Raw genomic sequence first — 57,671 nt, 5'->3', positions numbered from 1 at the left:
ACATAGGGGTTCACTTAAAAGATCCAAGATTAATAAAATATAGGTATCGTTTAACAGGTTATAAAAACGATTGGTCTTCGTTTACATCCGATACTGAAGTTGTATTTCATAATATTACCGATGGAAATTTTGATTTTAATCTTCAGGCTATAACAGGTGATGGGGTTCTTAATTTAAGCCCACTTAAATTAAGTATATTAGTTAAAACGCCTATTTATAAGCAAGCATGGTTTTATATATGCTTGTTAATACTATTTATTGGAACAACATTTTGGTATATTAAATTAAGAGAAAGAAAATTAAAAATTGCAAATAGAATTCTTGAAGAGAAAGTGAATACAAGGACAAAGGAAATCGTTAGACAAAAAGAAGAAATCGAAAATCAACGAGATTTAATTAAAGTTAAAAACAAAGATATTACCGATAGTATCCGTTATGCAAGTCAAATTCAAACTGCAATTATTCCACCTTTAAAATTTCTACAAAATAATATATCCGATTGCTTTTTAATAAATAAGCCAAAAGATATTGTAAGTGGTGACTTTTATTGGAGTACTAAAGTTGACACAAAACTTGTTGTTGCATTGGCAGATTGTACTGGACATGGAGTTCCTGGTGCTTTTATGAGTATGTTGGGAGTAACATTGCTTAATGAAATTGTTATGCACCGGAAAATTTTACAGTCCGATCAAATTTTAAATCAGTTAAAACAAGATATAATTATTTCTTTGCGTCAAGAAAAGAAAAACTCAACTTCGCGTGATGGTATGGATATGTCTCTCTTCGTATTTGATACAATCACTAAAGAGCTTGAGTTTTCGGGAGCATTTAATTCCCTGCTTTTGCTTAGGGATAATTCGATAAAAGTTTTAAAGGCAGATAGAATGCCAATAGGGATCTATCATAATGGCAACAAACAATTTACTAAGCAAGAAATTTTAATAGAACCCAATGATATGGTTTATCTATTTACCGATGGTTATCCCGATCAGTTTGGTGGCGAAAAGGATAGAAGATTTACTTCTAAACGTTTTAAACAAAAAATAATGGAGGTACATAAAAAACCAATTGACATACAAAAACAAATGCTCGAAAACACTTTACATAGTTGGATGGATGGAAGAGAACAACTTGATGATATTACCTTATTGGGAATAAAATTTTAAGGAAATTGTTGAATTGTATTAATAAAAAAGGTTAGACTTTTAAGCCTAACCCAATAAAATATCAATATATTATTTTTTAGAATAATCCCTCTACAGACAAATATCGTTCTCCAGTATCATAATTAAAAGTTAAAATAGTTGCATCAGAATCAAATTCATTTATCTTTTTCGATACGGCAGCTAAGGATGCACCGGTAGAAATGCCTGCAAGAATACCTTCTTTTAAAGCTAATTGTTTAACTTGAGCATACGCTTCCTCTTTATTTACCTGTATGCTTCCATCTAATAGCTCTGTATTTAAATTTTTGGGAATAAAACCTGCACCAATACCCTGCAATGGATGTGGTCCTGGGTTTCCCCCAGAAATAACGGGCGAGGATTCTGGTTCAACAGCAAAAACCTGTAAATTTGGAAATTTCTTTTTTAAGATCTCGGCTACTCCACTAATATGTCCACCAGTACCTACTCCTGTAATTAAGTAATCAATTCCATTTGGAAAATCGTTAATTATTTCCTGAGCAGTAGTTGTTCTGTGAATATCTACATTTGCTTCATTATCAAACTGTGAAGGCATCCACGAGTTTTTGTTTTCGTCTATTAATTCTTCAGCTTTTTCAATGGCTCCCTTCATTCCTTTTTCACGTGGTGTTAGAACAAATTCGGCGCCATAAGCAGCCATTAAACTTCTTCGTTCTACCGACATAGATTCGGGCATTACCAGAATAATCTTATAGCCTTTTACTGCAGCTACCATAGCTAAACCAACTCCTGTATTGCCTGATGTTGGCTCAATTATTACTGATCCTTTTTTTAACAAACCTTCTTTTTCTGCTTTTTCAACCATTGCCAATGCAATACGATCTTTTATACTTCCTCCTGGATTAACTCGTTCTAATTTCATCCATACATTTGCATTGTTAAAAATTTTGTTAAGTTTAACAACAGGAGTATTTCCAATTCCTTCTAATATACTGTTTAACTTCATTTTGCAATTTTTTATATTTGAAAATTTATTATTTTACTTTCATCTAAATTAGTTCGAACCTTTATTTCATGTGTGTGGTAAACAATACTATTTGAATCGATACTGGATGTTAACCACACATTACCACCAATAATACTATTTCGACCTATTATTGTGTTGCCACCTAATATAGTAGCTCCAGAATAAATAATAACATTATCTTCAACGGTAGGATGTCTTTTTATATTGGCAAGACTTTTCTTTACTTGTAATGCTCCTAAAGTAACTCCCTGATATATTTTAACATTATTTTTTATAATTGCGGTTTGGCCTATCACTACACCTGTACCATGATCTATAAAAAAAGATTCTCCAATTGTTGCTCCCGGATGGATGTCAATACCTGTCTTAGTATGAGAGTATTCACTCATTAACCTTGGTATTACAGGTACTTTAAGTTGATTTAAGACATGGCTTAGGCGATAAACCATTATGGCATAAAAACCTGGATATGCGATAATAACTTCACCTATACTTTTAGCCGCAGGATCAAATCTTTGTATTGCTTCAGCATCTTTTAGTAAAGCACGATATACCGATGGTAATTGCTTAATAAAATCATGGGTAACTTTTTCCAGAGGTGCATTTAATTCATCTTTTACCGGAAGTAAAAGTAGTTTTAATGTTGCCTCTAATTGATACAATAAAGATTCTTGTTCACAACTACTTTTCGATCGCCGTGCACTTATCGGAAATAAAGAATTCATCGATTGTTCAACAAACTTTTGAGCCAAATCTCGCGAAGGCATATCATAATCTGAATTTGTTCGTGAAGATTGTAACTCTTCCATTACTTTGGACAGATAACTCATTTGTATATAGTTTAATACGTTTATTTACACCCAGCTTTACAGGAAAAATATTATTTCCCTATAAATTAAATTATTTGATAGATTTAGAAATATCAATTAACAGCAACAACAATAGCAACAACAGACCTGCTTATTGTATTCTGATATTTTGGGATAGTTAGAAAAGTAGATTTTAGAAGATAGCATAATAATATCAACCGAAGAGTTTCGATGATTGATAAATGTTTTATTATACTTAAAATTTCTTTTCATATAGTAGTTTATAAAAACAAACTTATGAAAAAAAAATTAAACAAGACATCGACCTCTTAAAATATTTGTTAAAAAAATGTTATTTCACAAGACAGATTAAAAGGTGCATAAAACCATATTCTTATTAATTATTTATATATTCAATAAAAAAATATAATTAATATGAGTAGTTCAGGATATATATGTCCAAAATGTGGCAATAAACAATTCGAAACAGATGAATTTCGGGCAACAGGAGGTGCATTTGCTAAAATTTTCGATGTTCAAAATAAAAAATTTACAACTGTTACTTGTACGCGTTGTTCATATACCGAAATTTATAAAGCTACTACCAGTCAGCTTGGAAATATTTTCGATTTCTTTACCAACTAAAATTTATTTAATGACAAAAAAGAAGTTACTTTTTGTGTGTTTAGGAAACATTTGTCGTTCGCCTAGTGCCGAAGCTGTAATGAATGATTATATTAAAAAAAACAACTTAAATCATAAAATAGAATGCGATTCGGCTGGGACTGCAGCTTATCATACCGGCGAAAAGGCCGATGCCAGAATGAGAGTTCATGCAGCTAAAAGGTCTTATAACTTGACAAGTATCGCACGTAAATTTGATGCAGAATTAGACTTTAATGAATTTGATTTAATAATAGGAATGGATCCTCAAAACATTGCTGATTTAGAAACGATGGCAAAAAATGAGTATGAACTGAATAAAATTAAACCCATGATTAATTACTGTAGCAAATTTAGGAATCACAATTCGGTTCCTGACCCATACTATGGTGGTTCTGATGGTTTTGAATTGGTATTGGATATTTTAGAAGATGCATGCGAAGGATTGCTTAAAGAAATAAATTAATGATAGCAGCAGAGATTGTAAGAAAAATAGAAAGTTGGGTAGGGAAGAAGATTATTAATTACAAATCTGTTTCAGGAGGATCTATTGCTAAAACAGAACAGCTTATTTTTGAAGATAATAGTTCTTATTTTCTTAAAACAGCTTGCGAATTCCCAGATTTTTTTCAGAAAGAGGCTAATGGTTTAAAAGAGCTTAAAAAGGTAAATTGTATTCGAGTTCCAGAAGTTTTATTGATTGATGAACATTTCTTATTGCTTGAATATATCGAACAAGGTCCTAAAAATTCAGATTTCTATAATCGTTTTGGAAAACAACTTTCTAACTTACATTCACGTACAGCATTTAAGTTTGGTTTCAAAGAGGATAATTATATTGGTTTAACAAATCAGCTTAATATTCCTATTGGCAGTGAATCAGAAAACTGGACAGATTTTTACTACAATAAACGACTTTTACACCAATACAAATTAGCCGAAAAAAATGGATTTGCAGGCAATGAGCTAAAAAATGGTTTTCTTTTACTCGAAAGCAGAATAGAAGAAATACTGGAAGGAAGTGAAGAAAAACCAACTCTTATTCATGGCGATTTATGGAGTGGTAATTTTCTTTGTGATATAAATTCTAATCCAGTACTTATTGATCCTGCAGTTTATTATGGTCATAGAGAAGTAGAATTGGCAATGACAAAACTATTTGGAGGTTTTCCAAATGATTTTTATTACTCTTATTCAAAGCATAAACCCTTGCCACAAGGGAACGATTACAGAGAAAATATATATTTCTTATATCATGTACTTAATCATTTAAATATGTTTGGAAATTCTTATTATGGGCAGGCAGTTCGCTTAGTTTGGTCATACCTCCATTAGTCAAATAGTGCTTTTATCAGATCGATTTCTCCTCCATAAAAATGAATATACGACGCAATGGTATTCTTCTTTTTAAATATAAGAGTATCTAGTTTTTTATCTCTGGCCGAAAATACCTCACCAATACTATTTATTATTTCAGCTTTTTCTATATTAGAGTAATGAAATTCATGGCCAAATAAAACTTTATTGTTAATAAAAATCTTACGATATCCTAAATGAAGTTTCATATTTTCCATTGTAGTGTTTTGTTTTAAAAAACCTACCATTGGATATTTGTTAGAATTCTTATCAATAATATGATCACACAAATACATCATTCCACCGCATTCTGCCAATACCTTTCCTTTATTTTTACAAAATTGTAGAATCTCTTCTTTTAATTCGGTATTTTCACTTAATTCCTTTAAATACAATTCCGGATAACCTCCAGCCAGATAAAGCAAATCTGCTTCAGGTAATTTCTTATCGTGAATAGGAGAAAAATAGCGCACTTCACCCAATTTTTCGAGAGCCTTTAAATTTTCATAATATGTAAAATTAAAAGCTTCATCTTTGGCAACGGCAATTCGTAAATTTCCTTTTTTATTTTTTTTAACTTTTTCAGGATAATTTAGTTCTTTAGAGGTAATCGCAATTAAGCGATCAATATCTACCGTTTTTAAAATATGACTTGCTATTTTTTCAATTTTTTCTTCATACTTGTCTTGCGAAGATATTTGCAGTCCTAAATGTCGTGATGGCAAACTTATTTCTTCGTTCTTAGCAACATATCCTAAAGCTTCAACGCCTACGTCAGCACAAGCGTCTTTTAAGAACTGGTAATGAGATTCTCCGGCAACAAAGTTAAAAACTACACCTACAAGATTAATTCCTTTATAAAAGTTCTTAAAGCCATACAAAAGAGGAGCAACCGAATAGGCAGTTGCTTTTGCATTAACAACTAAAATTACTGGAATATCGAGAAGTTCAGCAATTTCGGCAGAGCTGCCTTTCATTTTTTTTGCCCCATCAAAAAGTCCCATTACTCCTTCAACTATGGAAATATCTTTAGATTCAGAATAGTAATTATATAGTTTTTTTGCATGCTCTGCACTGCTCATAAATGTATCTAAATTAATAGAAACATTACCCGATGCCCATTCATGATGTTTTGTATCTAAATAATCTGGACCACACTTAAATGCTTGTGCTTTAAAGCCTTTATTACTTAAAATTCGTAGTAAACCTTGAGTTACTGTTGTTTTACCACTATTACTAGAAGGTGCAGCAATTAAAAATTGAGGTTTTGAAATCATATCAGAAAATTTATAGCTCACAAAAATAGAATTAAAATTTGTTCTATTTAACTCTATCAAAAATAATTTTAACAGAATTTGCTATGGAATAAAAAAATCCTCGGCTATACTTTCTAATACTTTATAATTAATAAGGTTATCATTCTTATGATGTTCTTCCATTTTAACCAATCCAACATTAATAGCATACCATTCAATAATTTTTGTTTTACTTTTCGAAATACCAGAAAAGGATATTTTTTCTGTAGAAATTCGATAGCAATTAAATTTTCCGGCAGGAGTTTCAATATTTTCCTTCCCATCAACTTTTCGGTTGATTAATAAAACATTCATCGACATAAGAATAGAACCTGTTCCTCTCAAAATATTTGCCTGGCAAGTGGCTTCAGGTAGTATTTGCCCGATTTTTGGTTTAAGGGGTAACATAACACTATCAGCATTTATTTTAACAACCATTCTTTGATAAGAATCTAGTTTTATAGGATCCAGATATCGTTCCGAACCCATAAAAAAATTAGAATCTATATTGGTGAAATGAAAGTATTGGTAAAAGGTATTTTGTTTTGCTGTAGTTATTTCCGATTCAATATTAAATTTTAATGAACCGTGTTTATCTTTTGATTTACCAGAAAGTTGCCAAATCTCAGTATATAACTCTCTATTTTTGTGATCGTATGTAACATATTTGGCCTTAAAATTTCTTTTAGAAGGAATATATGAATAATCTCTCTGTCCGAAAGCTAAAACGCTAGATAAAAGAATTAATAATATACTTGAATAAAGAATTTTCATTAGTAAAGCTTACATTTTAGGTAGTATTAAAACTTAAATTTACGGAAATTATAGCAATCATAAAATTATCTTATCTCTTATTTTATAAACCATTGGGCAGATCTAAATTAGAGTTAATTAGTTAAATTTCCTATATTCGTCATTCTCAACCTCTAAATCAACCTGCTTGTTTAACAGAGTAAATAATTAGTATGAAAAAAAGTATTATTGCGGGTTTAATTTTAATATGTTCTCTTTATTTTGTATCCTGTAGCAACAGTAGCGATACTATAGATGATTCGGTAAATATTGATAAAGATGAAATTTTAAGCTTGGTAAACGAAGTCCGAATTTCAGGCGTTTTTTGTGGAGAAACTTACTATCCACCTGTTGAAAAATTAAGTAGAAATAAAAAATTAGAACAGGCGGCTTTACATCACAGTCAGGATATGTCCGACAATAATTTTTGTGAACATAAATCATCTAATGGTGATTACTTTACGGATCGTTTAATTAAATTTTCTTACAATTACATTTATGCTGGAGAAAATATTGCAAATGGATATAATAACGAGTATGTGGTAGTAAATGCCTGGTTAAATAGTCAGGGACATTGTGCCAATATAATGAATTCTAATTATACTAAAATGGGAGTGGGACGAGAGGGGAATTACTGGACCCAGGATTTTGCCACACCTAGACAATAGCATATAAAAAAACCACTCCGAGCGTTAATCAGAGTGGCTTTAATCTGTTTGTTTGAAAAGCTTTAAGTTTGTCTGTTAAAACTTAAATTAATTTTTTTTGAAGCGAACTATTCTGATACTACTTCAAATGAGATCTCTACTTTCACTTCTTTGTGAAGTTTCACAGTAGCAGTATATTTACCAATCTCTTTTACAGCGTCTTTGATAGAAATCACTTTTCTGTCGATATCAAATCCTTGAGCAGTTAATGCTTCGGCAATTTGAATATTATTTACAGAACCAAAGATTTTACCAGTAGTACTAGTTTTAGCACCTAAACTTAAAGTAACACCTTCTAATTTTTTAGCAATTTCTAATGCTTCGTTTTTGATTTTCTCCTCTTTATGAGCTCTTTGTCTCATATTTTCAGCATGCATTTTTTTAGCAGATTCAGTCGCTAAAACAGCAATACCATTAGGAATCAAGTAATTTCTTGCGTAACCATTCTTAACAGTTACGATATCATTCTTATACCCTAAAGTATGGATATCTTGTTTTAAGATTATTTCCATTTCGTTTCCTCCTTCTTTAAAGATTATTTCATCATGTCAGTTACGTATGGCAGTAATGCTAAGTGACGAGCACGTTTAACAGCAGTAGCTACCTTTCTTTGATATTTTAAAGAAGTACCTGTGATACGACGAGGTAAGATTTTTCCTTGTTCGTTTAAGAATTTTTTCAAAAACTCAGGATCTTTGTAATCAATATACTTGATTTTGTTTTTCTTAAAACGACAGTATTTTTTCTTTTTGATCTCAACTGAAGGTGGGGTCAAATATCTGATTTCTGATTGATTTTGTGCCATGACTTATTTCTCCTCTTTAGTTTTAAGATTTCCTTTTCGTTTAATTGAATACTCAAAAGCGTATTTGTCAAGCTTGAAAGTTAAGAAACGAATGATCTTCTCATCACGTCTGTAATTTAATTCCAATTTCTCGATTAATTCGCCTGGAGCATCAAATTGAAGCAATTGGTAAAAACCAGTGCTTTTTTTCTGAATTGGATAAGCCAACTTGCGCAGTCCCCAGTTCTCTTCATTTACGATCTTACCGCCACCTTCTGTGATAAGAGCCTTGAATTTTTCTACCGCTTCCTTTACCTGAGCCTCAGATAAAACGGGAGTTACAATGAAAACGGTTTCATAATGATTCAACATAACTTAAATAATTTAATTAATACTTAATAATTAAGTGTTTTTTATTGAGCCGCAAAATTAACTATTCTTTTTTGATTTTTCAAGAATACTTGATTTTTATTCGGCTACAGCCTACAAAAATAATAAATTGATTCAGAGTTTTATAATATAAAGGAGGAAAGTATGCTTAATAAAACTTAAATTTATGAAAACATTTGTTCTTATCCTGTTTTAGCTCCAAATTTTGCCAAGCTATTTAATTTTTTGTAACTTATTAGTAGAACTAAAACTAAACTAAGGCTTATGAAGGACAGGATGATAACATTAGCAACATATAGTTACTCCAGAGCCCAGCTGCTTAAAACTCGTTTAGAATCGGAAGGAGTGGAGTGCTATTTAAAAAATTTGAATATGATACAATCTGCCATTGGTGGTGGTGTTAAAGTTCGAATAAAAGCTGGAGATCTTAATCGTGCTCTTAAAATTATCGAAGAACTCGATTTAAGTTATGCTCAGGAAGATTTGGATAAAAGTTTTCCTCAAAAAAATTTAGATGTGAATAGAATATTGGTTCCAGTTGATTTTTCGGATTTCTCACCAAAGCTTTGTGACTATGCGGTTGGAATTGCCAAAAAATTTAATGCTGATATTTTATTGTTTCATACTTATTTTGCTTCAGCAATAGAATCGGTTCCATTCTCGGATAGTTACACCTACAACTCAACAGTAGTGGAAGTACTATCGGAGGTGGAAAAAAATGCTAAAGCGCAAATTAAAGAGCTTTATTATGATATTCGTAATAGGCTGGAATTGGACAAGTGTAAAGGAATTGAAGTAGACTATGTAATAAGTGGTGGAACTGCATCTTCTGAAATTTTAAATATGTGTGCTAAATACAAACCCGATTTAATGATTATGGGAAGTAGGGGAGAAACTGCTGGAACAACAAATTTACTAGGTAGTGTTGTTTCAAATGTATTGGAAGAATCAGAAGTTCCTGTTTTAATACTTTCCGATCAGGGTGAACATGTTGATTTAGATAGCGTTAATAATATTATGTACGCAACAGATTTTGACAAAGCAGATTTTAAGGCCATAGCGAATTTAAAATACATAACGAAAGCTTATGATATGAAAATTCATTGTGTCCATTTTCAGGAGAAAGAAAGTGATGATCCAATAGGAGAGCATAGAATGCAAGTTCTTAGAAAATATTTAAAAAGAGCTTTAGGAGATTCGGAAGTGAGTTGCAGAATTATTCAAGAGAATGAAAAAACTGAGGGGATAGAAAAATATACTCAAGATCATGACATCGGTTTAATTGCCATTCTAGCTAGAAAGCATAATTTATTGCAGCGCTTATTTATCGGACAAATGTCTAGAAAATTATTTATAAAAACACATATTCCGATTTTAGTTTTTCATTAAATTAATAGGAATTAATATAAAAAAAGACGCAATTTTGCGTCTTCTTTTTATATTAATTCTCCACGTAAAATAGGATCATCACTATCATTTGAAATATCAGTGATTTTAAGTTTATAAAACTGATTTATCTTAATGTTTCTGCCATGGAATTCTATCGGAATATAATTTTCACCATATCCTTTAGCTTTATCATTTTCGATTTTTTCCACAAGTACAACTTGATCTTTTCCAATAAATGATCTTCGATATTCTATTTTTACATCTTTAGAAATTCCTCTTAAAATTTTGCTTCGTTTAGTTTTTATATGTTCATCAATTTGATTTGGCATTCTTTCTGCTCGTGTTCCTTTTCTTATAGAGTATTTGAACGTATGAACATGTCCGAAATTTAATTCTTTTATTAGCTGACAACTTGCCTTAAAATCTTCATTACTTTCATTTGGGAATCCTATAATTATATCAGTAGTAATATTAAAATAAGGGTTTTGTGTTTTTATTTTAGTAACTATCTCTTTAAATCGTTTTACTGTATACATTCTTCGCATTTGCATTAAAATCGATTCTGATCCACTTTGCAAACACAAATGTAAGTGAGGTGTCATTTTTGGATGATTCAAAAGGTTCAAAAATTTATCTCCAAACCCATCGGGTTCAATCGATGAAATTCGTAAGCGAAAATCTCCTTCTAATTCTAGAATTTTCTCAACTAAATCATCAAAATTAGTTTCTTTAAAATTATATCTGCCAATATTTACCCCTGTTAACACAATCTCTTTTGCTCCATTAGAAATAAGCGTTTTAATATTTTTAATAATATCTGAAACGGCTCGACTAACGGCACGGCCTCTAACGGAAGGAATAATGCAGAATGTACAAAAGTTATCGCAACCATCCTGAATTTTAACCATACTACGGGTATGAAACCCCTTGCTTGTTGATTGATAGGAAAATAGATCAGAATTTAAATTTGAAGGGTGTATAATTTCCCCCTTATAATGAGCCTCAACAAGCGAAAATACAGATGATTTTTGATCATTTTCAACTACATAATTAATCTCCGATTTGTTTTCCAGTTCCTCTTTGGCATTATTAGCCATACAGCCGGTTACGACTAAAACTGAATCAGGCTTTCTTCTATTAACCTGATTAATAAAATTACGCGATTTATGGTCGCTTTGATGAGTAACAGTACATGAGTTAATTACATATACGTCAGCCTCTTTTTCAAAAGAAACCGATTCATAACCATTCTCCTGAAACTGTGAAACCAAGGCATCAGTTTCATATTGATTTAAACGACAACCTAATGTTTTAAACGCTACTTTCTTTTTCACTTTATACCACCTCTTTTTTTAACTTAATTAGTTCTCCTTCTACCGAAAAATCGGCTGCTGAAGTTATTTTGATATCAACAAAATTTCCAATAAGCATTTCGTTATTCGATAAAAATCGCACGTTTATTTTTCCTTCTGTTAATCCCATTAAATAACCTTCATGACGAGCTTTTCCTTTCACCAATAACCTAAAAGTTTTGCCAAGCATTTGCTCATTATAATTTCTGGAATGTATTTTTAAATCTTCCGTTAACTGTCGGTGTCTTTGTTTTTTAATATCCAGATTAACATCATCAAACCACCTATGACTAAGTGCACCAGGCCTAGGTGAATACATAGCTATATATGCCATATTGTATTTAAACTCAGCCATAGCTTTTCTGGTATTTTCGAATTGCTCATTACTTTCGCCTGTAAAGCCAACGATAATATCGGTAAATAAAGTTGCTTCTGGAATTAATCTTTTTACCGTATGAACAATTTGTCGGTATTTTTCCATGCCATGTTTCCGATTCATGTGAATTAGAACTTTATCATCGCCAGATTGTAAGGGTAAATGAATTTGTTTTGCTAAACACTTATAATTAGCAATTACTTGAATTACTTCATCTGTCATATCACGTGGGTGTGGTGAAGTAAAATAAATCCAGAATTCATTATTTAACCTTGTGCCCAATTCACCAATCATCCTTAATAACTTAGGAAAATCGACTTCATTTCCATTTTTATCTAGTCCATACGAATTAACATTTTGTCCGAGTAGGCTTATAGATTTATATCCTTTATTTACTAAATTTTCTATTTCTGCTACAATTTCAGCCGAAGGGCGAGATACTTCACGACCTCTTGTGTATGGAACAGCACAGAAAGAACAAAATTTATCACAACCATTCTGTATGGGAACAAAAGCTTCAAAATTAGAAGTGTAGTTTGGTTTTACATTCCAGAATTCAGAGATATTTTCATTTTGAGAGTCGAAACCTTGTTGTAAACCAACGGGCGTAGCTACACCGTACTGCCGAATCATTTCAGGTAAGTTTGGTAGATCTTTCATTTGGAATAAAATATCAAATAATTTTAGAAATTTTTTCTGGTCTGATGGTAAGACACAACCAGAAACAAAAGTCACCAAATTACGTTTGTTTTTCCACCTATTCCATTTATGGATTTTTGAATATACCTTGTCAATAGCTTTTTGTCGAACAGAACAAGCTAAAATTCCAATTAAATTTGCTTCTTCTTCCTGATCTGTCCATTGATAGCCCATTTTTTCAATAATAGATCTAACTCTCTCACCATCAGAAGTATTCATCTGGCAGCCTAATGCAACTAAATGATATTTCATATTAAAACAATTATAATTTTTAAAAGTAAACTTCGGTATGTATTGGCCCTAATGTAATTCCTTGTTTTTCAAGAATATCATAGGCTTCGTAAATCATGTGGCAATTGCCGCACAAATAGCAAATTGTATCCGAAGAAACGGGGTTTAATTTTAGATATTCAGTAACTCGTCCATGAAAATTACCAGTATTTTCTCGGGATGTGCATAATACATAATTTCCATTTTTATATGTATCACGTTCATAGGCTTCATTTTCTTGTCTAACACCATGAATTAAGGTATAATTCAAATTTGGATGTGTTGCAACAAAACTATGAATTGGTGATATCCCAGTTCCTGTTGCAATAAATAAGAATTTTTTAGTTTCTAACTCATTTTCTCGCAAGGAGAAATGTCCAAAAGGGCCATCAACATCTAAAAAATCTCCTGGTTTACATTTTCTTAATTTTTTAGAAACTAATCCTTCATCAATTTCTTTTATTAAAACTTCAAGATATTTATCCTTTTCCGAACTATAAATTGAATACTCTCTTCGATCTATACTACCGGAAAATCCTAAAGTAATATACTGACCGGTTTTAAATGTGAAATTATTTTTTTCCATCTGAATAACATAAGTAGATGGATTTAAATTTCGTATTTCGATAATTTTATGTGATCTCATAATTGTATTAAATTTTACTTGGAAATAATATCGATATAAATAACATTATATGGAATCATTTCAAATAATTAATTGCAAAACAAAATAAAATTTACGAGAACAACAAGTAGTAAGGGATCTTATTATCTTATTTTTAAACGAGCATATAAAATTTTAATAAATTTTACAAAAACCGAAGTAAAAGATCTATAATGATCGTATTTAAATACCTACTAGTTTTTTAGTTTAACTATTGATTATAAATCTTTTAAGTGCTTTTTTGAAGGTGTTAAACTTGCTGACAATTTAATATTTATTAATAGTGTGTACATTAATAAGGAATATAGCAGGGATTTTGATTTTAGATGCAGATAAAATGTAAACTTTAACTAAGTCTGATAGAGAAATATTTATAATATCAACTAAGTGAATAGTTTTCCGAAATTAGAATTATATAAGGAGTTTTTTTAAATACAGAAATTTTTAAAATAGGAAAGAAGAAATTAAAATTATTTCAATAGAGATTCAAAATACTTTTTGACTCTTCTTAAAATAAATACATTTAATATTTTAAGAAAAGTAAGAATTAATCCACATAGCGAAATATTACGATTCATTAAAATTTTGTAATTCATAAATGCAAGAGCAATGTTTTCTCGTTCAAGAACAAGAATTGAAAATTACTAGGTGTGATTTTTTATCTAAAATTTCAGGTAGTCGATTTGAGTATCATTTTAACTCTTTCTGATAAAACATTATCATGTTTCTTTTAATATTGATATTTTCAAATTAATAGACAAGCAATAGAATTCGGTTTATTGCACTATTAAAATCTAACATTAATTATTTCAGACTAGTTAGATCTATAAAGAAAATTAAGCTTTAAGTGTCATAAAAAAATACATTCTATAAAATGCAATGATTTATGTAATTAAGAAGTGCTATTTAAAGTGTAGAATTAGATTTACTTTAAAATTTTAACAGCAATAAATTTGATATATTCTTTATATTTCATGTACGAGATCCTCTATGATTTCATCCCACGATTCCCATTAATCAAAACAAAGATAGGGAACATTTCTTTCAATTATCTTAAGCGAATTATTCAATGCATTTTTATGATTATTTGCTTGAAAATAAAATCGTAACTACCAATTAATGCAAGATTGAATATGTTCTAGTCGATATTGCCAGTTTTGATTGTTTTCTGTAATATCTTAAGGTCTTCTTTTTGTTCGAATAATTCTCTTTGTAGCATATTTTTTTTTGATTTTGTATAAAATCATTATTTCCACCACTCATTTTCTACTAAAATTTCTCAATATTTTCTTTATTTAAATTATCTAAAATCTCTTGAAAAACCAATTCTGGAATTCACTTTGAGTTAGTCGTAAGAGTTAGATTTTAAGAAGATTAAAGACTTTTCGTCGCAGGCTCAACTATTCATAAAAAGAATCCATTTAGTTCTCATTGCAATAATTTTTAATCAGTAGAGGTAAATCTTTTACATCTTCCCAATCCATTTGAGCACAAACCGATAATCTTAATCTGGCCGAACCTTTAGGTACAGCTGGAGGCCGTATAGGGAAAGTTAAATATCCCTTTTGATGAAGATATTCAGCTAAATTTACACATTTTTGACTATCACCAATTAGTATTGAAATTATATTTGAATTTCCATTCGTTTTTATGTCAAGTTCGATTAACTTTTTTCGTAATTTATTCGATAATGTAATTAAATGTTCACGTTCCATTTTCATTTTAACAATGGTTCGTAGCATAATATAATTCCAACTAATAACAATTGGGGGTAATGCGGTTGTAAAAATAAGGGATCTCATTTTATTTATCAGGTAATCCTTTATTATCGAATCGCATATTATAAATGCACCTATCGAATTCATTGCTTTTCCGAAAGTTCCGATTAGTAGATCTACTTCCTGTATGCAGTTTTTTTCTTCAGCTAAACCGAGGCCCTTTTCTCCTCTTACTCCTAAGGCGTGAGCTTCATCAATGTATAAAAAGCAGTTAAATTTCTTTTTAATTTCAATTAATTCATTAATATTAGGTTCATCACCATCCATACTAAAAATAGATTCGCTAACAATAAAAACACGATCGTACTTATCTCTTTTCTCAGTAAGTATTTGTTTTAAGCTATTACAATCTTTGTGTTTAAATCTTATGTAATCGGCACTGGAAAGGCGTATGCCATCAATAATACTTGCGTGATTTAGTTTATCACATAATACTAAATCTCCCTTTGAGGCCAAAGCAGATAAAATACCGATATTGGCATGATAACCTGAATTAAAAAATAATGAAGCTCTGCCATAAAGATTTTCCAATTCATTTTCCAGTAAATCGTACTCCTTAAAGTTACCAGTTAATAAGCGTGAAGAACCAGATCCAAACGAATTACCTTTAGGTCGTGGGATGTTTTTTTTACTCACTCCAAGATAATCATTCGACGATAAATTTACTTTTATGTCGTTTGGAGAGATCTTTTTTAGGCTTCTTAAATTACCTGCCTCATTTAATTTGTCTAGTTCTTCCTTGTATTTATTTAAATAATCATTCATCATTAAAATATCATCTTTAGGCAGCTTTTAATAGATATTTATGTATAAAAAACATACTTTTATAATTTATGTCGTTCGAATTTAAAGGATTATAATATTTGAAAAATAGCATTCACATGTCATTATCGGTAATTCTCTTTTATTTATCGATTTACATTCATGGCTTCTTTTACTACAAGAACACCAATAACATTTAATATTCTCATATTTGGTGCATTTTCAATGCTGAATATAGATATTAATTGTTCTGTTAGAATACTTTTTAATATCATGATACTTTCTTTATAATTCGAGTTAACCTCAATAAATATAGGGTATATCAAAGGTGCAAATTCTTTGAATTTTCGTAATTATTGTATGATATATAAAATATTTCGAATACATACTAGAAATATTCTACTTAAACTTAGGAGTTGCAAATCTATTTGAAAATAAAATATATTGTGGTGTTATTCTATCTACGAATATGTCAATGTTTTATTTAAAAATATCACATTCGCAACAAATAGCCACTTTACCTTAGCAATCCTAGTATACGCCTCACTTTATATTAATATTTTATCATATTTATTGCAACTTACTCTTAATTAATTTATGGATTAATGATAGTATAATTTTATTGTTTTTCTTCCTGAATTATAGATTTCGATAATTTTTCTTTCAAATAAAAATTGTTTGTAAAACTAAAATTTATTCAGTTAAACACATGTAATTACTAATATTTTTAAAACATGTCAATTTAATAAATACAAAAAATGTTATTAGTTCGTTAAAAGTAAATCCGTAATCCATTAATTGGTAATATTTCTTTTTATTTGTTTCAATTTTTAAAAAACTCAAATTTGAATCTATTAACTTCAAATTGAAATTAACCGATAATTAAATTAAAACATATGAAAATATTAAGAACAATAAGCTTTATTAGTATAGCTTTAATGCTTTGTTTAAGTTCCAATGCTCAAAAGATCTATAATCCTGGCGCCGATGCAAAAAAGGATATCGAAAATGCTGTTAAAAAGGCTAAAAAAGGAGGGAAACATGTTTTAATTCAAGTTGGTGGAAACTGGTGCCCTTGGTGTATAAAAATGCATAAATTTCTAGAAACAGATCCAGATGTGAACCAATTATTAAAGAAAAATTATGTGTTTTTAGAAGTAAATTATAGTAAAGAAAATAAAAATAAAGAAGTACTTAAATCTTTAGGATACCCACAGCGATTTGGTTTTCCGGTAATGGTCGTTCTTAATTCTAAAGGTGAAAGATTACATACTCAGAATACTGGGAATCTTGAGAAAGATAAAGCTTATGATTCAAGAAAGGTTAAATCTTTTCTTTATAATTGGCGCCCTGATGCTCTTAATCCTGAGTATTACAAGTAAAACTTTAATTCTTGTTAATTTTAGACTAAGAACTCTGTTTTTATTTGTATAAAGAAATAAATGTATTTTCTTTGTATCCAATAATGAATTGAAAGAAAAATTAATACTAAAAAATAGAATATTATGACTATTTCAAAAGATAAGGTAGTTTCAGTTATTTATGAATTGAAAACAGATCCTACGGGTGAAATTATTGAGAAAGCTGCAACTGAAACTCCACTAACATTTTTATGTGGTGCTGGTCAAATGTTGGAGAAATTTGAAGCTAATCTTATGGGATTAAAAGTAGGTGATGCTTTTGATTTTAAATTAGAAACAGCAGAAGCTTACGGTGAGGCTTCAGAACAAGCAGTAATCGAATTGCCTAAGAATATTTTTGAAGTTAATGGTGAGTTTGATACAGAGGTAATTAAAGAAGGTAACGTTGTTCCTATGCAAGATAGTGCCGGACGTAGAATGAACGGTATTGTTTTAGAAATTGCTGATGAGACTGTAAAAATGGATTTTAATCACCCATTAGCAGGAGATGACTTATTCTTTAAAGGAGAAGTTATTGAAGTTAGAGAAGCTACAGAAGAAGAAATGAAAGCTGCTTATGCACCACAAGGAGGTTGTGATAGTGGAAGTTGCGATAGCGGAAGTTGTGGAAGTTGCTCTTGCTAATTTTATTTCTATAAAATATTTTAAACCCGAAAGTCATTGGCTTTCGGGTTTTGTTTATTTATTCCTTAAAAACTATCTTTAAAAAATCTATAAAAACTGAAGATTATGTGGAAGCGATTACCTCTTTATGTGAAAATTCTGATTGGAATGGGATTAGGAATTATAGCTGGAATGTTGGCTGTTTATTTTAATTTTACAAAATTTACCAACGATTGGATTAAACCATGGGGTAGCGTTTTTCTGAATTTATTAAAATTAATTGCAATGCCATTAATTTTTGTATCTCTGGTTAAAGGAATATCTAGTCTTTCAAATATATCTAAGCTTTCTAGAATAGGTCTAAAAACCATATCATTATATGTAATATCTACAATTATTGCAGTAAGTTTTGGTTTGTTACTGGTAAATAATTTTGAGCCTGGTAATACTTTTCCCGATCACAAAAAAACTGAACTTCAAGAGCGGTTTGGATCTGCAGTTATTGTCAAAAAGGATCAGGCCGAAAGCTTAAAAGAGGAATCTCCATTGCAATTTATAGTTGATATTGTTCCAGACAATTTCTTTAAAGCTGCAACCGACAATTCCAAAATGTTGCAGGTAATATTTTTTGCAATCTTGTTTGGTATTGCAATGGTGATACTTGAAGATAAAAAAGTAAAAGTTGTAAGAGAATTTTTTAATGGTATCGATGCTATTATTCTTAAAATAATAGATCTTATTATGCTATTTGCACCCTACGGTGTGTTTGCATTAATTGCAGGACTAATTGTCGATTTTTCTGGTGATATTGATTTATTTACAGCCTTGGGATATTATGCCATTACAGTTGTTGGTGGATTGCTAATAATGATTTTCCTGATATATCCTTTGTTGTTGAAAATTTTTACTCCCATAAAATACACTGATTTTTATAAAGCTATTTCCCCAGCTCAGCTTTTGGCATTTTCAACCAGCTCTAGTGCAGCAACACTTCCTGTTACAATGGAATGTGTCGAAAATAAAATGGGGGTTTCCAACGAAGTGGCCAGCTTTGTTTTACCAGTAGGTGTAACTATTAATATGGATGGTACAAGTTGTTATCAGGCAATTGCAGCAGTTTTTATTGCTCAGGTTTTTGGTGTTAATTTAGATATATACGATCAGCTAATAATTGTTGTAACAGCAACACTAGCTTCCATAGGAACTCCTGGAGTTCCGGGTGGAAGTATCGTTATGCTTATTATTGTACTAACATCTGTAGGTATTCCAATCGAAGGGCTTGCTCTAATATTAGGTATTGACAGACCATTGGATATGCTACGAACGGTTGTTAATGTTACAGGTGATGCTACAGTATCAACAATTGTAGCCAAAACCGAAGGAAAATTAAATTATAATCCAAAAATTATTATAAAAAAAATCTAGGCATACAAGTACTATAAACATTGAGATGCAGAATTTTATATTACATTTTGTCTAACTTTTTTCCATTTTTCATGAACAAAAATCATTGAAGTTTGTTTCCTGTTTGAACCATAAAATATAAAGATATGAAATTCAGGAATTACAAATTTAGTTTGGGACTTATACTCCTTTTAGTCGCATCGACAATTAGCTTTTCATGTGAAGATGATGATGATGATTTACCACAGCCAATGCCTATGGAAGAAAATATCGTAGATATTGTTGTTGGTAATAGTGATTTTTCAATTCTTGCTGCTGCTTTAACAAAGGCCGATTTAGTAGGAGCACTTAATGGAAATGGACCATTTACAGTTTTCGGTCCTACGAATGCAGCTTTCCAGCAATTATTCACAGATCTTGGAGTTTCAGGTTTAGATGACTTGAGTGCTGAAGCTCTTACTCCAATTCTTTTATACCACGTTTTAGGTGTAGAGGCAAAATCTAATACACTTACCGATGGCTATGTGGAGACGCTTAGCACTTTTACTCCTGGAGATTTTCCAATTAACCTTTTAGTTAGTCTAGATAATGGTGTGCAGCTTAATTCGAGTACTAATGTTACCTCAGCTGATGTTATGGCAAGTAATGGCGTAATTCATATTATTGATAATGTATTACTTCCGCCAGATGTTGTTGATATAGCTATTGCCAACGCTTCATTTACTCACCTTGTTGATGCTGTTTTAAAAGCAGATTTAGCAAGTGCTCTTAAAGCAGAAGGACCATTTACAATTTTTGCACCAACAGATGCAGCTTTCGAAAGTTTATTCGACGAATTGGGAATTTCTGGAATCGATGATTTAACAGCTGAAGATCTAGTGCCAATTCTTACCTACCATGTTGTTTCGGGTAATGTGCGTGCTGCCGACGTAAGTACAGGAAGCGTTCCAACATTAAATACTGAAGCTGATATTGAAATTGATGCAGAAAGTGGTGTTGTTTTAAACGGATCAACTAATGTTATAGCTACTGATGTTCAGGGTACAAACGGTGTTGTTCATGTTATAGATAAAGTATTAATTCCTAATGCAGAGGAAGAGCAACAATCTATTGCAGATATTGCATCAGCGAATAGCGATTTCACAAGTCTTGTTGCTGCTTTAGATAAAGCCGAGCTAGTTGAAACTCTTGATGGAGAAGGAATGTTTACTGTGTTTGCACCAACGAATCAGGCCTTTCAGGATTTATTTACAGATTTGGGAATTTCGGGAATAGATGATGTTTCAGCCGAAGATCTTACTCAAATTTTACTATATCATGTGCTGGCTTCAAAAGTTATGGCTGCTGATATTAATACTGGTTACGTAGAAACTTTAGCAACCAATAGTCCTGATATGGATCCTGTAACCCTTTATTTAAATAATGAAGATGGTGTTTACTTGAACAAAGAAACAATGGTAACCACTGCTGATATTGAGGCTTTTAATGGAGTTATTCACATTGTTGATAAAGTTCTTTTACCTCCTAATGTTGTGGAAATTGCAATAGCAAATGCTAGTTTTGAGCACCTTGTTGCAGCAGTAGTTAAAGCCGATTTAGCAGGGGCTTTAAGTGATGATGGACCATTTACAATTTTTGCTCCAACTGATGCTGCTTTTGAAGCTTTATTTGTAGAACTTGGTGTTAATGGAATCGAAGACTTAAGTGCTGAAACATTAAGCCCAATCTTACTATATCATGTAGTATCAGGAAATGTTAGAGCCGAAGATGTAACAACTGGCATGGTTCCAACTCTGAACGAAACTAATGATCTTAATATAGATACAAGTTCAGGTGTAGTTATTAATACCAACACAAACGTAGTAGCTACTGATGTTCAGGGTACAAACGGTGTTATTCATGTAATCGATAAGGTATTATTACCTGAATAATCAATAATTATAGTGCAATAAAACCTGCTGCCAGAATGCAGGTTTTATTTTTTTTGTTTAGATTTAGCAATAGTTAAACCTAAGTTAACATATATTTCCCACACTAATCAATTTTGATATGAGCAAATATTCCATAAAAGACCTCGAAAAAATTACAGGTGTAAAGGCTCATACTATCAGAATATGGGAGAGAAGGTATGGTGTAATTCATCCCGAAAGAACCGAAACAAATATTAGGTTGTATTCCGATAATGATTTGCGAAAACTGTTAAATATATCGATGCTAAATTCAACAGGCATTAAAATATCTCAACTGGCTAAACTCAGTAGTTTAGATTTGGAAGCAAAAATTTTAGAAATATCCCGATCCGATAAAAATATTGGTTTTCATATCGAAAAATTAACCTTGGCAACGATTAATTTTAATGAGGAATTATTTGAGTCTGTATTAACAAAGTCCATTTTAGAGAGTGGAATGGAAGCTACAATAACATCGGTTCTTTTTCCTTTTTTCGAAAGAGTAGGAGTGCTCTGGCAGGTTGGTTCCATAAACCCGGCACAGGAACATTTTATTTCTAATCTTATCCGGCAAAAATTATTCGCATCCATTAATTCCTTATCAGGAAAAGCTCTTGTTAATGCACCAAAGGTTATACTTTATCTTAAAGAAGGAGAATTGCATGAAGCCGGAGTTCTTTTTTACAATTATATTCTTCGTAAAAATGGATTTCACAGTTTATATTTAGGACAGGATTTACCTTTTAAAGATCTAATTACTGCTGTGCAAACTTACCAACCTAATTATATCATAAGCTCTTTTATTTCACCAATGAAATTAGATGATCTAAATTCATATCTATTGAATTTAGATAAAGCTTTTTCGGATATTAAAGTATTGGTAACAGGTTTACAATTAAAGCAGAAAAGTGTAATTATACCTAAGCGCTTTAAATTAATCACTTCGCCTGAAAAACTAAAGGAACTTTTACACTTATTATAGAAAAAGACAAAGTACTCTTATTTATACAAACAAATACACTTCGCATAAAGGTCAATATAACAGGCTGATGCGGAGTTTTCTTATTTAGAATAATCCTTATTTATTGTACGCGAACAGTTTATGGAATTGACTTTTGTTTAATGTTTTTGTATATTTATTAGACAAACCAAAAAAGATATCATCATGACTACAATAGAATTTAACAATACTATCGTTAATTTAGAAGAGCAACTTAAAGTATATGCATACAAATTAACAAGTAATAGGGAAGATTCCTTGGATCTTTTTCAGGAAACGGTTTTAAAAGCATTTGTTAACAAGACAAAATTAAATCATAATAATTTGAAAGCCTGGCTTTATACTATTATGAAGAATTTGTTTATTAATGCATACAGAAAAAAAATAAAGCAAAGAGAATGGATTGCTCAGGAAACAAATAGTAACTTAGGTAAAGTTAATGTAAGTTTTGAAAACCCTCATTCTCAGCATAATTATAAAGATATATTAAAAAAATTAGAGTGTTTGGATGATTACCTTAAAGGTCCTTTTAAAATGTTTTTAGAGGGCTTTAAATACAAAGAAATTGCGGAACATTCTAAATTACCCATTGGCACTATTAAAAGCCGAATTTTTCAGGGACGTAAAATACTAACAGAACAATTAGTTGATTATGCATAAAAGAAGAGTCGGTTTAATTCCTGCTCATTTTTAAACGATAATTAATCGGGGTTTATTACCTTTGTAGCAAACTAGGGAATTATTCTCGTATTACTAAATTAAAAATAAACAGATGGCTAGTAGAAGACGCTTAAAAAAGGATATCGATTATCTTTGTTTTGTAGTTATTTCGGATTGTTACAATTACAATTATTTACACCCTGAAAAACAAGATCAGGTATTGGAAATTGTAAGAGATACAATTATTGGCAGAAACGGCCTGATTGCACGTGTTAATCACCCTGATGGAAAAAATAATCCTAAAATGGTGAAAGCTCATTACAAAGCTATTTTTGCTGACTTGATTAAGAATGTTGATGAATCATTTAGCAGATTAAGTGCTTTAATCAAAGAAAAATAATTTTCTGAAAAAGATATTTTAATAGCTTTGCATTTAGCAAAGCTTTTTTTATGCCCGAAAAAATAGTAAGACTTGAAAATATAGGAGATATTAGCTTCAGAAGCAACAAACGATTCAAGCGTTTATCTATTCGTATGGCCCCAAACAAAGGAATCTGGATTAATCTACCTCCCGGAGTTTCTTATCAGGAAGCTATCGATTTTGCCATCTCAAACAAAGAGTGGATTAAAAAAAATAAATACAAAAATGACTTAAAGGAAAGTCGAAAAACGATATTTAATCAGGAGACTTTATTTCAAACTAAATATCATCAATTAAAGATTAATTCGGGAAATGTAAAGTCCTGTATTTCTCGTTTATCAAATGGTATTTTGCAAATTACATACCCTAAGCAAATTAGTGTCGAAAATGAAAAATTTCAGGAATTTGTAAGAAATTCTATTATTGAAACATTACGAAGAGAAGCGAAATATTATCTTCCAAAAAGAATAGAATATCTTGCTAAACTGCACAACTTTAAATATACTTCGGTACAAATCAAAAACACAAAAAGCCGTTGGGGATCATGTACTCATGAGAACAAAATTAATTTAAGTTTACATTTAATGCGACTTCCCGAAGATCTTTCTGATATGGTAATATTGCATGAGCTTTGCCATACTAAGGTGAAAAATCATTCACAAGAATTTTGGGATTTATTGGCACAACATTGTACTAATTTAAAGTTTAAGCGAAATCAAATAAAGAAATTTTCAATAAATATTATTTAAGAATGAATCAGGAAACCTATATTATAATTGGTTTAAGTGTATTTGCATTTTTAATAGGAATCAGACTTAAAAAAAGTCTTAATAATAAAAAAAGCAAAATAACAAATAAGAATAAGCCCAGGAAAAATAAGAATCAGGAAAAAGAGACACAAACATCTGCAATAAAAGAGAAAATAAAGAGAATATTTACAATTATCATGTTAATATTAGTTTTTGCATTGCTTCTGTTTATGATACCTGCTTTAAGCAGAGATTTACTAAGTAATAGTAAGATTAACCAGAACTTAGTTTTAAGGATTATAATTGTAGTATTTTCAGTCTACATTCTATTTATGGGCTTTGTTAAAATAAGAAAATCTAAATAAATGAGTTATAGGCTTCTTATTGGCTAAATTCCAATAAAATATAAGTTAATAAAATAGTATTTAAAAAGTGTGAAAGACAGTATTTATGTGTCTTTCACACTTTTTTTTGTGTTTTAAAGCTCTTTAGCAAGTGATATTTGTAAAATAATTGCCCATTAGTCGTGAAAAATGGAAACAAAATACTGGTAAATTTCACAATATACAGGATAAATCTGCTTAGGTAATTTACAATTTTAATATGGTATTGTAAATTGGTTCTCAATTTACATATTACAAAAGTAACTTGTATATGGATTACAACATTAATCCATTTTTATGTAGTTTACATTTATAAATGTATCATTGTAAATAGTTAATGTATCTAATGACAGCGTAAATTTTAACTTTGTATTGCATTTATCATTTTGTTACAAGTTTAATATTTCACCTATAATCGCATAATTAACATCTAATAATCAATATTTTAACTTAAATAAATAAAGAAACACTTTAACTAGGTTGTTTAGTTATGTAATAAAACAATAATTATAGGTGTCTATTGTAAACTTTTAATACATATATCGCTTATTACTTGATATTTATGCAAATTATCTACAATATTACTTTATTAAATATTTTTAATAACTCTCTAGTTAGTGTATTATTTTTGTAAATTAATTAAGAGGTTAACAATTCACAAAATTAATCCATTGCTATACTGCTATTATACATAGGTATTAGATATAATATAATGATATTTCACGCGAAATAAAGAATCGAGATCTAAAGAATCAATATTAAAGTACAATTACTATAATTTCACTAATAGCTGGATTATTGATACTTATAAGGATTAGTTTGTGTGACATTTGTAAAGTAAGTATTTGTTACACGAAAAATTCAATTGTTACACTTGTTAATTACAAAAGTAACTTTTGCAATTCTTTGAATTTTGCTTTTTGTAAATTATTTTATATGTTTGTAACATTAATATCAGTTAACATCTGTAAAGACTTTAAATACTTCTACTATGATTAAAAATCGAATTGTTCAATTAATAAATAGCGAAGGCCTAACTTCTTCGAAATTTGCCGATAAAATTGGAGTTCAGAGATCTAGTATCTCTCATATTTTGTCTGGTAGAAACAAACCTAGCTTTGATTTTATTCAAAAAACTATAAATTCCTTCCCTCATATAAATGTAGATTGGATAATTACGGGAAATGGAGAAATGTATAAGCAGGAAAATAGCTCTTTATTCGATGTAACAGATGCTCCTGAGCAAAAAGAAGAGGAATCACCAACTTATTACCCACCTAAATTAAAAAAAGAGACCTCCAAATCGAAAAGCACTCCCGATCCGGTACTGGAAATGAATGCCTTTGTTCCTGGAAAGCAAATTGAAAAGGTTGTAGTCTTTTATACGGACAAAACTTTTAGAGAATACAATCCTTCTTAAGCAATTTTTAAATTATCTTTGCCTGAATTTATTTTTAAATAGATAAAATATTTCTAGGCACCATGAAAAAATTAGTACAAGACTTTGAAGTACTACGTAAAGAAGACTTAAATGAAGATCATTTTGTGCTGGATGTAAAGGCTTTAGAGCCATTACCTAAAATATATCCCGGACAATTTGTGAACGTTTTGCTTAAAAATTCCAATTCTGCTTTCTTAAGAAGACCTTTATCAATCCATTTTGTTGATTATGATCGTAATGTAATAAAGCTTTACATTAAAAAAGTTGGAGAAGGCACGAAAAAATTGGGCGAACTCGTAGAAGGTGATACTCTAAATATCATTTTTCCTTTGGGAAACCAATATTCTATTCCTAAGAACTCTAATACACTGCTTGTTGGCGGTGGATGTGGCGTTGCTCCTTTGCTTTATTTGGCAAAGCATTTAAAAGATGCTGGCAATAAAGTAACTACAGTTTTGGGAGTACGATCAGCTAAAGACATAATAGAAATAGATGCTTATAAGGCTTATGGTGAGGTCTTTACTACTACCGAAGATGGTACTTATGGCGAAAAAGGATATCCTACTCAGCATTCTATTCTTGAAAAAGAAAAATTCGATCATGTTTTTACTTGCGGACCAGAACCTATGATGAAAGCTGTAGCCGCTTATGCACAAAAGAAAAATATTTTTTGTGAGGTATCTCTCGAAAACACTATGGCATGCGGTTTTGGTGCTTGTTTGTGCTGCGTAACCGAAACAAAAACAGGAAATAAATGTACTTGTACCGAAGGACCGGTATTCAATATAAATGATCTGAAATGGTAAATTTAGGAGTTAAACTTAAAGATCTAAGCTTAAAAAATCCAGTTATGACTGCTTCCGGAACCTTTGGTTTTGGTGAGGAATTCGAAGATTTTATTGATCTAAGCAATTTAGGAGGCATTATCGTAAAAGGGACTACCAGACATCATCGCGAAGGAAACCCTTATCCTCGCATGGCCGAAACACCTTCTGGTATGCTTAATGCAGTTGGATTGCAAAATAAAGGTGTAGAAAACTTTTGCAAGGATATTTACCCAAGAATAAAGCATTACAATACCAATATTTTAGTAAATGTTTCGGGATCTGCCATAGAAGATTACGTAGAAACTGCTGCTATGATTAACGAATTAGAACAGATTCCAGCAATTGAACTGAATATATCATGTCCTAACGTAAAAGAAGGTGGTATGGCATTTGGAACAAGCTGTGCTTCGGCTGCTTCGGTTATTAAAGAGGTTCGAAAAGTGTATAAAAAGCACTTAATGGTAAAGTTATCTCCTAATGTTACAGATATTGCTGAAATAGCTAAGACAGCTGAAGGTGAAGGAGCCGATTCGTTGTCTTTAATTAATACTCTATTGGGTATGGCCATTGATGCCGAAACAAGAACTCCTAAGTTATCAACCATTACTGGTGGATTATCGGGTCCTTGCGTAAAACCAGTAGCTTTGCGTATGGTTTGGCAGGTATTTAACGCAGTTAAAGTTCCTGCTGTTGGCTTGGGAGGCATAATGAATGCAAAAGATGCCATTGAGTTTATACTTGCGGGTGCAAGTGCTATTCAAATTGGAACAGCTAATTTTATCGATCCTCAAATTTCTGTAAAGGTTGTTCAAGGTATTGAGGAATACATGATCAGACATAACATACAGAATATTAATGATTTAATTGGAGGATTAAAATTTCAGTAATTAGATTTGTTTAATTAAAGAATAAAATCTTTAATAGGAATATATGAGTTTACAAATGTAATTACATTTGTAAACTCTTTATTTTATACGATTTTGTAAATATAATTTATTTGCCTGTTATTACAGTATAAAGTACAGATATAAAATATGTTACACGGACACGGAGACGACGGATATAAGTTTAAACACGATATTGTAGCTAATTTTAGCACAAATGTTTGGTATGGAGGCTATTCTCAGGCTTTAAAGAATCATTTAATAGACAGTTGGAGCAAAATTAATTCGTATCCTGAGGCTTCAGCGGAAAGCCTTGTTGCAATGTTGGCAAAAGATTTAGGATTAGATAAAAGTATGGTAATGGCTACCAATGGTGCTACCGAATCCTTTTATCTTATTGCTCAATACTTTAAAAATCAATCATCTACAATTATTATTCCTACTTTTTCTGAGTATGAAGATGCGTGTATTGTAAATAATCATGAGCTATATTTTATGAATTGGAATGAGTTAAATTCTAGTTCAAGATTTAAGTCCCAATTGGTGTGGATATGCAATCCTAACAACCCTACTGGTTCGATTTTAAAGAAAAATGTTTTAAAATCTCTGTTGGAAACAAATAAAAATGTAAAATTTATTCTCGATGAAGCTTATATTGATTTTACCGATAATATTACTTCAGCAATAGATTTAATTTATAATTATGAGAATTTGATAATTGTAAAATCTTTGACAAAAAACTTTGCAATTCCCGGCCTGAGATTGGGATATTTGCTTGCCAATAAGCAATTGGTACAGAATATGGAATTCTACAAGCCTCCATGGACGGTTAATTCGCTGGCAATTGAGGCTGGAAAATACTTAATTGAACACAAAAGTGAAATATTGCCACCTGTAAACTACTATAAATCAGCATCGAAAAAATTACAGGAAAAATTAAATAATATTTCTGGTTTAAAAATTCACACCTCAAAAACTTCCTATTTTTTAATCGAACTAGAAAAAAGCACATCTTTTGAGTTAAAAAATTATCTTATTTCTAATTTTGGGATACTAGTTAGAGATGCAAGTAACTTTCGTGGATTAAATTCATCTTTTATTCGGATTGCTACTCTGGATGATAAAAAAAATCAATTGTTAATTGAAGCATTGCAAAAATGGAGCAAATTAAATTAATTATACTTCCTCTTATAATTGGCTATATTTTAGATCTAATTTTAGGAGACCCTAGAAAACTTCCTCACCCTATTATTGGTTTTGGAAATACCATAGCTTATTTCGATAAAATATTAAACAAAGGAAAATTTCGATTGCTTAAAGGCTGTATTATGGCTTCTTTTCTCGCTCTAATGGTTTATTCTCTGTTTTTCTTTTTGTCTGAATTTTTACTGGAAATTAACGAAATTGGATTCATTGCATTTACCAGTGTTTTTGTTTTTTACGGGCTTGCTAATAAAAGTCTATTACAGGAAGGAATCGAAGTATTTCATCATTTAAACAGCAAAGGATTAGAGGCTGGAAGAAAGCGATTATCATGGATTGTTGGACGTGATACATCAGAATTATCCGAAAAAGAAATTCGTTTGGCTGTTTTTGAAACTTTATCTGAGAATTTATCGGATGGTGTTGTGGCTCCCTTATTTTATTATGCCTTAGGCGGTGTTCCGGCAATGATGTGTTACAAAATGATTAATACAATGGATTCGATGATTGGCTACAAAAGCGAAAAGTATATTTTGTTTGGTAGGTTTGCTGCGCGAATGGACGATATTGCCAATTTTATTCCTTCCAGAATTACTGCTATTTTAATGGCTTGTGTAAGTTTAAGTTTTCGCTCGGTGCAATTTATTTTTAAATATGGGAAAGCTCATATTAGCCCCAATGCTGGTTATCCCGAAGCTGCTTTGGCTGGTATTTTAAATTGCAGATTTGGTGGGCCTCATAATTATGGTGGTAAAACAGTACATAAACCCTTTATTGGAAAACACGATCGTGACATTAAAGACTCTGAAATTAAACGCATTGTATATATTAATCATTCTGTTTGTTTGCTAAGTATTCTCATTATAATAGTCATCAATTTTCCTTTTCATAAACTGTTATAAAAAAGAAAAATTTTATTTACCACAGCTGTATTAATTTGTAACTTCACCTCTTTAGAATTATAATTATTTTACACTAAGAAGAAAAGTGATGATTCACCTAATAACAGGCGGACAAAGATCTGGAAAAAGTAAAATTGCCGAAGATTTTGTTCTTTCAAAAACAGAAAATCCCATTTATTTGGCTACATCCAGAGTTTGGGATGAAAATCACGCCAAAAGAATCGAAGCCCATAAAAAAAGAAGAGGAAATCAATGGTGTAATATTGAGGAAGAGAAATTTTTGAGTAATCATGATTTTTCGGGAAAAATGGTTTTACTTGATTGTATTACTCTTTGGCTAAACAACTTCTTTTTTGATAATGGCGATAATGATGAACTTACGCTTAAGCAATGCATTGATGAATTAGACAAACTGTTTTCGCAAAATTGTGATCTTATTATAGTAAGTAATGAATTGGGTATGGGTGGTAGTCCGGAAAATAAGTTAGCTTATCGTTTCAATGATCTTCAGGGGTCAATTAATCAGTATATTGCTAAAAAAGCTGATCTTGTTACTCTTGTAATTTCTGGAATTCCTGTCAACATTAAAAATACACTTTAATTTTAGCTATCATGACTAAATCTATTTATTACACATTATTTACTGCTCTTATATTTCTAGGTATAATATCCTGTAGGAGAGTTGAAATTAAATCGGAAAGTCATATAAAAGTTGGTGTTTTTAATAAAAATGGCGACAGTCCCTGGTGTATTCTCGATGCCATGGAAGCTTTAAAAATTGATCCGAATATTAATTGTGAAATTATTTCGGCCAGCACAATACTTTCTGAGGATATTTTAGATTTTGATGCCATTGTTTTTCCGGGTGGTAGTGGTCGTAGTGAAACCCAGAGTTTGGGTGAAATTGGAATGGACCGTATTGTAGAACTTGCTAAAGATAAAGGAATTGCTATTGTTGGTATTTGTGCAGGTGCTTATATAATGTCGAATACGCCAGACTATCCTTGTTTAAAACTTAATGGTTTTAAAGCTACTGATATTGAACATGATCACAGGGGACATGGTTTGGTGAAATTTTCATTAAATGCGATTGGAAAGAAAATATTTCCCGAATTGGCTAATCGCAGTGTTTCGTACTGTCAATATTACGAAGGCCCTGTTTTACTTCCTGCCAAAGACTCAGTAAAAGGAATGGAAATCAGTACAATGTTATCTGATGTACACACAGTTGAAGGTAGTCCAAAACACATGACAAATAATCGACCTTTTATTGTTTGTGCTAATTATAAAAATACAAAAGTAGCTTCCTTTGTCGGTCATCCTGAATGTACACCTGGTATGAGATGGATGTTGCCAAGAATTGTTCGCTGGACTACAAATTCGGAATTAATTTCTTATCCAAAATCTGTGGTTCGCCCTGATTTCTATAAAAGCGAAATTATATACACCAAAGAGATTCAGGAACTTCAATCGAAATATTATTCAAATTTATCGGGCAATAAACAGGAAAAATTAGAAGGTATTGACAAAATTATTGAATTGGCTTGCTGGTCTTCTAAAAAGTGGATTTCAGGAATGCTTCGAGATAAAGACGCCGATGTTAGAGCTAAAGCCTCGGATGCACTTGTTTTGCTGGAACGAACAGATGCAATTTCGGATTTGGAAGTTGCTTTAAATAATGAGAAAAACGATGATTGTAAGCTTCAATTAAAAGAAAACTTGCAAAAACTAAAAATAATTCTTGGGAAAAATAGAAAATAATATATGTTAAAGTTTGAATTGAGTTCTTTGTCTGATTCTATAGATAAAGAGTTGTGGGAGAAGATAAATGGTAAAACCAAACCATTGGGTTCTTTGGGGATGTTAGAGAAAATTGCTTTTCAGATGGGGAAAATTCAGAATACCCTGTGTCCAAGCATTAACAAACCGCATGTAATTGTATTTGCGGGAGACCATGGTATTGCCGACGATGGAGTTAGTTTCTATCCTAAATCAGTAAGCTACCAAATGTTATACAACTATATGAAGGGTGGTGCGGCAATTAATGTTTTTTCGAATCAGAATAATATCACTTTCAAAGTAGTGGATGCTGGGGTTGATCATGATTTTGATCCTGATCTGGATATTATTAACCAGAAAATAGCTTACGGAACTAAAAACTATCGTTTCGGTCCTGCAATGACTAAAGAGCAATGTCTTGAAGGTATTAAAAGAGGTGCAAGTATTATAGAATCTATTTATAATGAGGGAAGTAATTTTGTGATTTTTGGTGAAAAAGGAATTGGAAATACTTCTTCGGCATCTTTAATTTTAAGTGTACTGGGAGAGATTCCCCTGGATGAATGTGTTGGTCGCGGTACCGGATTAGATTCTGATGGCGTAAAATCTAAATATGAACTTCTTAATGAGGCATTATCTAATTTCGATACTACAAATAAGAATCCGATTAATGTTTTAACTCAGTTTGGGGGCTTCGAAATAGTTATGATTGCAGGAGCTATGTTGAAAGCAGCAGAGCTGAAAATGACAATGTTAATTGATGGTTTTATTATCAGTTCAGCTTTATTATCAGCATATAAAATTAATCCTAAAATAACTGAATACTGTCTGTTTGCCCATAAATCTAACGAAAAAGCGCATTTTAAAATGCTTGAAATACTAAAGGCTGATCCAATTTTAGATATCGGAATGAGATTGGGTGAGGCTACGGGTGCAAGTGTTTGCTTTCCAATTGTAAAAAGTGCGGTTCAATTCATAAACGAGATGGCTTCCTTTAGTGAGGCGGGAGTTTCTGAGAAGTAAAATATTCATTTTTCTGTACATTGATTTATCTTACCTTATAAAAGGTGAGATATTAATATAAATAACTCATACACATGAATTTCAATATCGAAAAAACAAATCAATCCTTAATTGAAGAATTAAAACATAAAATTGATTTTAAAACCAAACCTATAGGATCCTTAGGACTTTTGGAACAATTGGCTATAAAAATCGGAAGCATCCAAAATACATTGTCGCCAGAATTAAACAAACCGCTTATTTTGGTTTTTGCTGCCGATCACGGAATTGCACTTGATGGTGTAAGTCCTTATCCTCAGGAAGTAACCTGGCAAATGTTCGCAAATTTTATAGCTGGTGGAGCGGCAATTAATGTGTTTTGTCGACAAAATGGGATCGATACTAAAATTGTGGATGCAGGTGTTAACCATGATTTTGAAGAAAGTGAAAATGTTATTAATGCCAAAATTTCTTATTCAACAAAATCATATTTAAAAGAGGCTGCTATGACAGATGAACAGTTCTCAAAAGCTTTACAAAAAGGAGCTGATTTAGTTGAAGTTGCTCATAGCAATGGAACTAATATAATTGGTTTTGGAGAAATGGGAATTGGAAATACTTCTTCTGCCGCTGTTTTATTGCACATGCTTACAAAAACAGACCTAAAAGAATGTGTTGGACGAGGAACTGGTTGGGATGATGAAGGCTTGCAAAAAAAATATGAAATCCTTAAAACAGCCGTTGAAAATTACAAGGGAGATGAAAGCATAGAAAGTATCTTTTCATATTTTGGAGGTTTCGAAATTGTAATGATAGCCGGTGCAATGCTAAAAGCAGCAGAATTAAAAATGTTGATTATTGTTGATGGATTCGTGATTACATCGGCTCTACTTGCAGCGCATAAAATGAACTCTAATGTGTTAGATTATTGTACTTTTACTCATAAATCCAATGAGAAAGGGCACAAATATATGCTCGATTATTTTAATGCCAATGCAATTCTCGACTTAGGAATGCGCTTAGGTGAAGGAACTGGTGCTGCAGTTGCTTATCCAATTATTCAATCATCAGTTAATTTTTTGAACCAAATGGCTAGTTTCGAAGACGCAGGAGTTAGTAATAGCAACAAAATTTAATAAATTTTACTATGGAGTCTTAATTACAAATAAGGCTTCCATATATAACAAACCTGAACTATTGATTCAATTTGCAAAATGAGAGAACTCAATATATTCTTTACTGGATTATCTTTTTTTACCAGAATTCCTTTCCCTAAAAAAGCAGAATTCAAAAAGGAGTACCAACATGAAGCGATTAAGTATTTTCCAATTTCTGGAATTATTATTGGTGCTTTTGCAGCATTGGTATTTTATCTTGCCAACTGGGTATTGCCTTTTAATATTGCTGTTGTGCTAAGTTTGGGAGCTACAGTTTTATTTACCGGAGGTTTACACGAAGATGGATTTATGGATGTCTGTGATGGCTTTGGTGGCGGCTGGACTCGTGAAAGAATTCTCGAAATAATGAAAGATTCATTAATTGGAGCATTTGGTGTAACTGGAATCGTGTTTTTAGTTCTTACTAAATTTTCTTGCCAATATTCTGTTTCGGCAGCTCAATTGCCATGGGTGCTCATTGCTGCTCATTCAACAAGCCGAATGTTTGCTGCAAGTTTGGTAAACTCACACAAATATGCCCGTGTTGATAATTCTAAAGCAAAAGATTATAGTCATAAACTAAGTGCCGGAAACTTTATATTTACAATATTTAGTGGAATTTTACCAATTGTATTATTAGGGCATATCAAATATTTTCTTATCCTAATTCCTGTATATCTTTGCAAAATATTATTAGGCAGATATTTTAAGAAATGGATTGGCGGTTTTACAGGCGACTGCATTGGAGCAACACAGCAAGTATGCGAGGTGATGTTTTATCTTTCTTATCTTATTATAATAAATCAATTATAAATAATTATCATGGAAATATATTTAATACGACATACAAAAGTAGCAGTGGAACAAGGAGTTTGCTACGGACAAAAAGATGTAGATTTGGCCGAAAGCTACCCGATAGAGTTAGAAGCTGTAAAAGAAAAATTAAAAGGAATTGAATTTGATGCTATTTATAGTAGTCCTTTAAGTAGAGCAAATAAATTAGCAACTGATATTTATGGAGATTGCGTGATTGCCGATGAACGTTTAATGGAATTAAATTTTGGAGATTGGGAAGGTAAAGTTTGGGACGAAATTAAAGATCCTTTATTTCCTGCTTGGATGGAAGATTTTGTAAATAGAAAATGCTCAAATGGAGAATCGTTTGTTATGCTAAATGATAGGGTAACAAAATTTTGGAATGAGATAAAATCTAAAGATTGTAACAAGATTGCAATATTTACACATGGTGGCGTAATGCGAACCATTCAAGCGATACATAAAAATATTAAACTAGAAGATTCTTTCAACGAACCAACTCCTGAGTTTGGAGAAGTTGTAATCATTCCAGTTTAAATTATATTTTACATTTTTAAAAGCAGGGTTTCCAATGAAATTCTGCTTTTTTTCATTAAATCTTTAAATTAACTTAAAATAATGTGCAAAATAGAATTCAGAAAATATTATTTTAATAAGTTTTTGTGTCTGCAATATGCTTTAAAATAGCAATAAGCAAGTAATACAAAATTTGTCAGAAAAAAATAAAAGACTATTTTAGCCGGCACAAATTAACAATAATTTATATGAAAAAATTATTCTATCTATTACTTTTTGTGCTTATTTTAGTTTCATCATGCAAAAAACAAATTACTTATAAGCAAGTAAATGTAATTCCAGAATATGCTGAAATCCAATCTAAAGAAGATATCTCTACTTTTACCGATACTTGTATTACCCCTTATATTTATACCAAAGTAATTTCTTTAAGAAAACTTCCGGTTAAGGAAAAAAAGCAAAAGTTTGTGGAAATGTTACTTCCATCTATTCTTTTAATACAACACAATCTAAATCAAAAAATTAAGCGACTAGAACATATTGAATTGTGGCTGTCGAAAAAGCAAAATTATATAAAAAGTGATAGTATCTTTTTGTTTGATTTATTTAAACAGTACAATTGCTCTGAAATTGAAGAATTAAAAATAAGATTAAAACCACATTCGGCAAGTATTGTTTTAGGACAAGCGGCTATTGAATCTGGTTGGGGATCTTCACGATTTTTTCAGGAAGGAAATAATGTGTTTGGAATATGGTCGTATAATGCTGGAGAAAATCGAATAAAAGCATTAGTAGGAAGAGACTCTACCAATATTTATGTACGTAAATATGCAAGCATAGAGGCCTCGGTAAAAGATTATTACAAGACAATTGCCAGGCTTAATGCCTATAAAGAATTTAGAAATAACAGATCGAAAACAACAGATCCGTATAAATTGGTACCATTATTGTATCGTTACTCCGAAGTGGGCGATGTTTATACCGATTATCTTCATAAAATAATAAAAGATAATGATCTAACTAAATTTGATAGTTATACAATAAGTAAGAAATATTTAAAAGAAGAAACAGTAGACTTAAGTCTGTTAATTAAATACCCTTTAAATAGCATTTATTGAAGTATATTTTTAGCTTAATTTTATTTGATTATTCTTTGAAATAGTTATTTTTAGGCTTGTTTTAGCGAAAAGAAAAAAATTATATAATCATAAAATTAGAAGTATGAAAAAAATTATTTTATTTATTGCAGTATGTTTTTGTGTTTCAAGTGTATTTGCGCAATCTGCTGCTCAACTAAAAAATGAAGGAAATGCAGCTCTTAAATCAAAAGATTATAAAACCGCTATTGAGAAGTATGAGGCTTTTTTAGGAGCAGAAGATACTGTTGAAGATATTGCTTTGGTTTTTAACACAGCTTATTGTGCTAGTAAAATTAAAGATTATGCTAAAGCTGAAAAATATTTTGCTCAATCCGTTGTAAATAAGTATAAGCCATCTAAATCCTATCAATATCTTGCTTTAATGCAAAAAAAGCAAAATAAAACTAGCGAAATGGTAGCTACTTTACAAAAAGGTATTAAAGCATGTCCAACTAAAAATTCTAAATTAGTTTCTAGTCTTGCAAAACATTACTTTTCTGTTGGACAAACTGCGCAAAAAGGAAATAAATTTGAAGCTGCCGAAGCTTCTTATAAACAAGCAGCTGAAATCAAATCAAAATATCAGGAAACTGCTATGTTAGCTTTAGCTCAGTTATACTATAATAAAGGAGCTGAATTTTGGCCAGGAACTCAGGATAAAGCAAAATCTTATTTCGAAATGGCTACCGCCGCGGCAAATAAGCTTTTAGCTGTAAATCCAGAAAAAAAAGAAGCAAAAGATTTAATCACTACAATTAAAGGTTTGTTGAAGTAATCTTTTAGACAAAATATAAATTGCAAGGGATATCCAGAAATGGGTATCCCTTTTTGTTTTTTGTCGTATATAAAATTGTATTTTCATACAATCTTAAAATGAATACGAAATTATACCATATTAGCCTTAGGTTTGTTAAAAGCTCGATATTAATCTTGTTTTTAATCTTGCCTTTTTATGGTTTTACTGATGAGCTAAAAAATGAAGAAAAAGAATTTGATTTGCATTCAATTACATTTGTGCAAAAGCAAATTGATGTCAGTAAATCTGACGAAACGCTTTATTTTTCCTTAAGAGCTCATTCTGCAATAGGACTAAACAACGTAATTGTATTTTTCGAATCTCCATCCGGAAAAGAAATACGCCAGACCTCTTGTAAATGCAGAAAAAAAACTAAAGTTGGACTTCTACTTGGTCGTATTTTATTTAAAAAAAAGTCCGAATCTGGTGAATGGAAAATCAATAAAATTGTGATTGAAGATCAAAATGGAAATCACAAAACTTACAATAGAGAATTTTTAGTGCGAAATAAATTTGCACATTCCTTCCAAATAAAGAATTCTCGAAATTAAAAAATAGTTTAATCAGTCATCTATAGTTAAATCTAGATTTTTTTCCTTATTTATTCTTAATCTTAATTAATAGTAGTTCAGATAAATACTATTTCTTATCTAATTTTAAGTAAAATACTTAAAATCAAAGCCTCAATTATTTGCATATTTGTAGTCTTACTTAAGCTAACTAACGATTTATAATCGTAACACAAAAAAACAACTAACAAATGGCAAAAATTACTAAAAAAGATGCCTTAAAGTACCATTCGGAAGGGCGTCCTGGTAAAATTGAAGTTATTCCAACAAAACCTTATCGAACACAACGAGATTTAGCTTTGGCTTATAGTCCTGGGGTTGCCGATCCGTGTTTGGAGATTGAGAAAAATGCTTCCGATGCATACAAATATACTGGCAAAGGAAATCTTGTGGCTGTAATTTCTAACGGTACTGCAGTATTAGGTCTTGGAAATATCGGTGCTCTTGCCGGTAAGCCAGTAATGGAAGGGAAAGGTCTGCTTTTCAAAATATTCGCAGATATTGATGTTTTTGATATTGAAGTAGATGCAACTGATGTTGATAAATTTGTAGATACAGTTAAAGCTATTGCACCAACTTTCGGAGGAATTAATTTAGAAGATATTAAAGCACCCGAATGTTTCGAAATAGAAGATCGTCTTAAAAATGAATTGGATATTCCGGTTATGCATGATGATCAACATGGTACAGCAATTATTTCTGCTGCCGGATTACTGAATGCTCTGGAAATTGGAAATAAAAAAATTGAAGAGGTTAAAGTTGTGGTAAATGGAGCAGGAGCTGCAGCTATTTCTTGTACTAAGCTATATATTTCTTTAGGCGTAAAAGCCGAAAATGTTATTATGTGCGATAGTAAAGGCGTGATTAACTCAAAACGAAAAGATTTAAACTCGCAAAAAAAACAATTTGTTACGAAGAGAGATATTGATACTTTAGCTGAAGCTCTTGTTAATGCCGATGTATTTTTAGGTTTATCGGTAGGTGGAATCATGAGTAAAGAAATGGTATTATCAATGGCCGAAAATCCTGTTGTTTTTGCTCTTGCAAATCCGGATCCTGAAATTTCCTACGACGATGCTACCGATGCACGTAAAGATGTTATTGTGGCAACAGGAAGATCCGATTATCCTAATCAGATAAATAATGTTTTAGGTTTTCCTTATATTTTTAGAGGAGCATTAGATGTTAGAGCTACGGCAATTAATGAAGAAATGAAAATTGCTTCGGTACATGCCATTGCAAAATTAGCCAAAGATTTGGTTCCCGAATCGGTACATGCAGCATACAACGAAGCAAATATTGTTTTTGGACGAAAATATATTATTCCTAAAGCCTTAGATCCACGCTTGGTGTCAAGTGTTGCAGTTGCTGTTGCAAAAGCAGCTGTTGAATCGGGAGTGGCCGAAAATGAAATTAGTGATTGGGACGCTTATGCCGAAGAACTAAGACAACGATTAGGCGTGGAAAATGAATTACTAAGAACTGTTTTTAACAAAGCAAAAAGATTTCCTAAACGTGTTGTTTTTGCTGAAGGAAATAATTTTAATGTATTAAAAGCAGCTCAAATTGTTTTACACGATGGTATTGCCAAACCAATTATTCTTGGAAATCCTGAGAATATCAATAAAATAATTAGCGAAAACGATCTTGATCTTGATGGTGCGGATATTATTGATGTTCGAAGTGAGTCTGAAAAGGAAAGAAGAAATTACTTTGCAGATATTCTTTCTACAAAAAGAGGCCGTAAAGGATTAACACGAAAGGAAGCTGTCGAAAAAATGTACGATCGCAACTATTTTGGTGCCATGATGGTTGAAAATGGTGATGCCGATGTTTTTATTTCAGGTTATGCCACTCGATACTTTGAAGCCTTAAAAATTGCAAGCAAAGTTATTGGGATGGAAGAAGGAATGAAAACTTTGGTGGGAATGAACATTATTATGACCAAAAAAGGACCTTTGTTTTTTGCTGATACCACTGTAAATTCTGAGCCAACATCAGAATCACTAGTAGATACGACTATTAGTACGGCAAGAGCGTTAAAATCTTTTAATGTTGATCCTGTAATGGCAATGGTTTCCTATTCTAATTTTGGATCGGTACGTAAAGGCAGTCCGGTAAAAGCTAATAAAGCTATTGAATTATTACATGAAAATCATCCGGAATTAGCTGTAGATGGAGAAATGCAATTGAATTTTGCTTTAGATAAAAAATTAAGAGACAAAACATTTGCTTTTAATAAAATTAAAGGAAAAGATGTAAATACGATTATATTCCCGAATTTGAGTTCTGGTAATATTGCTTATAAATTAATGCAGGATTTGGGTGGCTCAGAAAATATTGGTCCAATTTTACTTGGAACAGCAAAACCTTTCCATATTGTACCAATGGGATGTTCTGTTAGAGAGATAATTAACATGACCGCCATTGCAGTTGTTGATGCTCAAGGCTAAATATTTACAAAAAATAGAGTTAGGAAAGGATGAAAATTGTATTTTCGTCCTTTCTTTTTTTTAATGGGTTTATAAAATGAGTGTTATTTACTTTCTTGATTTACTGGGAACTATCGTATTTGCGATTAGTGGAACTATGTCGGCAGCAAATAAAAAATTAGATCTTTTTGGTGCTTACTTTACTGGTTTTATAACTGCAATTGGCGGCGGAACTCTTCGTGATGTTATTCTAGGTAATTTTCCTGTGGGATGGATTAGTGATATAAATTATATGATTGTCATTAGCTTAGGAGTTATAATTTGTTTTCTATTTAAGCAATATATCAGAAAATTAAAACGTACACTATTTTTATTTGATACCATTGGAATAGGAGTATTTACTATCATAGGAATAGAAAAATCCTTAGCTTTAGGTATTCATCCATTTTTATCCATTATTATGGGATTATTTTCGGCTGTTATGGGAGGCGTTATTCGTGATATGTTGTGTAATGATATTCCCTTAATATTTCGAAAAGAAATTTATGCTACAGCCTGTTTAGTTGGTGGTGCGTTATTTATTTTTCTCGACTTTTTATCAATACCATCTTCCTTAAATCAGTTTTTAACCATAAGTTGTATAATTGCATTTCGAATTTTGTGTATACGTTTTAAAATATCACTTCCTGTATTAAAATACTAATCATCAGGATATCTTGTTTCATTTCAGTATCTAATTTTGTATATTTAGTATGCTCGCATAAAAACAAGAAGGATGGTAAAAAGTAATAATTTAATTTCCATACAAAAGCAATTGCTTCACTTTACTCCAGATGATTCCAGAGTAGTTACACGATTTTTTACGCCTGGTAACTTAAAGCGAATTGAAAATATTTTTGATCGAATTCTTCTTTTATCTGATAAGGAAACTGCGCAAATTTTAAAAAAAACGATTAATAGCTTTTCTAAGCGACATCGAAATATAAAAAGAATATTTAAGGATAATTTCGATCAAATTAATCAAGAAATTAGTTTTAGTACTGATTTTACTTTAGATCAAAAATTACTTATTGGTTCCTATTTTACAATGGAATATTCCATTGAGTCGGCGGCTTTATTTAATCCATCAGTTGTTATTCACCCCGAACAAATTGAAACTGAATCGGACAGAATTAAAGTATTATTAAGTTTTAGGGCTGTAGGTGAAGGACATATATCTTCCATTGTATTTAGACGGGGAATTATCAAATCGAATGGAGAACTGGTGGTGCAAAAAAATAGTGCATTGGTGGAAAGAGTAGATCGAATTCCCGATCCATCCTATCATAAAAATGATTTTAGCTTAAAAATGATTGAGTTGGGAGTGTACCACTCAGTAGCAAAAATTCTTGACAATTTGCTCGAAGAATTTACTTTCGCTGAATTAAAGGAATCAATAGCAGAATTTCGAAAAAAAAAGGAGCTTAAACACAAAAAAATCGGTCGAACTTGCGAAGAGGCAATAGATACCTTGCTTTGGCTAGCTAATGCCAATTATGAAATTAAATTTTCGCCTGATTTGGATATTAGTGCACGTGTAATTTTTCCGGTATCTAATAACGAAATAAAAGGAGTTGAAGATGCTCGCTTTGTTTTGTTTAAAAATGGTAATGGCTCTGGAAAAAATGTTTATTATGCTACCTATACTGCTTACAATGGCTTTAAAGCATTGCCACAGTTAATTGAGACTGTCGATTTTTGTCATTTTAAAGTTTCTGTTTTACTAGGAGAAGGATCGAAGGGAAAAGGAATGGCTATATTTCCACGAAAAATTAAAGGAAAATATGTTACAATTTCCCGAAACGACAATGAGAATTTATATATCATGTTTTCTAATAATATTAAGCATTGGGAAACACCTATCTTATTAAAACCTCCATCTTTTTACTGGGAATTTTTCCAAATCGGAAATTGCGGATCACCAATAGAAACAGAAAAAGGTTGGCTATTACTTATTCATGGAGTTGGTCCTGTTCGCACCTACACAATAAGCGCAATTCTTCTCGATCTAGAAGATCCAACAAAAGTAATAGGTCTTTTAAATGAACCTTTCTTAATTCCAAGCGAAGAAGAACGAAATGGCTATGTTCCAAATGTTGTATATTCCTGTGGAGCCATTATTCATAAAGAAATGCTAATTATTCCTTATGCAATGGCCGATTCAAGATCAGGAATTGCATCCTTACACTTACAGGATCTTTTCAATAAAATGATATACTATTAAGAATGAGCATTAAGTTTTACATTTTCCTTATTGCTTCGATAATAAAATTTAGCATTTGGAATAGGCTTTTTTATTAATTGAGAATAAAGCTTGATATGTCTTTTTGCGATGACATTCCAATTTTTTAATTTGTTATTATTGCAAATGTTAGCCCGCAATTCGGCTCTTAAATCATTATCCTGAAGTAATTTTGTAATACAAGAAACATATTCTTCATCGGTTTGAGCATAAAAACCACCATTAACTTCTGTAATCCAATTTTTAAAACTCTCTAAATCGGATGTTACAACCGGAAGATGAAAAGCCGATGCTTGCGCTAAAACACCACTTTGTGCTCCTTTTGTATAGGGGAGAGCTAATACATCTGCTGCACTTAAAATTGTATCTAATGTATACTGAGGAAATTTACCATAAAGTACTTTTACATGATTATTTAAACCTAAATTATGAATTTCATTATACAAATTATCCTTATAATCCGAATGTTCATTAATTCGACTTCTCGAAGCCATTAATAAAACCATATCTTTATTACGAGTAATTAAGTCAGGTAGTAAAGAAAAGATTCTCTCGATATTTTTTGTAGAACGTAAATATCCAGCCAGTAAAAGCACTTTTTTGTTTTCTAATCCCAGTAATTCCTTGGCATTATTTACATTATCAACTTCCCTAACTCCGTGAGGAATTACTTTTATTGGATTTAAGCATCTATAATTACGTTCTAATATATCTTTCTGAAACGATTCGTGAACAATAACAGCCGAGCTTAAATTTAAAATATGTTGAACGATAATTTTCTCTTCGTATTTAAGATCTTCAAATACAGTATGTAAGGTTACAACAACAGGAGTTTCGGATAAATTACACCTAATTAAAAATTCAATTATCTGAACTCCTCTTTGATCTCCAAACAGGCCAAATTCATGTTCAACATGCACAATATCAGGAGTTAATCTTTCAACATAAAAAAATAATTTTCCAGCAATATCTTTATCCTGAGGAGCATACACCTCGAATACATTTTCTCCAGCAGCTCCCAACTGACTTAATATTCTTATTTCTTTTCCATTTTTCGCAACAGCATTACTCAAATATTCAGTATAGGTCGCAATTCCGCACTCTGTAGGTGGATATGTAGATACATAAGCTATTCTCATAATAAAATTCTTAGTTTAATAATTTTAATAAATCAGATACACTTGTAATCGCAAGACAAATAGTTTCATCACAGGCTCCGTAGTAAATCCATAATTCTCCATTTTCTTTTTCAATCATACCATTTGTAAATACTACATTAGGGAAGAAACCTTTTTTTTCATAGTCTGTTTCTGGTACAAAAACGGGAACATTAGCTTTTTTTAAAATTTTTTGTGGTTCGTCTAAGGCCAGTAATAAAAGTTTAAGAGAGTACACACTATTTTCTCCTTTGGCATGATACAGTACAAGCCATCCTTTATCTGTTTTTATTGGCGATGACCCACCTCCAATTTTTTGACTTTCGCTCGGACTTCCATCTGGTCGTAAAAGACAATAGTGCTCACCCCAACTAACCATATCAGGAGAAGTAGCATACCATATAGAAGGCAGTCCAAAGCCTTTATTATCGGGGCGATGAATGGCAGCATACTTGTTATTTATTTTCTCAGGAAAGAAAGCCACATCTTTGTTTAAGGGAGGAAAAATAATTCCGATTTTTTTCAAATGCACAAAATCTGTGGTTTTTGCTAACATTGTAACATAGCCATCACCAGAAACCGCTGTATAATTAATATAGTAGGTATCATCTAGTTTAACAATTCTTGCATCTTCAACACCAAAGCATTCACAAGGTAAATCCGGATAAATAAACGGTTGTTCATCTACTGTAAAGTGAACACCATCATTACTTCTGGCAATTCTTAAATGACTAATTGTTGATAAATAATCTTTGCCTTTGTAAAAATACCCTCGCGTATCTTTTATCAATAAATCAGGATTATCCTTTTTAAGCCGAATCAAATCAGCTTTTCCATTATTAAAATAGGGGATTGTGACATAATCATCTTGTGCTAAGCAATTTTCAGCCACTCTCATCAATAATATAATTTCATTCTTATATTTTACAGCACCAGGATTAAAAGTCCCTAATACCTGATAAGACGGATTTGATGGTTTAACGTCTCTAGGAAAAACAAGTGGGTTTTCAGTATTTCTTCTCATCATTTATGACATTTGAATTAAATTATTAAAATTTAGATACTTAGAAGCATGCTCGCCATAAGAGCGTACTTTTCCATCACAAATTTCATAGGTACATCGTTCTCCATATACTCCCGAGAATAATATTTCATATTCCTGATCTTCATCATCTTGCATAATAATTTTATAAATATTTTGATGAACTTTTGTATCTTTAAGACTTTTGTGGCAACAAGGACAAGACATCTGAATAATTTCATTTTTCTTTAAATCGAAATATGGATGTTTTAGTATCTCATAATCACCTAAATGTATGCTGAATAAAAGTATTCCTTTTTGTCCTTCCTTATTTTCTGCTGATACAATTATTCTTTCACCTACATTAAGATAGGTTCTGCAATTCGGACATAAATAATTTGCCTTCATAACTTCTGTTTTAGTGATTTGATCCTATAAAAAATATACGCCAATAAAAGAAGAAAGTCAATTAAATTATCTAATAATCAACAAACTGAAAGAAATATAGTAAGACTATAAAAAATACCTTAGTCAATAATCTTCTTTGCTGTTTTTTATTCATTGTTAATTCATATATATTTGAATAAGGACATTAAATAATTTTTGCTTTTTATAGATCTATAAAATTGAAATTAACCATTACCATAATTCGCTGGATTGCAAGATTTATAGGAATATTTTTATTTCTGTTTTTTGTATGGTTTGCTATGGAGATTGGTACGCCCGATTTTGATATGATGTCACTACAGGAAATAAAACTTTTTGCTGCAAATTTATTAATGCTTATTGGCTTAATTATTGTTTGGAAATTCGAATTTATTGGTAGTATTATATTGATCGGATCTTATGTCTTTTTTTCAATTGTAAATTTTTCATTTTGGATAGGTCCGGTATTTCCTAATTTTCTACTAATTGGTATTTTACATTTGTTTTGCTGGATTACCAGTACTATTTTAAGTATTCGCAAATCTAATTTTACCATTAATATGCTCTTAAAATAAATGCTGTATAGCTTAATAAATTCCCCGCAAATAGTGAGATTCTAGAGCAAATTTTACTATTTTTGAAATGTAACTATCTTAACAAACATAAATTTAACCACATGTTAAACATTGCATTATTTGGCCCTCCTGGTGCAGGAAAGGGAACTCAATCTAAAATGCTTATTGAAAAATATAATTTAGCTTATATTTCTACCGGAGATATTCTTCGAAGCGAAATTGCGGATGGCACTGAATTAGGTTTACAAGCAAAAGATATCATTAAAAAAGGAGGATTGGTTCCTGACGAAATTATTGTTCAAATTATTGAAGAACGAATTCAAACCAATAAAGAAGTAAATGGTTTTCTTTTTGATGGATTTCCAAGAACTACTGTTCAGGCATACATTCTGGAAGGTTTATTATTAAAAATGAATACCAAATTAGATTGTATGCTAAGCTTGGAGGTTCCTTCAGATCAGCTACGCAATCGTTTGTTAGCAAGAGCTAAAAAAGAAAACAGAGCCGATGATACTGACGAAGTAATTGATGTAAGATTACAAGAATATGACACAAAAACTGCTCCCGTTGCATCTTTTTATAAAGAAAAAGAAATTTATCATGGCATTGATGGGTTAGGTGATATCAATCAAATTTTTGAGAGATTAACCAGTGTTGTAAATCAAACTCTTGAAAAATCGTGGATCAATCTGGTACTTTTAGGACCTCCAGGTTCGGGAAAAGGAACTCAGGGACGTAAATTAGCCGAGAAATTCAATTTAGTTTATATTTCTACCGGACACTTAATGAGGCAGGAAATTAAAAAAGGTACTGAAATGGGAAAAAGTGCTAAAACTTATATCGAGAAAGGAGATATTGTTCCCGACGAAATTGCAATAAAATTAATCGAGCGACAAATTAGAAAGCATCCACATGCCAATGGATTTATATTTAAAGGATTTCCACGCACAATTGTGCAAGCATATATATTAGACGGTTTGCTTAGAAAATTAGATTCTACCGTAACCTCGGCAATTAATTTAAATGTCTCCACTTTAGAATCAATTAAAAGGTTAACAGCTCGTAGTAAAACCCACAGTAAAAGAGCTTACGATGCTGATACCGATATAATTATTCATCGCCTTGAACAATACGAAAACAGGAGTATTAAGGTTAGTGAATATTATTCAAAACAATCTAAACTTGATATTATTAACGGTGTAGGAGATAAAGAAGTAATTGCGAATAGACTAAACGATTCAGTGCTTGAATCGTTTAAGAAAATTAGATAATTATTCAATAAACCGGTTTTTAATAAAAACCGGTTTTTTTTATTACATAAAATTATTGTTGCTTGACATGATTATAATATCAATTAATCAAATGTAATTATTATAATAGTTTTTATTTTAGTAATATTATAGTCTACACATATTTATTTTGCTTATGTTTCTCGAAAATCCAAATTCAGGTATGCTATTGTCTGCTATTAGACAATTGAAAAGTTTGAATCATAACAATGCTTTAATTCTTGTTGGAGAAGAGTGTAAAATATCGCCCACTGAGATTGTTTCAAGTTTTAATCGTTATAAGCTAAATTTTATTGGTGGAGTATTCCCTAAAGTTATATTTAATAAGCAAATAAGCTCAAAAGGTATGATTATAAAGGAAATAGATATGGATGTATTTTCGATATATTTTGAAAATCCAGACCATTTTTCCGAACAATTCGCTGATTACCAGGACTGTAAATTTACAACAGCTTTTACCTTAACCGCTGGTTTTTCTTCAGCTGTAGCAGCGCACCTTAGAATTTTATATACCTACTTAGGAAACGACGTTGATTTTTTTGGTGGTGGTGTTGGAAGGACCATTGAAAATCCTGATGGAATTCTTTTTAACAATGATGGAACTTATCAAAAAGGAACAATAGTTGTTTTTTTTAATAGCAAAACAAAAATGTATGCAAAACATGGGTGGACAAAATCCGAAGGCCCATTTATTGTAACAAAAGCATCTAAAAATTTAATACTTGAACTGAATTGGGAAAATGCTTTTGAAGTCTATCAAAAATGCTTAAAAGAAAGTAAAAATATAAACATAACAAAAGAAAATTTTGTATCTTACTCTATGGATTATCCGTTTGGTATTTATAAAGAAGGTCGGGAGTATATTGTAAGAGATCCAATTAAAATAAACGACAAAGGTTATCTAACCTGTGTGGGAAACATACCGGAAAATTCATTAGTAGATTTATTATCAATACAGCATGATGAGCTTGAAAAGCTTCCCAAAGAACTTGTAGAAAATTGTAAATTCGAGGGAGAGAATCATCCTGATATTTTATTATTTGACTGTATATCGAGAGTAAATCACTTAAAAGACAATTTTTCGGTTGAATTAAATGGGATTTATTCGGAAATAAAAAAGATTTACCCTTCTAAAGATTTGGAAGGAGCCTTGTCGGTTGGAGAAATTTTTTCTAATGGTGAAGGATATCTGGAGTTTCTAAACAAATCAATAGTGCTTGGTTGCTATTATTAATTTTTTATCTATGGATACAAATAATATAATTACTGATATATCATTTCTTTACGAGCTATCCTTATCTGTAGGACAGTCACTAGATAAAAAAGAAAACTGTAAAAAATTTCTACAAACGCTAATGTCTCGAAAGAACCTTGAATTTGGTGCTATTTGGATCAATAGTTATTCAATTCCTTATTCGGAAAATACATCGGGATATCGTGCAATATTTTCACATCCTCATATCAAGCTTGAAACCGAAACAATTCCAAAATCAAAATATCTAAAAAATTGTTTTAATAATAACGATTCTTTTTCTATAAAGCTCACAGCCGAAGTTAGTAAGGCTATCGGTTTTAAAATGAAGGAGAGTGGTAATATCACCTTTTTCAGACTACAGGATTTAGGTTTTATGGTTCTTTATTCATCAGCAAATAATACCTGGAGCACTAAAGAACAAACTAAATTGAAAAATGTAATTAACAAATTTACCATTTCAATAAAAGCTTGTCTTTTTCATGAAAAATCAATACAAGATTTAATTACCATATCCAAAACACAGAAAGCTTTAGAGCAATCAAAAATTAAGGCAGAAGAAGCCAATGATTTAAAATCTGCTTTTTTATCTAATATTAGTCATGAATTTCGCACTCCAATTAACTCAATTGTAGGATTTTCAAATCTATTATCCGATAAAAATATTTCCCAGGAACAACAGGATAAATTTGTAGTTCATATTTCTGAGAACAGTCATAAACTTCTAAGAATGATAAATAATCTCTTAGATGTTTCAAAAATTGATTCGAATCAATTAGCAATAATTGAAGAAGACTTTAACTTAAATCGGGTTATTAATGATATTCACACTCGATATCTTTCTAAAATACAGGGTAAATCGCTTAAGCTAAACTTTGTTTTTCCTCCAAACAGTGAAAATAATATTCTTAAAGCTGATAAAAATAAATTCATACAGATAATTGAAAATTTACTAGATAATGCAATCAAATTTACCCAAAAAGGTTCGGTAGAAATTGGGTATTATCTGGAAAAAGAAAATATTCCTATATTTTACATAAGAGATACAGGTGTTGGTATTTCTCAAGATAAACAGGGGAATATCTTTGATTTATTTAGACAAGTCGATGGTAAATCTACACGTAAATTTGAAGGCTCAGGCATTGGTTTAACATTGTGCCAAAAGCTACTAAATTTAATGAATGGCGAAATTTGGTTTGATTCTGAGGAAAATATTGGGAGTAATTTTTATTTTCGTTTATCAGGAAAAGGTCAGGTAAAAATGGATCTGATTAATGATAATTTGATTGAAGAAAATGTAAATCCATTACAGCAAATTACAGCAATTGAATATTCCAGAAAAACTGTTTTAATTGCTGAAGATGTAAAGTCTAATTTTAATTACCTGAATTCTATTATTGAATTAACCGATGCTAAGGTCATTTGGGCTAAAAATGGTAAAGATGCAATTCAGCTTTGTAAAAAGGATGATTGTAAGATCGATTTGGTTTTAATGGATATTAAAATGCCAGAAATTAATGGATTAGAAGCAATAAAAATCATTAAGAAATACAATAAAAATCTTCCAATTGTTGTACAAACTGCTTTTGCAATGAATAATGAACGTGAAGATTGTATTAATGCAGGCGCTGATGATTTTATTACTAAACCTATTGATCCTCGGACTATAATTAAAATTCTAAAACAATATCTATAGTATTTTAGATTTTAAATAAATCGATTAGTATTCAATAAGTACTTGTAAAACTTCAAATAGGCTAGAATCATTAAAAGTCTTATAATTCATATTATGTTTAATAGGATATGTATTAAAAAAAGGGACCCGCATTTAGATCCCTTTTTTTATAAGTTACTCCATTCCGTCTAACTTTGCTTTCATCTCGTTATATTTTTCAAGATAAGCTTCGTTTTCGTTTCTAAGTTTAAAATATAGTTCTTTCAATAACATCATAGAGTTTTTCTCATCAGGTTTAATTTCAAGAACTTTTGTGAAATATGGAATTACTTTTTCATACTCAGCAAAAACTACTTTAATTGCTGCATTGTATTTTTTAGCATCCATAATTTCATTGGCTGCTTTGTGCTTAACACTTACCATATTTAATTTAAGAACACCTAAATTATATTGAGAAGTGAAATCTTTAGGATCTAATTCTAAAGCTTTAACATACATTTTCTCAGCTTTTTCGAATTCTTCAGTCTTCTCGTACAATGTACCTTTAGCTCTGTAGAACGATCCATTACTTGGATCTAAAGCAATTGCTTTGTCAAGATATTCGGCAGCTTTTTCAGGTTCTCCACCTAACATGTAATAGTTAATTAATTCAACTAACATCCATGAATCGTTAGGAAATAATTCAAAACCTTTATGTAGGTATTTTACTGATTCTTCTTCGTTTCCAGCATTTTTAAGAACATTAGAAAGATTTGCATAAGATTTTGCTCCTCCATAATTGTACTCAATAGATTGTTTGTAATACTTAATTGCTTTTTCGAAGTTTTCTGATTTTTGAGCCGCCATTGCTGCATTGAAAATAATAGCAGTATCTACAGGAAGCTCTCCTTTAAACATATCCATTGCTTCAATTTCAAGTACTTTCTCAAAAGCATCTAAAGCACCAGCATAATCAGAAGAATTGTAACGGTTCACCGCTTCGTTGGTAAAATCCGGAATCATATTAGTCATTTGTGCCTTAACAGGCTTCTTCATTTTACCTTTAGCATCTAACTCTAAAGCTTTTAAATAAGCTTCATAAGCTATCTCCAATGGAGTTTTAGATAAGTTTTTATATGCAGGAAGTGGACTTTCAAAAATCCCCTGATAAACCTTACCTTTTACAAGATATGCTTTTGGATAAGCAACACATTTCTCGTTTTTGATTCCTTCATCAATAGCTTGTTTTGCCTTGTCTATCTTACCTGAGGTTAAATAATTCTGTGCCCCAGTTACTTTACTTTTCTGTGCGAATACAGAAGAAACACACATAAGCATAACTAGAATGAATGATAATTTTCTCATAATCAATGTTTAGTTTTTATAATAACCTTAGTTCAAAAATAAATGTTTCTTTTAAGTTTGAGATAAGATTAACCACTTTTATAATTATTCTTAATTTATAATTTTTATTCTTCACCACCTTCGGTTACTGTATCCTCAGTAGTTTCTTCTTCATCATTAGAAGAGTTTACTTTGGCTACAGCAGCAATTGAATCGTTTTTCTTACTTAGGTTAATTAAACGTACTCCTTGTGTTGCACGCCCCATAACTCTAAGATCAGATACAGCCAAACGAATGGTGATTCCAGATTTGTTGATAATCATTAAATCGTCATTGTCGGTAACATTCTTAATTGCAATTAAATTTCCAGTTTTGTCGGTAAGGCTAATTGTTTTAACACCTTTACCTCCTCTATTAGTAATTCTGTAATCGTCAATATTAGAACGCTTACCGTATCCATTTTCCGATACTACAAGAATATTCTCTTCTTCATTCTTAACACATATCATGCCAACAACTTCGTCATTCTCATCTTTAAGCGTAATTCCTCGCACTCCTGATGCTGTTCTACCCATTGAACGAACTTGATCTTCAGCAAATCTAATGGCTTTTCCTGATCGTACAGCAATTAAAATTTGGTTCTCGCCATTGGTAAGTTTTGCTTCTAATAACTGATCGCCTTCACGAATAGTAATTGCATTCACACCATTTACTCTTGGTCGTGAATATGCCTCAAGTGGAGTTTTCTTAACAACTCCTTTCTTAGTACATAAAACAATATAGTTATTATTAATATACTCTTCTTCTTTTAGATTAAGGACATTAATATAAGCTTTCACATTATCCTGAGGTTCAATATTTAATAAGTTTTGAATTGCTCTACCCTTCGATTGCTTGGTACCTTCAGGAATTTCGTAAACTTTTAGCCAGAAACACTTTCCTTTTTCAGTAAAGAACAACATTGTATTATGCATTGTAGCCATAATCATATGTTCAAGGAAATCTTCTTCACGCGTTATACTTCCTTTCGATCCAACTCCACCTCTGTGCTGTGTTTTAAACTCGGCAAGTGGTGTACGTTTAATATAACCCATGTGCGAAATAGTAATTACCATTTCTTCATCAGCATAAAAATCTTCAGGATTAAATTCCTCAGAAGCATAAACAATATCGGTTCTTCTTTCGTCACCATATTTAGCTTTTACTTCAATTAATTCTTCCTTAATGATATCCATTCTCATCTGCTCATTGGCAAGAATCTCTTTCAAATGATCAATTAACTTCATTAACTCTTCATACTCTGCATGCAATTTATCACGTTCTAATCCCGTAAGTTTTTGCAAACGCATATCAAGAATTGCCTTGGCCTGTATATCATCCAATTCAAAATTAGCCATCAATCCATTTCTTGCTTCTTCAGGAGTCTTTGATCCTCTAATTAAAGCAATCACTTGATCAATATTATCTAATGCGATAATTAACCCTTTAAGGATATGAGCTTTATTTTCTGCCTGACGTAATTCATACTGAGTTCTTCTAACTACTACGTCGTGGCGATGCTCGATAAAATTATCTATTAAATCCCTTAGATTTAACATTTTAGGACGCCCCTTGACTAGTGCAATATTGTTTACACTAAAAGAGGTTTGCATTTGTGTATACTTGAATAACTTATTCAAAACAACATTTGCAATAGCATCTCTTTTCAAATCAAAAACGATTCTCATTCCTGTACGATCCGATTCATCGTTCACATTAGAGATACCGTCAATCTTTTTATCGTTAATTAAATCGGCAGCCTTCATAATAAGCTCTGCCTTATTAACCATATAAGGTATTTCAGTTACAATGATTTTTTCACGACCATTGTCTGTAGTTTCTATATTTGTTTTTGCTCTTACAACAACTCTACCTCTACCCGTTTCAAAAGCTTCTTTTACGCCTTGATATCCGTAAATAGTACCTCCTGTTGGAAAATCAGGTGCTTTAATGATACGAATCAACTCGTCCATCTCCACCTCTTTATTATCAATGGTAGTAATAATAGCATCAATAGTATCGGACAAATTATGTGGAGGCATATTTGTTGCCATACCTACCGCAATTCCGGAAGCTCCGTTAACCAATAAGTTTGGAATACGAGTTGGTAAAACTGTAGGCTCTTTTAAAGACTCGTCAAAATTAGGAACCATATCAACGGTATCTTTATCAAGATCCGATAAGATTTCCTCTGCTATTTTGTCCATTCTAGCCTCGGTATAACGCATTGCCGCCGGACTATCACCATCAACAGAACCAAAGTTACCTTGTCCATCGATTAACGGATATCGAAGCGACCAATGTTGAGCCATACGAACCATAGTCATATAAACAGAACTATCTCCGTGTGGGTGATATTTACCTAATACTTCACCAACAATTCTTGCTGATTTTTTATAAGGCTTATTGGCTGTTATACCTAACTCGCCCATTCCGAATAATACTCTCCGGTGAACAGGTTTTAGGCCATCTCTAACATCCGGCAAAGCTCTGGAAACAATCACAGACATCGAATAATCGATATATGCCGATTTCATTTCCTCTTCTATATTGATACGTATAATTCTCTCTCCCGTAGACATCTATTATTAATTTAAATTCTATAATATTCTCAGATCTACAAAAGTAACAAAATATGTCATTTTCGCGTAAGAAAATATGCTATATTTAAGGGTAGATTAAGATAAATATTAAAGCTTCTCACTTTAAAGCTTGATTATTAGTTTAATTCCCGTTTTATTTGAATTCTTATTAAAAAATAGATTGGTATTATACCCTTGTATCTAATATTTTTTTGTTATTTTAATGATGCTTTAATCAATTCTTAAAATAATTGAATGATAGCAAAACAAATTATTGATTTAAAAACTTAAAGACTTACATATATGGATTCAAAATTTTCACCCAGAATAAAAGATGTTCTTTCATTTAGCAAAGAGGAAGCCGAAAGGCTTGGCAATAGTGCTATTGGTACAGAACATTTATTCCTAGGAATTCTTCGTGAAGGTGAAGGAATTGCCGTTGATATTCTTATTTCTTTAGGCGTTGACCTATATGATATTAGAAAAAATATTGAAAAGAAAATCAAATCTGATTCCATCACTGACCTAGATCAGAATGATATTCCACTGCAAAGATCGGCAGAAAGAGTATTGAAATTAATTTACCTGGAGGCAAAAGCATTAAAAAACAACACTATTGATACAAGTCATTTATTACTAGCTATTTTAAAAGATAATGACAGTATGGTTACTCAAATTTTAGATAACCAAACGATAGATTATAATAAGGTAAAAGAAAATCTAAAGACTTTATTTCCTAAGGCCCAAGCCGATTATCCCGAAGAGAATGAAGGTAAAAGCGGACTTCCCGGAGGAGGCTCTAAAAGTGTTGGAAGCAGAGGTAAGTCAGAAACCCCTGTTCTGGATAATTTTGGCATTGACATTACAAAATCTGCAGAGGAAGGAACTTTAGACCCTATTGTTGGTAGGGAAAGAGAAATTGAGCGTTTGGCTCAAATTCTTAGTCGTAGAAAGAAAAATAATCCTATTCTAATTGGTGAGCCTGGGGTTGGAAAATCTGCTATTGCTGAAGGATTAGCTTTACGTATTGTTCAGAAAAAAGTCTCTCGTGTTCTTTTTGGGAAAAGAGTTGTTACTCTTGATCTAGCATCTATTGTTGCAGGAACAAAATATAGAGGACAATTTGAAGAAAGGATGAAAGCTATTTTAAATGAGCTTTCGAAAACTACTGACATTATTCTTTTTATCGACGAGATACATACCATTGTAGGTGCAGGTGGAGCTACAGGTTCGCTTGATGCTGCAAATATGCTAAAACCAGCTTTAGCCAGAGGCGAAATACAATGTATTGGAGCTACAACTTTAGATGAATACAGACAAAATATTGAAAAAGATGGTGCTTTAGAACGCCGTTTCCAAAAGGTAATGGTGGAACCTACTTCACCTGAAGAAACTGTAGAAATTCTAAATAATATTAAGGAGCGATACGAAGATCATCACAATGTATATTACACCAAAGAAGCAATAGCTGCCTGTGTAAAACTTACTTCTCGTTATATTAGTGACAGATATCTTCCAGATAAGGCTATTGATGCTTTAGATGAAGCAGGTTCTCGGGTTCATATTTCAAATATTAACGTTCCTGTTATTATTGAGGAACTAGAGAAAAAGATTGAAGATACTCGTCAGAACAAAATTAAAGCTGTAAAAGCTCAAAAATTTGAACTTGCAGCTAGCTATAGAGATAAAGAGAAAAATTATTCTGTAGAACTTGAAAATGAGAAAGACAAGTGGGAAAAGGAACTTAGCCTGAAAAAAGAAAAAGTTTCTGAAGAAGATATCGCAGAAGTTGTTGCAATGATGACAGGCGTTCCAGTTAAAAGAATTGCTCAGGCTGAAGGTTCTCGTTTGTTACAAATGGATGCAGAATTACAAGGTCGGGTTGTAGGTCAAGATGATGCTATTGCAAAAATTGTAAAAGCAATTCAACGAAATCGTGCAGGTTTAAAAGATCCAAACAGACCAATTGGTACTTTTATATTTCTAGGCCCCACCGGAGTCGGAAAAACTCAATTGGCAAAGGTGCTTTCGGAATACTTGTTTGATAGTGCAGATGCTCTAATTCGTATTGATATGAGTGAATATATGGAAAAATTTGCTGTATCAAGACTCGTGGGGGCTCCTCCAGGATATGTTGGTTATGAAGAAGGTGGACAGCTCACAGAAAAAGTAAGAAGAAAACCTTATTCTGTGGTTCTGCTCGACGAAATTGAGAAAGCTCATCCCGATGTGTTTAATATTTTATTACAATTGCTGGATGATGGACAACTTACAGATAGTTTAGGACGAAGGGTTGATTTTAAAAATTCCATTATAATTATGACCTCCAATATCGGAAGTCGTGAGTTAAAAGATTTTGGGAAAGGCATTGGTTTTCAGTCTGGTTCGTCAGCATCCGGGGATTATACGAACAGTATTATTCAAAAAGCACTAAAGAAAGCTTTTGCTCCTGAATTTTTAAATCGTATTGACGATTTAGTGATGTTTAATTCTTTAACACAGAAAGATATTCATAAGATTATCGATATAGAACTTAATGGTTTATACAAAAGAATTGAAGAACTTGGTTATAACATTAAGATATCTGCGGCAGCAAAAGATTTTATTGCAGAAAAAGGATACGATGTTCAATTTGGTGCAAGACCGTTAAAGCGTGCAATCCAAAAATATTTAGAAGACGAAATGGCTGAAGTAATTATTCGGGCAAGTATCTCTGAAGGTGATACTATCTCTGTTGGTCTTGATAAAAACAAGCAAAAAATAACTACAAAAATTTTAAAAGCACAAAAAGAATTAGAGTAAATATTAACCGGAGTTAAACTCCGGTTTTTTTAGATTCTTTTGTATTTTATTTAGACAGATTCAAAATAATTTTTATCTTTGATTTAAATAATAAAATTACATAATCATGCAAAAAAACAATAGCAAAGTAACATTCGCAGGAAATGCGATGACATTAGTAGGAACAGAAATCAAAACAGGAATAAAAGCTGAGAATTTTACAGCTCTAAATCAATCTTTAGAACCTGTTCAGTTATCCGATTTCGATGGGAAAGTAAAAGTTCTTTCCGTATTTCCTTCTATTGATACAGGTGTTTGCTCTGCTCAAACTCATAGATTTAATAAGGAAGCTGCTTCATTAGATAAAAATATTCAAATTATTACTTTATCGAATGATTTACCATTCGCATTAGGACGCTTTTGTGGTGCCGAAGGCATCGAAAATCTGGTAACTTTATCAGATCATAAAGATTTAGACTTTGGATTAAAATATGGCTTTGTAGTAGAAGAATTACGCTTACTGGCAAGAGGCGTTGTTGTTATAGACAAAAATAACGAAGTTAAATATGTGGAATATGTTGCCGAAATGACAAATGAACCTAATTATGATGCTGCGCTTACAGTTGCAAAATCATTAATTTAGTTCTATTATCTAAATAAGTTTAAAGCTCCTTTTGGGAGCTTTTTTTGTATTCTAAATTAAAGACAGAGATTAAGAATATTCACATATATATTATTAAAGGATTACTATTATTCTATAATATTTAGCCTAAATATTAATTTATAAAGCAGTAAAAAAAAGAATAAATCAATTTTTTACTGCTTTATAAGACACTATCCCGCAAAGTGTGTAAATGAAATTTATAGGGTTAGGCGTTTAGCCTGACCCTATCTTCAAATATAGTTAAAAACTGATTTAAGATCACTCCCCAATTTCTGATTGGCATGGTCCATTTTTT

Annotated in this window: 55 protein-coding genes (1 of these 55 running past the window's edge); 38 read left to right on the top strand and 17 right to left on the bottom strand. The window is 31.3% G+C overall.

Annotated features, from left to right (window positions below):
• Positions 1 to 1,166 carry the 3' portion of a ligand-binding sensor domain-containing protein gene (locus tag ACT3CE_RS16910; protein WP_444710955.1) on the top strand. 2,014 nt of this gene lie to the left of the window's left edge, so only the last 1,166 of its 3,180 coding nucleotides appear in the window; its start codon lies off the left edge, out of view; its stop codon occupies positions 1,164 to 1,166.
• A 76-nt stretch (positions 1,167 to 1,242) separates the two neighbouring features.
• On the opposite strand, the gene cysK is transcribed toward ACT3CE_RS16910, so the two are convergent.
• Together cysK and epsC are read right to left on the bottom strand one after the other, a co-directional pair.
• Entirely contained in the window at positions 1,243 to 2,151 is a 909-nt protein-coding gene (gene cysK / locus ACT3CE_RS16905) for a cysteine synthase A (protein WP_444710954.1), read from the bottom strand.
• 11 nt (positions 2,152 to 2,162) lie between these two features.
• On the bottom strand, positions 2,163 to 3,002 hold the full coding sequence (epsC, locus tag ACT3CE_RS16900; RefSeq protein WP_444710953.1) for a serine O-acetyltransferase EpsC: 840 nt from the start codon (positions 3,000 to 3,002) through the stop codon (positions 2,163 to 2,165).
• 414 nt (positions 3,003 to 3,416) lie between these two features.
• On the opposite strand from epsC, the gene ACT3CE_RS16895 reads away from it, so the two are divergent.
• The 3 genes from ACT3CE_RS16895 to ACT3CE_RS16885 are packed head-to-tail and all read left to right on the top strand — an operon-like array spanning position 3,417 to position 4,979.
• Positions 3,417 to 3,626, top strand: a complete 210-nt coding sequence (locus tag ACT3CE_RS16895) for a zinc ribbon domain-containing protein (protein ID WP_444710952.1) — start codon at positions 3,417 to 3,419, stop codon at positions 3,624 to 3,626.
• Between the two features lie 10 nt (positions 3,627 to 3,636).
• Entirely contained in the window at positions 3,637 to 4,110 is a 474-nt protein-coding gene (locus ACT3CE_RS16890) for a low molecular weight protein-tyrosine-phosphatase (RefSeq protein ID WP_444710951.1), read from the top strand.
• Positions 4,110 to 4,979: a fructosamine kinase family protein gene (locus tag ACT3CE_RS16885; protein ID WP_444710950.1), complete on the top strand. Its 870-nt coding sequence runs from the start codon at positions 4,110 to 4,112 to the stop codon at positions 4,977 to 4,979. The genes ACT3CE_RS16890 and ACT3CE_RS16885 overlap by 1 nt, the downstream gene beginning before the upstream one ends.
• Here ACT3CE_RS16885 and ACT3CE_RS16880 read toward each other — a convergent pair.
• Both ACT3CE_RS16880 and ACT3CE_RS16875 read right to left on the bottom strand, forming a co-directional pair.
• Positions 4,976 to 6,277 (bottom strand): cobyrinate a,c-diamide synthase, encoded by a 1,302-nt coding sequence (locus tag ACT3CE_RS16880; protein WP_444710949.1) that lies wholly within the window; start codon positions 6,275 to 6,277, stop codon positions 4,976 to 4,978. The genes ACT3CE_RS16885 and ACT3CE_RS16880 overlap by 4 nt on opposite strands.
• Before the next feature lie 81 nt (positions 6,278 to 6,358).
• Entirely contained in the window at positions 6,359 to 7,069 is a 711-nt protein-coding gene (locus ACT3CE_RS16875) for a TapB family protein (protein ID WP_444710948.1), read from the bottom strand.
• A gap of 191 nt (positions 7,070 to 7,260) precedes the next feature.
• On the opposite strand from ACT3CE_RS16875, the gene ACT3CE_RS16870 reads away from it, so the two are divergent.
• On the top strand, positions 7,261 to 7,755 hold the full coding sequence (locus ACT3CE_RS16870; RefSeq protein ID WP_444710947.1) for a CAP domain-containing protein: 495 nt from the start codon (positions 7,261 to 7,263) through the stop codon (positions 7,753 to 7,755).
• Between the two features lie 107 nt (positions 7,756 to 7,862).
• Here the strand turns inward: ACT3CE_RS16870 and rplI are convergent, their stop codons facing one another.
• Genes rplI through rpsF form a run of 3 tightly spaced genes read right to left on the bottom strand, consistent with a single transcriptional unit; the run spans position 7,863 to position 8,950 of the window.
• Complete coding sequence (gene rplI, locus ACT3CE_RS16865) at positions 7,863 to 8,306, bottom strand: 50S ribosomal protein L9 (RefSeq protein WP_444710946.1); 444 nt, start codon at positions 8,304 to 8,306, stop codon at positions 7,863 to 7,865.
• Positions 8,307 to 8,329: 23 nt separating this feature from the next.
• Positions 8,330 to 8,599 carry a 30S ribosomal protein S18 gene (rpsR, locus tag ACT3CE_RS16860; protein ID WP_054721204.1) on the bottom strand — a complete coding sequence of 90 codons (270 nt, stop codon included), beginning with the start codon at positions 8,597 to 8,599 and terminating at the stop codon, positions 8,330 to 8,332.
• A gap of 3 nt (positions 8,600 to 8,602) precedes the next feature.
• Positions 8,603 to 8,950, bottom strand: a complete 348-nt coding sequence (rpsF, locus tag ACT3CE_RS16855; RefSeq protein WP_444710945.1) for a 30S ribosomal protein S6 — start codon at positions 8,948 to 8,950, stop codon at positions 8,603 to 8,605.
• A 282-nt stretch (positions 8,951 to 9,232) separates the two neighbouring features.
• On the opposite strand from rpsF, the gene ACT3CE_RS16850 reads away from it, so the two are divergent.
• Positions 9,233 to 10,357 carry a universal stress protein gene (locus tag ACT3CE_RS16850; protein ID WP_444710944.1) on the top strand — a complete coding sequence of 375 codons (1,125 nt, stop codon included), beginning with the start codon at positions 9,233 to 9,235 and terminating at the stop codon, positions 10,355 to 10,357.
• Positions 10,358 to 10,404: 47 nt separating this feature from the next.
• Here the strand turns inward: ACT3CE_RS16850 and mtaB are convergent, their stop codons facing one another.
• The 5 genes from mtaB to ACT3CE_RS16825 form a co-directional block, all read right to left on the bottom strand.
• Positions 10,405 to 11,691, bottom strand: a complete 1,287-nt coding sequence (gene mtaB / locus ACT3CE_RS16845) for a tRNA (N(6)-L-threonylcarbamoyladenosine(37)-C(2))-methylthiotransferase MtaB (protein WP_444710943.1) — start codon at positions 11,689 to 11,691, stop codon at positions 10,405 to 10,407.
• 1 nt (position 11,692) lies between these two features.
• Complete coding sequence (gene miaB, locus ACT3CE_RS16840) at positions 11,693 to 13,036, bottom strand: tRNA (N6-isopentenyl adenosine(37)-C2)-methylthiotransferase MiaB (RefSeq protein ID WP_444710942.1); 1,344 nt, start codon at positions 13,034 to 13,036, stop codon at positions 11,693 to 11,695.
• Between the two features lie 19 nt (positions 13,037 to 13,055).
• Positions 13,056 to 13,700, bottom strand: a complete 645-nt coding sequence (locus ACT3CE_RS16835; RefSeq protein ID WP_444710941.1) for a ferredoxin--NADP reductase — start codon at positions 13,698 to 13,700, stop codon at positions 13,056 to 13,058.
• Between the two features lie 1,439 nt (positions 13,701 to 15,139).
• Positions 15,140 to 16,264: an aminotransferase class I/II-fold pyridoxal phosphate-dependent enzyme gene (locus ACT3CE_RS16830; RefSeq protein WP_444710940.1), complete on the bottom strand. Its 1,125-nt coding sequence runs from the start codon at positions 16,262 to 16,264 to the stop codon at positions 15,140 to 15,142.
• Positions 16,265 to 16,404: 140 nt separating this feature from the next.
• Entirely contained in the window at positions 16,405 to 16,584 is a 180-nt protein-coding gene (locus ACT3CE_RS16825) for a hypothetical protein (RefSeq protein ID WP_444710939.1), read from the bottom strand.
• A 570-nt stretch (positions 16,585 to 17,154) separates the two neighbouring features.
• Between ACT3CE_RS16825 and ACT3CE_RS16820 the strand changes: the two genes are divergently transcribed.
• From ACT3CE_RS16820 to ACT3CE_RS16695, 26 genes are all read left to right on the top strand, one after another.
• Positions 17,155 to 17,640 carry a thioredoxin family protein gene (locus ACT3CE_RS16820; protein WP_444710938.1) on the top strand — a complete coding sequence of 162 codons (486 nt, stop codon included), beginning with the start codon at positions 17,155 to 17,157 and terminating at the stop codon, positions 17,638 to 17,640.
• Positions 17,641 to 17,763: 123 nt separating this feature from the next.
• Positions 17,764 to 18,303: an FKBP-type peptidyl-prolyl cis-trans isomerase gene (locus ACT3CE_RS16815; RefSeq protein WP_444710937.1), complete on the top strand. Its 540-nt coding sequence runs from the start codon at positions 17,764 to 17,766 to the stop codon at positions 18,301 to 18,303.
• Positions 18,304 to 18,408: 105 nt separating this feature from the next.
• On the top strand, positions 18,409 to 19,707 hold the full coding sequence (locus tag ACT3CE_RS16810; RefSeq protein ID WP_444710936.1) for a dicarboxylate/amino acid:cation symporter: 1,299 nt from the start codon (positions 18,409 to 18,411) through the stop codon (positions 19,705 to 19,707).
• 125 nt (positions 19,708 to 19,832) lie between these two features.
• Positions 19,833 to 21,617: a fasciclin domain-containing protein gene (locus tag ACT3CE_RS16805; protein WP_444710935.1), complete on the top strand. Its 1,785-nt coding sequence runs from the start codon at positions 19,833 to 19,835 to the stop codon at positions 21,615 to 21,617.
• A 118-nt stretch (positions 21,618 to 21,735) separates the two neighbouring features.
• The gene (locus ACT3CE_RS16800) at positions 21,736 to 22,617 is read left to right on the top strand and encodes a MerR family transcriptional regulator (RefSeq protein WP_444710934.1); all 882 of its coding nucleotides are present in this window, start codon (positions 21,736 to 21,738) and stop codon (positions 22,615 to 22,617) included.
• Between the two features lie 183 nt (positions 22,618 to 22,800).
• A complete protein-coding gene (locus ACT3CE_RS16795; protein ID WP_444710933.1) occupies positions 22,801 to 23,295 on the top strand; it encodes an RNA polymerase sigma factor in 495 nt (164 codons plus the stop codon).
• Positions 23,296 to 23,407: 112 nt separating this feature from the next.
• Positions 23,408 to 23,695, top strand: coding sequence for a hypothetical protein (locus ACT3CE_RS16790; RefSeq protein ID WP_444710932.1), 288 nt, complete (start codon positions 23,408 to 23,410; stop codon positions 23,693 to 23,695).
• A gap of 50 nt (positions 23,696 to 23,745) precedes the next feature.
• Positions 23,746 to 24,465 carry a M48 family metallopeptidase gene (locus ACT3CE_RS16785; protein WP_444710931.1) on the top strand — a complete coding sequence of 240 codons (720 nt, stop codon included), beginning with the start codon at positions 23,746 to 23,748 and terminating at the stop codon, positions 24,463 to 24,465.
• 2 nt (positions 24,466 to 24,467) lie between these two features.
• A complete protein-coding gene (locus tag ACT3CE_RS16780) occupies positions 24,468 to 24,830 on the top strand; it encodes a hypothetical protein (RefSeq protein ID WP_444710930.1) in 363 nt (120 codons plus the stop codon).
• 1,009 nt (positions 24,831 to 25,839) lie between these two features.
• The gene (locus ACT3CE_RS16775) at positions 25,840 to 26,268 is read left to right on the top strand and encodes a helix-turn-helix transcriptional regulator (RefSeq protein ID WP_444710929.1); all 429 of its coding nucleotides are present in this window, start codon (positions 25,840 to 25,842) and stop codon (positions 26,266 to 26,268) included.
• Between the two features lie 62 nt (positions 26,269 to 26,330).
• Entirely contained in the window at positions 26,331 to 27,095 is a 765-nt protein-coding gene (locus tag ACT3CE_RS16770) for a dihydroorotate dehydrogenase electron transfer subunit (protein WP_444710928.1), read from the top strand.
• A complete protein-coding gene (locus tag ACT3CE_RS16765; protein ID WP_444710927.1) occupies positions 27,089 to 28,003 on the top strand; it encodes a dihydroorotate dehydrogenase in 915 nt (304 codons plus the stop codon). The genes ACT3CE_RS16770 and ACT3CE_RS16765 overlap by 7 nt, the downstream gene beginning before the upstream one ends.
• Positions 28,004 to 28,150: 147 nt before the next feature.
• A complete protein-coding gene (locus tag ACT3CE_RS16760) occupies positions 28,151 to 29,176 on the top strand; it encodes a pyridoxal phosphate-dependent aminotransferase (RefSeq protein WP_444710926.1) in 1,026 nt (341 codons plus the stop codon).
• Positions 29,158 to 30,105: an adenosylcobinamide-phosphate synthase CbiB gene (gene cbiB, locus ACT3CE_RS16755; protein ID WP_444710925.1), complete on the top strand. Its 948-nt coding sequence runs from the start codon at positions 29,158 to 29,160 to the stop codon at positions 30,103 to 30,105. The genes ACT3CE_RS16760 and cbiB overlap by 19 nt, the downstream gene beginning before the upstream one ends.
• 88 nt (positions 30,106 to 30,193) lie before the next feature.
• A complete protein-coding gene (locus tag ACT3CE_RS16750) occupies positions 30,194 to 30,706 on the top strand; it encodes a bifunctional adenosylcobinamide kinase/adenosylcobinamide-phosphate guanylyltransferase (protein ID WP_444710924.1) in 513 nt (170 codons plus the stop codon).
• An 11-nt stretch (positions 30,707 to 30,717) separates the two neighbouring features.
• A complete protein-coding gene (locus tag ACT3CE_RS16745) occupies positions 30,718 to 31,866 on the top strand; it encodes a BPL-N domain-containing protein (protein ID WP_444710923.1) in 1,149 nt (382 codons plus the stop codon).
• A gap of 3 nt (positions 31,867 to 31,869) precedes the next feature.
• Complete coding sequence (cobT, locus tag ACT3CE_RS16740; protein WP_444710922.1) at positions 31,870 to 32,907, top strand: nicotinate-nucleotide--dimethylbenzimidazole phosphoribosyltransferase; 1,038 nt, start codon at positions 31,870 to 31,872, stop codon at positions 32,905 to 32,907.
• A 74-nt stretch (positions 32,908 to 32,981) separates the two neighbouring features.
• Positions 32,982 to 34,022 carry a nicotinate-nucleotide--dimethylbenzimidazole phosphoribosyltransferase gene (gene cobT / locus ACT3CE_RS16735; protein WP_444710921.1) on the top strand — a complete coding sequence of 347 codons (1,041 nt, stop codon included), beginning with the start codon at positions 32,982 to 32,984 and terminating at the stop codon, positions 34,020 to 34,022.
• A 78-nt stretch (positions 34,023 to 34,100) separates the two neighbouring features.
• The gene (locus tag ACT3CE_RS16730; RefSeq protein WP_444710920.1) at positions 34,101 to 34,856 is read left to right on the top strand and encodes an adenosylcobinamide-GDP ribazoletransferase; all 756 of its coding nucleotides are present in this window, start codon (positions 34,101 to 34,103) and stop codon (positions 34,854 to 34,856) included.
• 9 nt (positions 34,857 to 34,865) lie between these two features.
• The gene (gene cobC / locus ACT3CE_RS16725) at positions 34,866 to 35,396 is read left to right on the top strand and encodes an alpha-ribazole phosphatase (RefSeq protein WP_444710919.1); all 531 of its coding nucleotides are present in this window, start codon (positions 34,866 to 34,868) and stop codon (positions 35,394 to 35,396) included.
• Between the two features lie 227 nt (positions 35,397 to 35,623).
• Complete coding sequence (locus tag ACT3CE_RS16720; protein ID WP_444710918.1) at positions 35,624 to 36,493, top strand: glucosaminidase domain-containing protein; 870 nt, start codon at positions 35,624 to 35,626, stop codon at positions 36,491 to 36,493.
• A gap of 103 nt (positions 36,494 to 36,596) precedes the next feature.
• The gene (locus tag ACT3CE_RS16715) at positions 36,597 to 37,289 is read left to right on the top strand and encodes a tetratricopeptide repeat protein (protein ID WP_444710917.1); all 693 of its coding nucleotides are present in this window, start codon (positions 36,597 to 36,599) and stop codon (positions 37,287 to 37,289) included.
• A 98-nt stretch (positions 37,290 to 37,387) separates the two neighbouring features.
• Entirely contained in the window at positions 37,388 to 37,861 is a 474-nt protein-coding gene (locus tag ACT3CE_RS16710; protein WP_444710916.1) for a hypothetical protein, read from the top strand.
• Between the two features lie 209 nt (positions 37,862 to 38,070).
• Positions 38,071 to 40,332: an NADP-dependent malic enzyme gene (locus tag ACT3CE_RS16705; RefSeq protein WP_444710915.1), complete on the top strand. Its 2,262-nt coding sequence runs from the start codon at positions 38,071 to 38,073 to the stop codon at positions 40,330 to 40,332.
• A 76-nt stretch (positions 40,333 to 40,408) separates the two neighbouring features.
• Positions 40,409 to 41,014: a trimeric intracellular cation channel family protein gene (locus ACT3CE_RS16700; RefSeq protein ID WP_444710914.1), complete on the top strand. Its 606-nt coding sequence runs from the start codon at positions 40,409 to 40,411 to the stop codon at positions 41,012 to 41,014.
• A gap of 72 nt (positions 41,015 to 41,086) precedes the next feature.
• Complete coding sequence (locus ACT3CE_RS16695; protein WP_444710913.1) at positions 41,087 to 42,574, top strand: glycoside hydrolase family 130 protein; 1,488 nt, start codon at positions 41,087 to 41,089, stop codon at positions 42,572 to 42,574.
• Here the strand turns inward: ACT3CE_RS16695 and ACT3CE_RS16690 are convergent.
• The 3 genes from ACT3CE_RS16690 to ACT3CE_RS16680 are packed head-to-tail and all read right to left on the bottom strand — an operon-like array spanning position 42,571 to position 45,178.
• The gene (locus tag ACT3CE_RS16690; RefSeq protein ID WP_444710912.1) at positions 42,571 to 43,731 is read right to left on the bottom strand and encodes a glycosyltransferase; all 1,161 of its coding nucleotides are present in this window, start codon (positions 43,729 to 43,731) and stop codon (positions 42,571 to 42,573) included. The genes ACT3CE_RS16695 and ACT3CE_RS16690 overlap by 4 nt on opposite strands.
• A gap of 10 nt (positions 43,732 to 43,741) precedes the next feature.
• The gene (locus ACT3CE_RS16685; protein WP_444710911.1) at positions 43,742 to 44,776 is read right to left on the bottom strand and encodes a glycoside hydrolase family 130 protein; all 1,035 of its coding nucleotides are present in this window, start codon (positions 44,774 to 44,776) and stop codon (positions 43,742 to 43,744) included.
• A complete protein-coding gene (locus ACT3CE_RS16680) occupies positions 44,777 to 45,178 on the bottom strand; it encodes a hypothetical protein (RefSeq protein WP_444710910.1) in 402 nt (133 codons plus the stop codon).
• A gap of 218 nt (positions 45,179 to 45,396) precedes the next feature.
• On the opposite strand from ACT3CE_RS16680, the gene ACT3CE_RS16675 reads away from it, so the two are divergent.
• The 4 genes from ACT3CE_RS16675 to ACT3CE_RS16660 all read left to right on the top strand — a co-directional run bounded on the left by ACT3CE_RS16675 (position 45,397) and on the right by ACT3CE_RS16660 (position 50,008).
• Positions 45,397 to 45,771 carry a DUF7670 domain-containing protein gene (locus ACT3CE_RS16675; protein WP_444710909.1) on the top strand — a complete coding sequence of 125 codons (375 nt, stop codon included), beginning with the start codon at positions 45,397 to 45,399 and terminating at the stop codon, positions 45,769 to 45,771.
• Between the two features lie 101 nt (positions 45,772 to 45,872).
• Positions 45,873 to 47,042: an adenylate kinase gene (locus tag ACT3CE_RS16670; RefSeq protein ID WP_444710908.1), complete on the top strand. Its 1,170-nt coding sequence runs from the start codon at positions 45,873 to 45,875 to the stop codon at positions 47,040 to 47,042.
• A 154-nt stretch (positions 47,043 to 47,196) separates the two neighbouring features.
• Complete coding sequence (locus ACT3CE_RS16665) at positions 47,197 to 48,294, top strand: FIST signal transduction protein (RefSeq protein ID WP_444710907.1); 1,098 nt, start codon at positions 47,197 to 47,199, stop codon at positions 48,292 to 48,294.
• A 10-nt stretch (positions 48,295 to 48,304) separates the two neighbouring features.
• Positions 48,305 to 50,008, top strand: a complete 1,704-nt coding sequence (locus tag ACT3CE_RS16660; protein WP_444710906.1) for a hybrid sensor histidine kinase/response regulator — start codon at positions 48,305 to 48,307, stop codon at positions 50,006 to 50,008.
• Between the two features lie 153 nt (positions 50,009 to 50,161).
• Here ACT3CE_RS16660 and ACT3CE_RS16655 read toward each other — a convergent pair whose 3' ends face one another.
• Both ACT3CE_RS16655 and gyrA read right to left on the bottom strand, forming a co-directional pair.
• Entirely contained in the window at positions 50,162 to 51,331 is a 1,170-nt protein-coding gene (locus tag ACT3CE_RS16655) for a tetratricopeptide repeat protein (protein WP_444710905.1), read from the bottom strand.
• Between the two features lie 104 nt (positions 51,332 to 51,435).
• A complete protein-coding gene (gene gyrA, locus ACT3CE_RS16650; RefSeq protein WP_444710904.1) occupies positions 51,436 to 53,931 on the bottom strand; it encodes a DNA gyrase subunit A in 2,496 nt (831 codons plus the stop codon).
• 303 nt (positions 53,932 to 54,234) lie between these two features.
• Between gyrA and ACT3CE_RS16645 the strand changes: the two genes are divergently transcribed.
• On the top strand, positions 54,235 to 56,733 hold the full coding sequence (locus ACT3CE_RS16645) for an ATP-dependent Clp protease ATP-binding subunit (protein ID WP_444710903.1): 2,499 nt from the start codon (positions 54,235 to 54,237) through the stop codon (positions 56,731 to 56,733).
• Positions 56,734 to 56,839: 106 nt separating this feature from the next.
• Positions 56,840 to 57,355, top strand: coding sequence for a thiol peroxidase (tpx, locus tag ACT3CE_RS16640; RefSeq protein ID WP_444710902.1), 516 nt, complete (start codon positions 56,840 to 56,842; stop codon positions 57,353 to 57,355).
• Positions 57,356 to 57,671: the final 316 nt, after the last annotated feature.

Origin of the sequence: Marinifilum sp. RC60d5, assembly GCF_052400665.1 — a bacterium.
In the GTDB taxonomy this organism is placed as follows: domain Bacteria; phylum Bacteroidota; class Bacteroidia; order Bacteroidales; family Marinifilaceae; genus JBQTGK01.
Note: the sequence above shows the minus strand (reverse complement) of the source record. Positions and strands in the feature narration are given on the sequence as shown.

What these genes read in the sequence shown, in the direction of transcription:
- rplI (WP_444710946.1), bottom strand. Translation starts at nt 8,306, where the DNA reads ATGGAAATAATCTTAAAACAAGATATCCATACTTTAGGGTATAAGAAT.
- ACT3CE_RS16645 (WP_444710903.1), top strand. Translation starts at nt 54,235, where the DNA reads ATGGATTCAAAATTTTCACCCAGAATAAAAGATGTTCTTTCATTTAGC.
- ACT3CE_RS16730 (WP_444710920.1), top strand. Translation starts at nt 34,101, where the DNA reads ATGAGAGAACTCAATATATTCTTTACTGGATTATCTTTTTTTACCAGA.
- cobT (WP_444710922.1), top strand. Translation starts at nt 31,870, where the DNA reads ATGTTAAAGTTTGAATTGAGTTCTTTGTCTGATTCTATAGATAAAGAG.
- cysK (WP_444710954.1), bottom strand. Translation starts at nt 2,151, where the DNA reads ATGAAGTTAAACAGTATATTAGAAGGAATTGGAAATACTCCTGTTGTT.
- cobC (WP_444710919.1), top strand. Translation starts at nt 34,866, where the DNA reads ATGGAAATATATTTAATACGACATACAAAAGTAGCAGTGGAACAAGGA.
- ACT3CE_RS16820 (WP_444710938.1), top strand. Translation starts at nt 17,155, where the DNA reads ATGAAAATATTAAGAACAATAAGCTTTATTAGTATAGCTTTAATGCTT.
- ACT3CE_RS16745 (WP_444710923.1), top strand. Translation starts at nt 30,718, where the DNA reads ATGACTAAATCTATTTATTACACATTATTTACTGCTCTTATATTTCTA.
- ACT3CE_RS16685 (WP_444710911.1), bottom strand. Translation starts at nt 44,776, where the DNA reads ATGATGAGAAGAAATACTGAAAACCCACTTGTTTTTCCTAGAGACGTT.
- ACT3CE_RS16715 (WP_444710917.1), top strand. Translation starts at nt 36,597, where the DNA reads ATGAAAAAAATTATTTTATTTATTGCAGTATGTTTTTGTGTTTCAAGT.
- cobT (WP_444710921.1), top strand. Translation starts at nt 32,982, where the DNA reads ATGAATTTCAATATCGAAAAAACAAATCAATCCTTAATTGAAGAATTA.
- ACT3CE_RS16655 (WP_444710905.1), bottom strand. Translation starts at nt 51,331, where the DNA reads ATGAGAAAATTATCATTCATTCTAGTTATGCTTATGTGTGTTTCTTCT.
- ACT3CE_RS16810 (WP_444710936.1), top strand. Translation starts at nt 18,409, where the DNA reads ATGTGGAAGCGATTACCTCTTTATGTGAAAATTCTGATTGGAATGGGA.
- ACT3CE_RS16665 (WP_444710907.1), top strand. Translation starts at nt 47,197, where the DNA reads ATGTTTCTCGAAAATCCAAATTCAGGTATGCTATTGTCTGCTATTAGA.
- ACT3CE_RS16710 (WP_444710916.1), top strand. Translation starts at nt 37,388, where the DNA reads ATGAATACGAAATTATACCATATTAGCCTTAGGTTTGTTAAAAGCTCG.
- epsC (WP_444710953.1), bottom strand. Translation starts at nt 3,002, where the DNA reads ATGAGTTATCTGTCCAAAGTAATGGAAGAGTTACAATCTTCACGAACA.
- rpsF (WP_444710945.1), bottom strand. Translation starts at nt 8,950, where the DNA reads ATGTTGAATCATTATGAAACCGTTTTCATTGTAACTCCCGTTTTATCT.
- ACT3CE_RS16705 (WP_444710915.1), top strand. Translation starts at nt 38,071, where the DNA reads ATGGCAAAAATTACTAAAAAAGATGCCTTAAAGTACCATTCGGAAGGG.
- ACT3CE_RS16770 (WP_444710928.1), top strand. Translation starts at nt 26,331, where the DNA reads ATGAAAAAATTAGTACAAGACTTTGAAGTACTACGTAAAGAAGACTTA.
- ACT3CE_RS16890 (WP_444710951.1), top strand. Translation starts at nt 3,637, where the DNA reads ATGACAAAAAAGAAGTTACTTTTTGTGTGTTTAGGAAACATTTGTCGT.
- cbiB (WP_444710925.1), top strand. Translation starts at nt 29,158, where the DNA reads ATGGAGCAAATTAAATTAATTATACTTCCTCTTATAATTGGCTATATT.
- ACT3CE_RS16750 (WP_444710924.1), top strand. Translation starts at nt 30,194, where the DNA reads ATGATTCACCTAATAACAGGCGGACAAAGATCTGGAAAAAGTAAAATT.
- ACT3CE_RS16870 (WP_444710947.1), top strand. Translation starts at nt 7,261, where the DNA reads ATGAAAAAAAGTATTATTGCGGGTTTAATTTTAATATGTTCTCTTTAT.
- ACT3CE_RS16695 (WP_444710913.1), top strand. Translation starts at nt 41,087, where the DNA reads ATGGTAAAAAGTAATAATTTAATTTCCATACAAAAGCAATTGCTTCAC.
- ACT3CE_RS16895 (WP_444710952.1), top strand. Translation starts at nt 3,417, where the DNA reads ATGAGTAGTTCAGGATATATATGTCCAAAATGTGGCAATAAACAATTC.
- ACT3CE_RS16795 (WP_444710933.1), top strand. Translation starts at nt 22,801, where the DNA reads ATGACTACAATAGAATTTAACAATACTATCGTTAATTTAGAAGAGCAA.
- ACT3CE_RS16760 (WP_444710926.1), top strand. Translation starts at nt 28,151, where the DNA reads ATGTTACACGGACACGGAGACGACGGATATAAGTTTAAACACGATATT.
- ACT3CE_RS16720 (WP_444710918.1), top strand. Translation starts at nt 35,624, where the DNA reads ATGAAAAAATTATTCTATCTATTACTTTTTGTGCTTATTTTAGTTTCA.
- ACT3CE_RS16790 (WP_444710932.1), top strand. Translation starts at nt 23,408, where the DNA reads ATGGCTAGTAGAAGACGCTTAAAAAAGGATATCGATTATCTTTGTTTT.
- ACT3CE_RS16690 (WP_444710912.1), bottom strand. Translation starts at nt 43,731, where the DNA reads ATGAGAATAGCTTATGTATCTACATATCCACCTACAGAGTGCGGAATT.
- rpsR (WP_054721204.1), bottom strand. Translation starts at nt 8,599, where the DNA reads ATGGCACAAAATCAATCAGAAATCAGATATTTGACCCCACCTTCAGTT.
- ACT3CE_RS16800 (WP_444710934.1), top strand. Translation starts at nt 21,736, where the DNA reads ATGAGCAAATATTCCATAAAAGACCTCGAAAAAATTACAGGTGTAAAG.
- ACT3CE_RS16670 (WP_444710908.1), top strand. Translation starts at nt 45,873, where the DNA reads ATGTTAAACATTGCATTATTTGGCCCTCCTGGTGCAGGAAAGGGAACT.
- tpx (WP_444710902.1), top strand. Translation starts at nt 56,840, where the DNA reads ATGCAAAAAAACAATAGCAAAGTAACATTCGCAGGAAATGCGATGACA.
- ACT3CE_RS16680 (WP_444710910.1), bottom strand. Translation starts at nt 45,178, where the DNA reads ATGAAGGCAAATTATTTATGTCCGAATTGCAGAACCTATCTTAATGTA.
- ACT3CE_RS16765 (WP_444710927.1), top strand. Translation starts at nt 27,089, where the DNA reads ATGGTAAATTTAGGAGTTAAACTTAAAGATCTAAGCTTAAAAAATCCA.
- ACT3CE_RS16805 (WP_444710935.1), top strand. Translation starts at nt 19,833, where the DNA reads ATGAAATTCAGGAATTACAAATTTAGTTTGGGACTTATACTCCTTTTA.
- ACT3CE_RS16875 (WP_444710948.1), bottom strand. Translation starts at nt 7,069, where the DNA reads ATGAAAATTCTTTATTCAAGTATATTATTAATTCTTTTATCTAGCGTT.
- gyrA (WP_444710904.1), bottom strand. Translation starts at nt 53,931, where the DNA reads ATGTCTACGGGAGAGAGAATTATACGTATCAATATAGAAGAGGAAATG.
- ACT3CE_RS16815 (WP_444710937.1), top strand. Translation starts at nt 17,764, where the DNA reads ATGACTATTTCAAAAGATAAGGTAGTTTCAGTTATTTATGAATTGAAA.
- ACT3CE_RS16775 (WP_444710929.1), top strand. Translation starts at nt 25,840, where the DNA reads ATGATTAAAAATCGAATTGTTCAATTAATAAATAGCGAAGGCCTAACT.
- ACT3CE_RS16835 (WP_444710941.1), bottom strand. Translation starts at nt 13,700, where the DNA reads ATGAGATCACATAAAATTATCGAAATACGAAATTTAAATCCATCTACT.
- ACT3CE_RS16785 (WP_444710931.1), top strand. Translation starts at nt 23,746, where the DNA reads ATGCCCGAAAAAATAGTAAGACTTGAAAATATAGGAGATATTAGCTTC.
- miaB (WP_444710942.1), bottom strand. Translation starts at nt 13,036, where the DNA reads ATGAAATATCATTTAGTTGCATTAGGCTGCCAGATGAATACTTCTGAT.
- ACT3CE_RS16700 (WP_444710914.1), top strand. Translation starts at nt 40,409, where the DNA reads ATGAGTGTTATTTACTTTCTTGATTTACTGGGAACTATCGTATTTGCG.
- ACT3CE_RS16660 (WP_444710906.1), top strand. Translation starts at nt 48,305, where the DNA reads ATGGATACAAATAATATAATTACTGATATATCATTTCTTTACGAGCTA.
- ACT3CE_RS16780 (WP_444710930.1), top strand. Translation starts at nt 24,468, where the DNA reads ATGAATCAGGAAACCTATATTATAATTGGTTTAAGTGTATTTGCATTT.
- ACT3CE_RS16885 (WP_444710950.1), top strand. Translation starts at nt 4,110, where the DNA reads ATGATAGCAGCAGAGATTGTAAGAAAAATAGAAAGTTGGGTAGGGAAG.
- ACT3CE_RS16850 (WP_444710944.1), top strand. Translation starts at nt 9,233, where the DNA reads ATGAAGGACAGGATGATAACATTAGCAACATATAGTTACTCCAGAGCC.
- ACT3CE_RS16880 (WP_444710949.1), bottom strand. Translation starts at nt 6,277, where the DNA reads ATGATTTCAAAACCTCAATTTTTAATTGCTGCACCTTCTAGTAATAGT.
- ACT3CE_RS16830 (WP_444710940.1), bottom strand. Translation starts at nt 16,264, where the DNA reads ATGATGAATGATTATTTAAATAAATACAAGGAAGAACTAGACAAATTA.